The sequence below is a fragment of the Pseudomonas zeae genome, from assembly GCF_014268485.2.
Classification (GTDB): domain Bacteria; phylum Pseudomonadota; class Gammaproteobacteria; order Pseudomonadales; family Pseudomonadaceae; genus Aquipseudomonas; species Aquipseudomonas neuropathica.
Genome location: NZ_CP077090.1, coordinates 1871004 through 1926350 on the forward strand (window position 1 = coordinate 1871004; position 55347 = coordinate 1926350).

General features: G+C 59.2%; 57 protein-coding genes and 1 tRNA gene (2 of these 58 running past the window's edge). 37 read left to right on the forward strand and 21 right to left on the reverse strand.

The features are described 5' to 3' along the window. A protein-coding gene (locus HU754_RS08270; RefSeq protein WP_016984707.1) for a Bug family tripartite tricarboxylate transporter substrate binding protein crosses the window boundary here: on the reverse strand, window positions 1-711 show its 5' portion. It extends 267 nt beyond the left edge of the window; only the first 711 of its 978 coding nucleotides appear in the window; its start codon is at window positions 709-711; its stop codon lies beyond the left edge, outside the window. Window positions 712-764: 53 nt separating this feature from the next. Continuing rightward, window positions 765-2057 (reverse strand): OprD family porin, encoded by a 1293-nt coding sequence (locus tag HU754_RS08275; protein ID WP_093438390.1) that lies wholly within the window; start codon window positions 2055-2057, stop codon window positions 765-767. A gap of 236 nt (window positions 2058-2293) precedes the next feature. Here HU754_RS08275 and HU754_RS08280 point away from each other — a divergent pair, with 236 nt between their 5' ends. Both HU754_RS08280 and HU754_RS08285 read left to right on the forward strand, forming a co-directional pair. Beyond that, window positions 2294-2965 (forward strand): response regulator, encoded by a 672-nt coding sequence (locus HU754_RS08280; RefSeq protein WP_007911422.1) that lies wholly within the window; start codon window positions 2294-2296, stop codon window positions 2963-2965. Then, entirely contained in the window at window positions 2958-4343 is a 1386-nt protein-coding gene (locus HU754_RS08285; RefSeq protein ID WP_093438385.1) for a sensor histidine kinase, read from the forward strand. The genes HU754_RS08280 and HU754_RS08285 overlap by 8 nt, the downstream gene beginning before the upstream one ends. Before the next feature lie 105 nt (window positions 4344-4448). On the opposite strand, the gene HU754_RS08290 is transcribed toward HU754_RS08285, so the two are convergent. Beyond that, window positions 4449-5270, reverse strand: a complete 822-nt coding sequence (locus HU754_RS08290) for an HDOD domain-containing protein (protein ID WP_093438380.1) — start codon at window positions 5268-5270, stop codon at window positions 4449-4451. A 35-nt stretch (window positions 5271-5305) separates the two neighbouring features. Next, window positions 5306-6247 (reverse strand): CAF17-like 4Fe-4S cluster assembly/insertion protein YgfZ, encoded by a 942-nt coding sequence (gene ygfZ / locus HU754_RS08295; protein WP_186622677.1) that lies wholly within the window; start codon window positions 6245-6247, stop codon window positions 5306-5308. Window positions 6248-6397: 150 nt separating this feature from the next. Here ygfZ and HU754_RS08300 point away from each other — a divergent pair, with 150 nt between their 5' ends. After that, window positions 6398-6652 carry an FAD assembly factor SdhE gene (locus tag HU754_RS08300; protein ID WP_186622679.1) on the forward strand — a complete coding sequence of 85 codons (255 nt, stop codon included), beginning with the start codon at window positions 6398-6400 and terminating at the stop codon, window positions 6650-6652. Then, the gene (locus HU754_RS08305; RefSeq protein WP_093438367.1) at window positions 6636-7088 is read left to right on the forward strand and encodes a protein YgfX; all 453 of its coding nucleotides are present in this window, start codon (window positions 6636-6638) and stop codon (window positions 7086-7088) included. The genes HU754_RS08300 and HU754_RS08305 overlap by 17 nt, the downstream gene beginning before the upstream one ends. Here HU754_RS08305 and nadB read toward each other — a convergent pair. Beyond that, window positions 7057-8673, reverse strand: a complete 1617-nt coding sequence (gene nadB, locus HU754_RS08310) for an L-aspartate oxidase (RefSeq protein ID WP_186622681.1) — start codon at window positions 8671-8673, stop codon at window positions 7057-7059. The genes HU754_RS08305 and nadB overlap by 32 nt on opposite strands. 558 nt (window positions 8674-9231) lie before the next feature. Here nadB and rpoE point away from each other — a divergent pair. Genes rpoE through HU754_RS08325 form a run of 3 tightly spaced genes read left to right on the forward strand, consistent with a single transcriptional unit; the run spans window position 9232 to window position 11405 of the window. Beyond that, window positions 9232-9813, forward strand: coding sequence for an RNA polymerase sigma factor RpoE/AlgU (gene rpoE, locus HU754_RS08315; RefSeq protein ID WP_003172477.1), 582 nt, complete (start codon window positions 9232-9234; stop codon window positions 9811-9813). 30 nt (window positions 9814-9843) lie between these two features. Next, window positions 9844-10431: a sigma-E factor negative regulatory protein gene (locus HU754_RS08320; protein ID WP_034153146.1), complete on the forward strand. Its 588-nt coding sequence runs from the start codon at window positions 9844-9846 to the stop codon at window positions 10429-10431. A gap of 8 nt (window positions 10432-10439) precedes the next feature. Then, window positions 10440-11405 (forward strand): MucB/RseB C-terminal domain-containing protein, encoded by a 966-nt coding sequence (locus tag HU754_RS08325; RefSeq protein WP_093438329.1) that lies wholly within the window; start codon window positions 10440-10442, stop codon window positions 11403-11405. Between the two features lie 14 nt (window positions 11406-11419). Here HU754_RS08325 and HU754_RS08330 read toward each other — a convergent pair whose 3' ends face one another. Continuing rightward, complete coding sequence (locus HU754_RS08330; protein WP_175559653.1) at window positions 11420-11581, reverse strand: hypothetical protein; 162 nt, start codon at window positions 11579-11581, stop codon at window positions 11420-11422. A 34-nt stretch (window positions 11582-11615) separates the two neighbouring features. On the opposite strand from HU754_RS08330, the gene HU754_RS08335 reads away from it, so the two are divergent. Next, window positions 11616-13049, forward strand: coding sequence for a DegQ family serine endoprotease (locus HU754_RS08335; RefSeq protein WP_034153148.1), 1434 nt, complete (start codon window positions 11616-11618; stop codon window positions 13047-13049). 82 nt (window positions 13050-13131) lie between these two features. Here HU754_RS08335 and HU754_RS08340 read toward each other — a convergent pair whose 3' ends face one another. Beyond that, window positions 13132-14565 (reverse strand): M48 family metalloprotease, encoded by a 1434-nt coding sequence (locus HU754_RS08340; RefSeq protein ID WP_034153149.1) that lies wholly within the window; start codon window positions 14563-14565, stop codon window positions 13132-13134. A gap of 98 nt (window positions 14566-14663) precedes the next feature. On the opposite strand from HU754_RS08340, the gene HU754_RS08345 reads away from it, so the two are divergent. Both HU754_RS08345 and HU754_RS08350 read left to right on the forward strand, forming a co-directional pair. After that, window positions 14664-14903, forward strand: a complete 240-nt coding sequence (locus HU754_RS08345; protein ID WP_007911399.1) for a sulfurtransferase TusA family protein — start codon at window positions 14664-14666, stop codon at window positions 14901-14903. 31 nt (window positions 14904-14934) lie between these two features. Then, window positions 14935-16005 (forward strand): AI-2E family transporter, encoded by a 1071-nt coding sequence (locus tag HU754_RS08350; RefSeq protein WP_186622683.1) that lies wholly within the window; start codon window positions 14935-14937, stop codon window positions 16003-16005. A 138-nt stretch (window positions 16006-16143) separates the two neighbouring features. Here the strand turns inward: HU754_RS08350 and HU754_RS08355 are convergent, their stop codons facing one another. Both HU754_RS08355 and HU754_RS08360 read right to left on the reverse strand, forming a co-directional pair. Then, window positions 16144-16617, reverse strand: coding sequence for a peroxiredoxin (locus tag HU754_RS08355; protein ID WP_093438315.1), 474 nt, complete (start codon window positions 16615-16617; stop codon window positions 16144-16146). 10 nt (window positions 16618-16627) lie between these two features. Beyond that, on the reverse strand, window positions 16628-17188 hold the full coding sequence (locus HU754_RS08360) for a glycine cleavage system transcriptional repressor (RefSeq protein WP_034153153.1): 561 nt from the start codon (window positions 17186-17188) through the stop codon (window positions 16628-16630). Window positions 17189-17518: 330 nt separating this feature from the next. Between HU754_RS08360 and dapA the strand changes: the two genes are divergently transcribed. The 6 genes from dapA to HU754_RS08390 all read left to right on the forward strand — a co-directional run bounded on the left by dapA (window position 17519) and on the right by HU754_RS08390 (window position 25096). Then, window positions 17519-18397, forward strand: a complete 879-nt coding sequence (gene dapA, locus HU754_RS08365) for a 4-hydroxy-tetrahydrodipicolinate synthase (protein ID WP_093438308.1) — start codon at window positions 17519-17521, stop codon at window positions 18395-18397. 17 nt (window positions 18398-18414) lie between these two features. Beyond that, window positions 18415-19530 (forward strand): NlpB/DapX family lipoprotein, encoded by a 1116-nt coding sequence (gene bamC / locus HU754_RS08370; RefSeq protein WP_093438304.1) that lies wholly within the window; start codon window positions 18415-18417, stop codon window positions 19528-19530. 6 nt (window positions 19531-19536) lie between these two features. Further along, complete coding sequence (locus tag HU754_RS08375; protein ID WP_099758257.1) at window positions 19537-20298, forward strand: MBL fold metallo-hydrolase; 762 nt, start codon at window positions 19537-19539, stop codon at window positions 20296-20298. 28 nt (window positions 20299-20326) lie between these two features. Further along, on the forward strand, window positions 20327-21040 hold the full coding sequence (gene purC, locus HU754_RS08380; RefSeq protein WP_093438296.1) for a phosphoribosylaminoimidazolesuccinocarboxamide synthase: 714 nt from the start codon (window positions 20327-20329) through the stop codon (window positions 21038-21040). A gap of 83 nt (window positions 21041-21123) precedes the next feature. Then, a tRNA-Ser gene (locus HU754_RS08385) sits at window positions 21124-21213 on the forward strand. A 382-nt stretch (window positions 21214-21595) separates the two neighbouring features. After that, a complete protein-coding gene (locus tag HU754_RS08390) occupies window positions 21596-25096 on the forward strand; it encodes a glycosyltransferase (protein ID WP_186622685.1) in 3501 nt (1166 codons plus the stop codon). Window positions 25097-25213: 117 nt separating this feature from the next. On the opposite strand, the gene HU754_RS08395 is transcribed toward HU754_RS08390, so the two are convergent. After that, entirely contained in the window at window positions 25214-25405 is a 192-nt protein-coding gene (locus HU754_RS08395; protein WP_016984684.1) for a YegP family protein, read from the reverse strand. 276 nt (window positions 25406-25681) lie between these two features. Between HU754_RS08395 and HU754_RS08400 the strand changes: the two genes are divergently transcribed. The 6 genes from HU754_RS08400 (at window position 25682) to HU754_RS08425 (ending at window position 31394) form a co-directional block, all read left to right on the forward strand. Then, window positions 25682-26647 (forward strand): glycosyltransferase family 2 protein, encoded by a 966-nt coding sequence (locus HU754_RS08400; RefSeq protein ID WP_186622687.1) that lies wholly within the window; start codon window positions 25682-25684, stop codon window positions 26645-26647. A 3-nt stretch (window positions 26648-26650) separates the two neighbouring features. Further along, window positions 26651-27361 (forward strand): class I SAM-dependent methyltransferase, encoded by a 711-nt coding sequence (locus HU754_RS08405; protein WP_186622689.1) that lies wholly within the window; start codon window positions 26651-26653, stop codon window positions 27359-27361. Further along, window positions 27358-27744, forward strand: coding sequence for a GtrA family protein (locus HU754_RS08410; RefSeq protein ID WP_186622690.1), 387 nt, complete (start codon window positions 27358-27360; stop codon window positions 27742-27744). Before HU754_RS08405 ends, HU754_RS08410 begins: the two co-directional genes overlap by 4 nt. Continuing rightward, window positions 27741-29846: a DUF6311 domain-containing protein gene (locus HU754_RS08415; RefSeq protein WP_186622692.1), complete on the forward strand. Its 2106-nt coding sequence runs from the start codon at window positions 27741-27743 to the stop codon at window positions 29844-29846. The genes HU754_RS08410 and HU754_RS08415 overlap by 4 nt, the downstream gene beginning before the upstream one ends. Window positions 29847-29939: 93 nt before the next feature. Next, complete coding sequence (locus HU754_RS08420; RefSeq protein ID WP_007911372.1) at window positions 29940-30860, forward strand: LysR substrate-binding domain-containing protein; 921 nt, start codon at window positions 29940-29942, stop codon at window positions 30858-30860. A gap of 168 nt (window positions 30861-31028) precedes the next feature. Then, window positions 31029-31394 (forward strand): 5-carboxymethyl-2-hydroxymuconate Delta-isomerase, encoded by a 366-nt coding sequence (locus tag HU754_RS08425; RefSeq protein WP_093438263.1) that lies wholly within the window; start codon window positions 31029-31031, stop codon window positions 31392-31394. Between the two features lie 3 nt (window positions 31395-31397). Here HU754_RS08425 and HU754_RS08430 read toward each other — a convergent pair whose 3' ends face one another. Beyond that, entirely contained in the window at window positions 31398-32333 is a 936-nt protein-coding gene (locus HU754_RS08430) for a LysR family transcriptional regulator (protein WP_093438259.1), read from the reverse strand. 185 nt (window positions 32334-32518) lie between these two features. Beyond that, complete coding sequence (locus HU754_RS08435) at window positions 32519-33703, reverse strand: cyanate transporter (protein ID WP_186622701.1); 1185 nt, start codon at window positions 33701-33703, stop codon at window positions 32519-32521. Window positions 33704-34115: 412 nt separating this feature from the next. Between HU754_RS08435 and HU754_RS08440 the strand changes: the two genes are divergently transcribed. From HU754_RS08440 to HU754_RS08455, 4 genes are all read left to right on the forward strand, one after another. Next, complete coding sequence (locus tag HU754_RS08440) at window positions 34116-35765, forward strand: phosphoethanolamine transferase (RefSeq protein ID WP_186622703.1); 1650 nt, start codon at window positions 34116-34118, stop codon at window positions 35763-35765. Window positions 35766-35928: 163 nt separating this feature from the next. After that, window positions 35929-37062 (forward strand): ribonuclease D, encoded by a 1134-nt coding sequence (rnd, locus tag HU754_RS08445; protein ID WP_093438244.1) that lies wholly within the window; start codon window positions 35929-35931, stop codon window positions 37060-37062. Further along, the gene (locus HU754_RS08450) at window positions 37059-37352 is read left to right on the forward strand and encodes a YcgL domain-containing protein (RefSeq protein WP_093438239.1); all 294 of its coding nucleotides are present in this window, start codon (window positions 37059-37061) and stop codon (window positions 37350-37352) included. Before rnd ends, HU754_RS08450 begins: the two co-directional genes overlap by 4 nt. Window positions 37353-37456: 104 nt before the next feature. After that, a complete protein-coding gene (locus HU754_RS08455; protein ID WP_034153168.1) occupies window positions 37457-38389 on the forward strand; it encodes a D-2-hydroxyacid dehydrogenase in 933 nt (310 codons plus the stop codon). Window positions 38390-38512: 123 nt separating this feature from the next. Here the strand turns inward: HU754_RS08455 and HU754_RS08460 are convergent, their stop codons facing one another. After that, on the reverse strand, window positions 38513-39106 hold the full coding sequence (locus tag HU754_RS08460) for a nitroreductase family protein (protein WP_186622705.1): 594 nt from the start codon (window positions 39104-39106) through the stop codon (window positions 38513-38515). A 279-nt stretch (window positions 39107-39385) separates the two neighbouring features. On the opposite strand from HU754_RS08460, the gene HU754_RS08465 reads away from it, so the two are divergent. Then, a complete protein-coding gene (locus tag HU754_RS08465) occupies window positions 39386-39835 on the forward strand; it encodes a YcgN family cysteine cluster protein (protein ID WP_093438229.1) in 450 nt (149 codons plus the stop codon). Between the two features lie 34 nt (window positions 39836-39869). Then, entirely contained in the window at window positions 39870-41099 is a 1230-nt protein-coding gene (locus tag HU754_RS08470; RefSeq protein ID WP_186622707.1) for a hypothetical protein, read from the forward strand. Between the two features lie 103 nt (window positions 41100-41202). Here the strand turns inward: HU754_RS08470 and HU754_RS08475 are convergent, their stop codons facing one another. From HU754_RS08475 to HU754_RS08490, 4 genes are all read right to left on the reverse strand, one after another. Further along, on the reverse strand, window positions 41203-41580 hold the full coding sequence (locus HU754_RS08475; RefSeq protein WP_093438222.1) for a YgaP family membrane protein: 378 nt from the start codon (window positions 41578-41580) through the stop codon (window positions 41203-41205). Between the two features lie 81 nt (window positions 41581-41661). Then, complete coding sequence (locus HU754_RS08480) at window positions 41662-42132, reverse strand: RNA methyltransferase (protein ID WP_007911337.1); 471 nt, start codon at window positions 42130-42132, stop codon at window positions 41662-41664. 191 nt (window positions 42133-42323) lie between these two features. Then, window positions 42324-42695, reverse strand: coding sequence for a YajD family HNH nuclease (locus HU754_RS08485; RefSeq protein WP_007911336.1), 372 nt, complete (start codon window positions 42693-42695; stop codon window positions 42324-42326). 48 nt (window positions 42696-42743) lie between these two features. Further along, the gene (locus HU754_RS08490) at window positions 42744-43430 is read right to left on the reverse strand and encodes a spermidine synthase (protein WP_186622708.1); all 687 of its coding nucleotides are present in this window, start codon (window positions 43428-43430) and stop codon (window positions 42744-42746) included. A 79-nt stretch (window positions 43431-43509) separates the two neighbouring features. On the opposite strand from HU754_RS08490, the gene HU754_RS08495 reads away from it, so the two are divergent. Further along, the gene (locus HU754_RS08495; protein WP_093438214.1) at window positions 43510-43794 is read left to right on the forward strand and encodes a hypothetical protein; all 285 of its coding nucleotides are present in this window, start codon (window positions 43510-43512) and stop codon (window positions 43792-43794) included. On the opposite strand, the gene HU754_RS08500 is transcribed toward HU754_RS08495, so the two are convergent. Together HU754_RS08500 and HU754_RS08505 are read right to left on the reverse strand one after the other, a co-directional pair. Further along, window positions 43791-44264 carry a cyclic nucleotide-binding domain-containing protein gene (locus HU754_RS08500; protein ID WP_034153174.1) on the reverse strand — a complete coding sequence of 158 codons (474 nt, stop codon included), beginning with the start codon at window positions 44262-44264 and terminating at the stop codon, window positions 43791-43793. The two genes, HU754_RS08495 and HU754_RS08500, sit on opposite strands and share 4 nt — an antisense overlap. A gap of 203 nt (window positions 44265-44467) precedes the next feature. Next, the gene (locus tag HU754_RS08505; protein WP_186622710.1) at window positions 44468-46522 is read right to left on the reverse strand and encodes a S9 family peptidase; all 2055 of its coding nucleotides are present in this window, start codon (window positions 46520-46522) and stop codon (window positions 44468-44470) included. A 237-nt stretch (window positions 46523-46759) separates the two neighbouring features. Here HU754_RS08505 and HU754_RS08510 point away from each other — a divergent pair, with 237 nt between their 5' ends. From HU754_RS08510 to HU754_RS08520, 3 genes are read left to right on the forward strand one after another with little or no spacing between them, the layout of a single operon-like run. Beyond that, window positions 46760-47257, forward strand: coding sequence for a hypothetical protein (locus HU754_RS08510; protein WP_034153176.1), 498 nt, complete (start codon window positions 46760-46762; stop codon window positions 47255-47257). Between the two features lie 15 nt (window positions 47258-47272). Continuing rightward, a complete protein-coding gene (locus HU754_RS08515) occupies window positions 47273-48049 on the forward strand; it encodes a class II glutamine amidotransferase (RefSeq protein ID WP_008085906.1) in 777 nt (258 codons plus the stop codon). A gap of 12 nt (window positions 48050-48061) precedes the next feature. Then, on the forward strand, window positions 48062-48604 hold the full coding sequence (locus HU754_RS08520) for a DUF2937 family protein (protein WP_007911321.1): 543 nt from the start codon (window positions 48062-48064) through the stop codon (window positions 48602-48604). 125 nt (window positions 48605-48729) lie between these two features. On the opposite strand, the gene HU754_RS08525 is transcribed toward HU754_RS08520, so the two are convergent. After that, complete coding sequence (locus HU754_RS08525) at window positions 48730-49644, reverse strand: LysR family transcriptional regulator (RefSeq protein WP_186622712.1); 915 nt, start codon at window positions 49642-49644, stop codon at window positions 48730-48732. Between the two features lie 159 nt (window positions 49645-49803). Here HU754_RS08525 and HU754_RS08530 point away from each other — a divergent pair, with 159 nt between their 5' ends. From HU754_RS08530 to HU754_RS08550, 5 genes are all read left to right on the forward strand, one after another. Continuing rightward, window positions 49804-51090 carry an MFS transporter gene (locus tag HU754_RS08530; RefSeq protein WP_186622714.1) on the forward strand — a complete coding sequence of 429 codons (1287 nt, stop codon included), beginning with the start codon at window positions 49804-49806 and terminating at the stop codon, window positions 51088-51090. A gap of 62 nt (window positions 51091-51152) precedes the next feature. Continuing rightward, complete coding sequence (locus HU754_RS08535) at window positions 51153-51905, forward strand: 5-oxoprolinase subunit PxpA (protein ID WP_186622716.1); 753 nt, start codon at window positions 51153-51155, stop codon at window positions 51903-51905. After that, window positions 51902-52606: a 5-oxoprolinase subunit B family protein gene (locus HU754_RS08540; RefSeq protein ID WP_186622718.1), complete on the forward strand. Its 705-nt coding sequence runs from the start codon at window positions 51902-51904 to the stop codon at window positions 52604-52606. Before HU754_RS08535 ends, HU754_RS08540 begins: the two co-directional genes overlap by 4 nt. After that, entirely contained in the window at window positions 52603-53520 is a 918-nt protein-coding gene (locus tag HU754_RS08545; RefSeq protein WP_186622720.1) for a 5-oxoprolinase subunit C family protein, read from the forward strand. The genes HU754_RS08540 and HU754_RS08545 overlap by 4 nt, the downstream gene beginning before the upstream one ends. A gap of 118 nt (window positions 53521-53638) precedes the next feature. Next, a complete protein-coding gene (locus tag HU754_RS08550) occupies window positions 53639-54187 on the forward strand; it encodes a hypothetical protein (RefSeq protein ID WP_186622722.1) in 549 nt (182 codons plus the stop codon). A gap of 63 nt (window positions 54188-54250) precedes the next feature. Here HU754_RS08550 and HU754_RS08555 read toward each other — a convergent pair whose 3' ends face one another. Further along, window positions 54251-55347 carry the 3' portion of a vWA domain-containing protein gene (locus tag HU754_RS08555; RefSeq protein ID WP_007956512.1) on the reverse strand. 82 nt of this gene lie beyond the right edge of the window, so the window shows 1097 of its 1179 coding nt (coding positions 83-1179); its start codon lies off the right edge, out of view; its stop codon occupies window positions 54251-54253.

A 55347-nucleotide genomic window follows, 5' to 3' on the forward strand; every position in this document is an offset into this window, starting at 1 on the left:
TTTCATTTCCGGCTCGTCGAGACGTTTGTCGGCGAACACCGCGAGCAGGCGCATGTCACCGCTCTGAATGTGCGGCATGGAGTCGGAGATGTCGGTACTGCCGACCTGAATGTGACCACCGAGCAGGGCGGTAGCGATTTCGCCGCCACCTTCAAGCGCAACATAACGCAGGTCACGCGGGTTGATCCCGGCAGCCTTGGCGATCAGTGCAGTTTGCATCCAGTCCTGGCTGCCGACGGTGCCGCCGGAGCCGATCACCACGGAGCTTGGATCTTTCTTCAACGCCTGAACGAGATCGTCGAGGGTCTTGTAGGGCGAATCGCTCTTCACCGCGATGGCGCCGTAGCTGGTGCCAACCGCTGCCAGCCAGCGCACGTTGGTCTCATCGAAGCGACCGAACTTGCCCTGAGCCAGGTTCAACAGCGAACCGCTCGACCACGCCACCAGCGTGCCGGCATCGGCCGGACGTTGCGCGACCACGGCGTTGTACGCCACCGCGCCGACACCGCCGGGCATGTAGGTCACGCGCATCGGTTTGGTCAGCAGTTTCTGGTTGACCAAGGCGCTCTGCGCCAGTTTGCAGGTCAGGTCGAAACCACCGCCGGGGGAGGCCGGGGCGATACATTCCGGACGTTTCGGTTCGGCCATCAGTTGGCCGGCAAACAGGATGCAACTGGCGGCCAGTGCAACTTTACGCAGTGACAGGTTCATTCGATTCTCCACGGGCATTGTTGTTATTCGACGTGTTTTTCACTTACGGGCATTTACCAAAGTGCAACGCTATAGCTCACCAGCAAACGCACTTCGTCTGCATCGCGAGCCGAGTAGTTGGAGCGGTAAGTGGCATTACGCAAACGCACGGCGACATCCTTCAAGGCGCCGCTTTGTACTACATATTTGATCTCGGTGTTGCGTTCCCACTCTTTGCCTTCTTCACCGTTCTTGAGCTTGATGTTGTCACCGCTCAAGTAGCGGCTCATGAAGCTCAGGCCTGGAATGCCAAGTTTGGCGAAGTCGAAGTCGTAGCGAGCCTGCCAGGAGCGTTCTTCAGCACCGGCGAAGTCGTTGATCTGCACGAAGTTGACCAGGTACGGGTCGCTGCCATCGACATAAGGGAAGGCGCTGTCGCCAGACATGTGCTGATAACCGGCGCTGAACTTGTGGCCGCTCAGCGCATAGCTGACCAGACCGTTGAGCGAGCGGTTGTCGATTTCGCCGCCGCGGGCTGCGCCCTGATCATCACTGACGGCGAAACGCAGGTCAGTGGCAAACGTGCCGGGACCCATCGGTCGCGAGGCAACGAGGCCGAAGAAGTGCTGGTTGTAGACTTCGTCGAGTTGGGCGAAGTGGTAACTGCCGGTGATCTTGTCGGTGAACTTGTAGTCCACGCCGCCAAAATCGAAGTGCTTGCCAGCGGCGGTGCCGGCAAAACGGCTGTTCTTGTTGTTGAGGGCGATGTCCTCGAAATCGGTGCTGTCGCGATCCTTGGCTTTCTCCAGACGGCCGCCGGTGAAGGTCAGGTTCTTGATCTCTTTGGAGGTCAGCAAGCCGCCTTCAAAGGTCTGCGGCAGGATGCGCCCGTCGTTCGGTTTGAGGATCGGCAGTTCGGGGATCAGGCTGCCGATTTTAAGTTCGGTGGCAGAGATTTTCACTTTGCCGGTCAGGCCGACTTTGGAGTATTCATCCGCCGCACGCCCGTCATCATGGGTCGGCAGCAGGCCGGTACCGGTGCGGTCCGGGCTTGAATCAAGTTTGACCCCGAGCATGCCCAGCGCATCGACACCGAACCCGACGGTGCCGTCGGTGTAACCCGATTGCAGATTGAGCATGAAACCCTGAGCCCATTCGTCACGCTTGGACTGTTGAGCACTGGTGCCATCGCGAAAGTCGCGATTGAAATACATGTTGCGGGTTTCGAACGTGGCGCTGCTGTCGTCAATGAAGTCGGCAAAACTCAACGGCGAAAAACCGGCAAGAGCGGCGGCACTGGCGAGGGCGGTGTGACTGAAACGGGAAGGGCGGACAGGCGTGGAGGCCTGAGGCTGCATGGACGGCATGCGGGTGTACTCCGTTTATTGTTCTTATTGGTCGAAAACGCTTCGAGGCGTTTTTCTTTGCGCTGTGTGGCATCAGCGACGGCAGTTCGGACTGTCCGTGGGCCGACTCTAACCGGCTAACCTTTCACTAACCTTTCAGCTGACTTTCAAGGTTTTCGGGCTTCACAGCGGCGGTTGCGGCTGTAAACTCCGCGGCAAAGCGTGGCGTTGGCCATTCCTGAACGAGGTAAAAATCCATGCGTGTTCTGCTCGTCGAAGACCATCTGCAACTGGCCGAAAGCGTTGCACAGGCGCTCAAGAGCACCGGTCTGACCGTGGATGTGTTGCACGATGGCGTGGCTGCCGATCTGGCGCTGGGCAGCGAGGAATACGCCGTAGCGATCCTCGATGTCGGCCTGCCGCGCATGGACGGTTTCGAGGTGCTCGCGCGTTTGCGCGCACGCGGCAAGAATCTGCCGGTGTTGATGCTGACGGCGCGCAGCGATGTGAAGGATCGCGTCCATGGCCTCAATCTGGGCGCCGACGATTACCTCGCCAAACCGTTCGAGCTGACTGAACTGGAAGCACGGGTCAAAGCTTTGCTGCGCCGCAGTGTCCTCGGTGGTGAACGCCAGCAGCGCTGCGGTGTGCTGGCCTACGACCTCGACACCCGGCGCTTCACTCTCGGCGAAGAGTTGCTGACGCTGACGTCCCGCGAACAAGCGGTGCTGGAAGCGTTGATCGCCCGGCCGGGACGGGTGATGAGCAAGGAGCAACTGGCGTCCCAGGTGTTCGGTCTCGACGAAGAGGCCAGCCCCGATGCTATCGAAATCTACGTGCACCGCTTGCGCAAGAAACTCGACGGCCAACCGGTGGCGATCGTGACGTTCCGTGGTCTGGGTTATCTGCTGGAAAGCCGCGATGCATAAGCCCAGCAGCCTGCGCTGGCGTTTGCTGTGGAACCTCGCATTGCTGCTGGTGGTGCTGATGCTCGCCAGCGGTTTGAGCGCGTACTGGAATGGTCGCGAAGCCGCCGACACCGCGTATGACCGCACGTTGCTGGCCTCGGCGCGGACCATCGCTGCGGGCCTGTCGCAGCGTGACGGCACGCTGAGCGCCGATGTGCCCTATGTCGCACTCGATACCTTCGCTTACGACAGCGCCGGACGGATTTACTATCAGGTCAACGATATCCATCAGAAGCTGATTTCCGGCTACGAAAACCTCCCCGGCCCTCCACCGGGGACGCCGCGAACGGACAGTTATCCCGCGTTGGCGCGCTTCTACAACGCCACCTACAACGGTCAGAACGTGCGCGTGGTCAGTCTGCTCAAGGCGGTGACGGAGCCGAACATGAACGGCATGGCGGAAATCCGCGTGGCCGAAACCGACGAAGCGCGGGTGAGCATGGCGCGCAGTCTGGCCGCCGATACCTTGCTGCGTTTGGGCATGCTGGCGATTGGCGCGTTGTTGCTGGTCTGGTTCGCGGTCAGTGCGGCACTGCGCCCATTGGAGCGCTTGCGCACGGCGGTGGAAGAGCGTCAGCCCGACGACTTGCGCCCGTTGCCATTGGTTGAAGTGCAGCATGAACTGTGGCCGCTGGTGCGCGGGCTTAACCACTTCACCGAGCGCTTGCGTGGCCAGTTTGAGCGACAGGCGCAGTTCATTGCCGATGCCGCCCATGAGTTGCGTACGCCTTTGGCAGCGCTGAAGGCGCGGCTTGAGCTGGGCCTGCGTTCCAACGATGCCGAGGTCTGGCGTTCGACGCTGGAGTCCTCCGCACAAAGCACTGATCGCCTGACACATCTGGCCAATCAGTTGCTGTCGCTGGCGCGGGTCGAAAACGGCGCCCGGGCGATTGCCGAGGGCGGCGCGCAGTTGCTCGATCTGAGTCAGTTGGCCCGAGAACTGGGCATGGCCATGGCGCCACTGGCGCACAAGCGCGGGGTGGCCCTGGCGCTCGAGGCGGACGAACCGGTGTGGCTGCGCGGTGAACCGACGTTGTTGAATGAGTTGCTGAGCAATCTGGTGGACAACGCCTTGGCGCACACGCCATCGGGCGGCAACGTGATTTTGCGGGTGACGGCCCCGGCGGTGCTGGAGGTTGAAGATGACGGCCCGGGGATTCCGCTGGAAGAGCGCGATCGGGTGTTCGAGCGCTTCTATCGGCGCAATCAGCAGGTGGCGGGTTCAGGCTTGGGCCTGGCGATTGTTGGCGAGATCTGCCGGGCGCATCTGGCGCAGATCACCTTGCATGATGGCGAGCAGGCGGGGTTGAAGGTGCGGGTCAGTTTTATCGCCGGCTGATTGTGGTGGTTTGCTGGCCCCTTCGCGAGCAAGCTCGCTCCCACTCTGGAATGCATTTTCCTGTGGGAGCGAGCCTGCTCGCGAATGGGGCGGCGCGGTCTCGAATCAGTAAAACATCGTCCGCGACTCTTCCAGATCTTCACACAGCGCTTTGTTTTCCGGATCAATCCCAAGCTTTCTGAACGCCGGCACGCTCAGTGGATCAATCCGCGCAAACGGGTGGTCAGTGCCCTTGTGGCAATACAGGCTCGCCACCTGCACCAGATCGACATAGTCAATAGCAGTCGAGTCGCGCTTGAAGTCCTGATAGCGCCCCGGCAACTCCACCAATCGTTCCGGAAACTCCCACACGCGCAGCAACTTGTCGCCGAGCAACGGGTGAATATGGTCGATCACATGGTTGAGGCTGACCGGATCCGACAGCAGCTCATAATGATCTTCGGCGTAAGTCAGAATCGGCAGTACCCCGATCTGATGCACCAGCCCGCCAAGGGCTGCCTGATCGGGCTTGAGTTGCGTGTAGCGGCGGCACAACGCGTAACTGACCCCGGCAATTTCCAGGCTCTTGCGCCAGACTTCGCGCATCTTCTGTTCGACCACTTCCGAGCGGGCGTGAAAGATCTGCTCCATCACCAGGCCGATGGCCAGGTTGCTGCTGTAGTTGATGCCCAGCCGGGTGATGGCTGTGTGCAGGTCGGTGACTTCCTGCGCGGCGCGCAGCAGCGGGCTGTTGACCACTTTGATCAGGCGCGCCGACAGTGCCGTGTCACGGCCGATCACTTTGCTCAGGTCGCTGACGCTGATTTCCGGGTCTTCAGCGGCCTTGCGAATCTGCAGGGCCACTTCCGGCAACGTGGGCAGAACCAGGTCATCGTTATCGATGGCCGCAACCAAATCCTGTTGGACTTTTTCCGCCAGTTCGCTCATTTAAACTCTCTAGGGTGTTGCAACAAATGCTGCGATCAGCGCTGGATTTCGCGGTCGCGATCCAGTTCGTAAGGCAGGTCGAGCAGATGCAGCGCGGGACCTTCGAGGGTGCCCAGATGCAAATCACCGGCTTCGGCAGCTTCGGCCTGCAGCACCGCCAGGAGTTCAATGTTTTGCCCGTCCTTGGCGGCCAGCACCACTTCGCCGATGGCGCTGTTGTGGCTCGGCGCAAACAGTTGTGTGCCAGGTTCCGGCAAATCAGCAGCGTCCAGGCTCAAGCGGTACAGACGACGCTTGAGTTTGCCCAGGTACTGCATGCGCGCGACGATTTCCTGGCCGGTGTAGCAGCCTTTTTTGAAACTCACGCCGCCGACGGCCTGCAGGTTGAGCATCTGCGGGATGAAAAGCTCGCGAGTGCTTGCCATGACCTGACCGATACCGGCGTGGATCTGGCCCAGCAGCCATTGATTCAGTTCGGCTTCAGGCAGGGCTTCGGACAATTTGGCTTTGATGGCGTCAGCCTGATCGGCCGGTGCCCAGAGTTCGGCGCGGTCGGGCGAGACGCGAATCGCGATCAGGCCATCGTGACGCACAACGCTGTCGGTTTCCGCCGGCAGGTCCAGACCAAGACCGATCAAGGCACTGTCGCCGTGCTCCAGGCCGAAGCGTACCCAGGCGGCGCTTTCGTCGGTCAGTTTCGATTTGGAGAACACCGCGTACTTTTTCAGATCCGCCAGTTGCGGCTCCAGCAGTTCGCTGGCCATCGCCAGGACCACGCCGTCACCTTCGAGCAGAATGCGGAAGCTCGACTGCATCCGGCCTTTCTGTGTGCAACGAGCACCGAGGCTGGCGCGGCTGTCGCTCAGGTAATTGAGATTGCAGGTCAACTGGCCTTGCAGGAATTTTCCGGCATCCGCGCCGCGAACCGCGAGAACGCCTTCATGAGACAGGGTGCAGAAAAAAGCAGAATCGGCCATGGGTCTTCGCAGGGTAAATAGACTGGGGCACATCATAAGGGCGCGTTGGTGAAATGGGTAGTTGATAAAGGATCGGTGGTGCCCGACCAAAGCCGACTGTGCGACCCGCCTCGGCGCTGTATACTTGCCGCCAAATTTGAGGAGGGCTCCATGGTCGAACAAGTTGAACTGAATCGCCTCTTTTGGCACAGCCGTCGCGGCATGCTTGAGCTTGACGTATTGCTGGTGCCGTTCGTGCGGGAGGTCTATGCAGACCTGAATCAGGTGGATCGCGATCTGTATGTCCGTCTGTTGACGTGTGAGGATCAGGACATGTTCGGTTGGTTCATGGAGCGCAGCGAGTCTGAAGATCCGGAGCTGCAGCGCATGGTTCGCATGATCCTGGACCGTGTCCAGCCCAAGTAACACGTTCGAATGCCGCTGGCATGCCTCACGGCAGTTGCTGGCGGCGTATCTGTTGGCCCAGGCGTTCGCACTGGGTTCGTTGTTCCTGCTTTCTATTCCACTCTGGGCAAGTTTGCTCGGGGCTTTTGGCTGTCTGCTTCATGGATATTGGGTGTTGCCTCGGCAGATTCTGCTAAATCACCCTCAGGCGTTTCGCGGATTGCGCCGGGACGCCGATGGCTGGCAGTTATGGAATCAGGCGGATGGCTGGCAAGCCGTGCAGTTGAGGCCGGACAGCCTGGCGCTGCCGTTGATCGTGGTGTTGCGTTTTCGTCTGCGTGGGGAATGGCGCGTTAGATCAATCTGTGTGCCACGGGACTCGCAGGCGGCGGATCTGCACCGGCGCCTGCGAGTGCGGCTCAAGTTCAGCCGGCGTAGGTGGGCGGCACCAGAATAGTGTCGAGCGCCTCAGGCAACAGGTCGGGATAGTCGAGGGTGTAATGCAGGCCGCGACTTTCCTTGCGCTCCATGGCTGAGCAAATCATCAGTTCGGCGACTTGTGCCAGGTTGCGCAGTTCGATCAGATCGCGACTGACCTTATAGTTGCTGTAGAACTCGTCGATTTCGTCCAGCAGCAGGCGCACACGGTGCTGCGCCCGTTGCAGGCGCTTGTTGGTGCGCACGATGCCGACGTAGTCCCACATGAACCGCCGCAGTTCATCCCAGTTGTGCGCGATGATCACGTCCTCGTCGGAGTCGGTGACCTGGCTGGCGTCCCAGACGGGCAGGGCGCTTGGCGCGGCGACATCGTCCAGTTGCGCGAGAATGTCCGCCGCCGCCGAACGGGCATAGACGAAACATTCCAGCAGCGAATTACTGGCCATGCGGTTGGCGCCATGCAGGCCGGTGAAGCTGGTTTCGCCGATGGCATACAGGCCCGGCACATCGGTGCGACCGTTCTGATCGACCATCACGCCGCCACAGGTGTAATGCGCGGCCGGGACGACCGGGATCGGCTGTTTGGTGATGTCGATGCCGAATCCCAGGCAGCGCTCATAAACAGTCGGGAAGTGGCTTTTGATGAACGCTTCGGGTTTGTGGCTGATGTCGAGATACACGCAGTCAACGCCCAAACGCTTCATTTCATGGTCGATGGCCCGAGCGACGATATCGCGCGGTGCCAGCTCGGCGCGCTTGTCGAAGCGGGACATGAAGCGTTCGCCGTTGGGCAGCTTCAAATGGGCGCCTTCGCCGCGCAGGGCTTCGGTGATCAGAAAACTCTTGGCCTGCGGGTGATACAGGCAAGTCGGGTGGAACTGGTTGAATTCCAGGTTCGCCACCCGGCAACCTGAACGCCAGGCCATGGCGATGCCGTCACCGCAGGCGCCGTCGGGGTTACTGGTATAGAGATAGACCTTGGCGGCACCGCCCGAGGCCAGAATCACGAAGCGTGCGCCGTAGGTGTCGACTTCGCCAGTCTTGCGGTTGAGTACGTAGGCGCCGAGGCAGCGTTCGCCTTCCATGCCCAGGCGTGGTTCGGTGATCAGGTCGACGGCGACCCGCTGCTCCAGCAGTTCGATATTCGACCGCTCTTTGGCCTGGGCCAGCAGGGTTTTGAAGATGGCAGCGCCGGTGGCATCGGCCGCATGGATGATGCGGCGGTGACTGTGGCCACCTTCGCGGGTCAGGTGAAATTCGAATCCGCCGTCTTCAGTGCCGGACTGATCGTCGCGGGTGAAGGGCACGCCTTGGTCGATCAGCCACTGGATGGCCTCGCGGCTGTGCTCGACGGTGAAACGCACTGCGTCTTCGTGGCATAGACCGCCGCCGGCGTTCAGGGTGTCGTCGACGTGGGATTCGACAGTGTCGGTGTCATCCAGCACAGCTGCGACGCCGCCCTGGGCCCAATAGGTGGATCCGTTGGCGAGATCGCCTTTGCTCAATACGGCAATGCGCAAATGACCCGGCAGGGTCAGCGCGAGACTCAAACCGGCAGCACCGCTGCCAATGACCAGAACATCATGTTGGAATTGTTGGCTCATTACAGGATTCCGCTCAAAGCGACCCGGGTCGGGGGTGGTGCAGGACTGCCGGATCGGCGAGTCAAGACAGCCACACAGCCCACTAGTATATAGAGGGGGGGAGCGGCACAATAGCCGGGCCGATATGGCATTGTGAAACTACTGTGACCGAAAAAACCGTGTGCTTCGTCGGAAGTTTTTCTCACCCGTTTGGGGAAAAGACGACTGTATCGGTGCTGAAACAGCCTTTTTCTGCACAGGGTCGCCCAATGTCAGGTGGTGACGGCTATAAATAATTGGAACTTTTGCCAAAGGCCCAAGATCAATAGTCGGTGCCAGAGATAAGGGACAGTGTCGGCTTCAGTGCGGAATCTGCGGTTGGATTCCTGCCGGCGAAACCGATGACAAGATTATTCGCGCAGCCGGTTTATCCCGAGCTGCGCTTTTCGTGCGTGCCAAATCAGAGCCCGCAGGAAACTTGCCTGGAGGGGGAGAACTTTTGCGAAAAGCCCGAGTCTATGTTTGCAAGTCTGGTCGTTTAGTTATGCAAGTCTCCTTCGGGCTTATCGAGGAGTGTTCATGCTAACCCAGGAAGAGGATCAGCAGCTGGTCGAGCGCGTTCAACGCGGCGACAAGCGAGCTTTCGATCTGTTGGTGCTGAAGTATCAGCACAAGATTCTCGGGTTGATCGTGCGTTTCGTGCACGACACCCATGAAGCCCAGGACGTGGCTCAGGAAGCCTTTATCAAGGCATATCGAGCGCTTGGAAACTTTCGCGGCGACAGTGCGTTTTATACGTGGCTGTACCGTATTGCCATTAACACGGCAAAGAATTACCTGGTTTCACGCGGCCGCCGGCCGCCGGATAGCGATGTAAGTTCCGAAGATGCAGAGTTCTACGATGGCGATCATGGCCTCAAGGATCTCGAGTCACCAGAACGTGCACTGCTGCGGGATGAGATCGAAGGCACTGTCCATCGAACCATTCAGCAACTGCCAGAGGATTTGCGTACGGCGTTAACTTTACGTGAATTCGATGGTCTGAGTTACGAGGACATTGCGAGCGTCATGCAATGTCCGGTGGGTACCGTGCGCTCCCGGATTTTCCGCGCCCGGGAGGCCATCGATAAAGCCCTGCAGCCGTTGTTGCAGGAAAACTGAGACAGCGGCGACAGCCAAGAGAGGAACGCCATGAGTCGTGAAGCCCTGCAGGAATCGCTGTCCGCAGTGATGGATAACGAAGCGGACGAACTGGAATTGCGTCGAGTGCTCAATGCACTGGATGATGTTGATACCCGTGAGACCTGGGCTCGTTACCAGATCGCTCGGGCAGCCATGCACAAGGATCTGCTGCTTCCACGTCTGGATATCGCTGCGGCAGTGTCTGCTGCACTGGAAGACGAAACGGCTCCGGCCAAAGTATCTCGCAGCCCATGGCGCAATCTTGGCCGTCTGGCTGTTGCAGCCTCGGTAACTGTTGCCGTTCTGGCCGGTGTTCGCCTGTACAACCAGGACGAAATCGCTGGTGTCGAACTGGCTCAGCAATCCAATCAGCCAACCCTGGCCACTCCACAGGTCAAAGGTCCGGCTGTTCTGGCAGGCTATAGTGAAAGTTCGGAAGCCACTGGCCCTATGGCCAACGGCGTACTGCAAGGTCAGCCAGGCTGGCATGATCAGCGTCTGCCAGGTTACTTGCGTCAGCACGCTCAACAGGCTGCACTGAAAGGCACTGAAAGCGCGTTGCCATACGCACGTGCAGCAAGTCTGGAAAACCGTTAAGGAGGATCATGCGCGCCATACCTCTACTTTCGCTTCTGCTCAGTGGCTGGTTCATAGTTCCAGCCCACGCTGATGAGGCCCAGGACTGGTTGACCCGTCTGGGCCAGGCCGAGCAGCAGCAAAGCTTTCACGGCACTTTCGTATACGAGCGTAACGGTAGCTTTTCTACCCATAACATCTGGCATCGCGTCCAGAATGGCCAGGTTCGCGAGCGTTTACTCCAGCTCGACGGTTCGGCGCAGGAAGTCGTGCGCATTGATGGACACACTCAATGCGTCAGCGGCACCCTGATTGCCGGTCTGGGGGATTCCCCAAACTCAGCCGCTCGTCCTCTCGATCCGCAAAAGCTGAAAAACTGGTATGACCTTGCCGTCATCGGCAAATCGCGCGTGGCTGGGCGAGACGCAGTGATTGTATCGCTGACGCCTCGCGATCAGCATCGTTACGGTTTTGAATTGCATCTGGACAAGAAAACGGGTTTGCCGCTGAAGTCGTTGCTGTTGAACGACAAGGGGCAGTTGCTCGAACGCTTCCAGTTCACCAGTCTCGATACTGACGAAGTCCCGTCGGATAAAGATTTGCAGGCTGATGCCGACTGTAAAGCGATAACGCTCGACAGCGACAAGGCTTCGGCGGTCAAGACCGCTCAGGTCTGGCATTCGGACTGGCTGCCGCCGGGTTTTGAACTGACCAGCAGCACCTCGCACAAGGACCCGGAAACCAAGACTCAGGTCAACAGTTTGCTGTACGACGACGGCTTGGCACGTTTTTCGGTTTTCCTTGAGCCTTTGAACGGCGCAACCGTCACTGACACCCGCACGCAACTGGGTCCAACCGTTGCCGTTTCACGTCGCCTGACAACGCCTGAAGGCGAGATGATGGTCACTGTGGTTGGTGAAATTCCAATTGGCACTGCCGAACGAATTGCTCTGTCGATGCGAAATACCGATGGCACTGCAACCAGTAAGCAGTGAGCTGATTTCAGTCATTACCACGTCTTCATCGAGACGTAGATGAAATGTTTGCTGAGCATTTTCATTTGCAAATACCCCGAAAATTTTTTATAGGTCAGAGCCTCACGGCTCTGGCCTTGTTTGTTGTTGCCGGAACAAAAATGCCGGTCGGTGGTTTCCGGCGTTCCTTGCTCCATATCGCTTAACCCTGCTCGTCGTAACGGGAGCTGTATGTCGATACCAAGTTTGAAATCCTATCTCTCCATTTTCGCCACTGTGCTGTTGCTCGGTCAGGCGGTGCCTGCGGCGCAAGCGGCCGATCTGCCTGACTTCACCCAATTGGTCGAACAAGCTTCGCCAGCCGTGGTGAACATCAGTACCACGCAGAAACTGCCGGATCGCAAAGTGAACCAGCAGATGCCTGACCTGGAAGGCCTGCCGCCGATGCTGCGCGAGTTCTTCGAGCGCGGCATGCCGCCTCAGCAGCGTTCGCCGGGTGGTGGTGGTCGTCAGCGTGAAGCGCAGTCGCTGGGTTCGGGCTTCATTATCTCCCCGGATGGCTACATCCTGACCAATAACCACGTAATCGCCGATGCCGACGAGATCCTCGTCCGCCTCGCCGACCGCAGTGAAATGAAAGCCAAGCTGATCGGCACCGATCCACGCTCCGACGTGGCCTTGCTGAAAATCGAAGGCAAGGATCTGCCGGTGCTCAAACTGGGCAAATCCCAGGACTTGAAAGCCGGTCAGTGGGTCGTGGCAATCGGTTCGCCGTTTGGCTTCGACCATACCGTGACCCAAGGCATCGTCAGCGCCGTTGGCCGCAGCCTGCCGAACGAAAACTACGTGCCGTTCATTCAGACCGACGTGCCGATCAACCCGGGCAACTCCGGTGGTCCGCTGTTCAACCTGAACGGTGAAGTGGTCGGCATCAACTCGCAGATCTACACCCGTTCGGGTGGTTTCATGGGCGTGTCGTTCGCGATCCCGATCGACGTGGCGATGGATGTGTCCAATCAGCTGAAGAGCGGCGGGAAGGTCAGCCGCGGCTGGCTGGGCGTGGTCATCCAGGAAGTGAACAAGGATCTGGCCGAGTCGTTTGGTCTGGATAAACCGGCCGGCGCGCTGGTTGCCCAGATTCAGGATGACGGCCCGGCAGCCAAGGGCGGTCTGCAAGTCGGCGACGTGATCCTGAGCATGAACGGTCAGCCGATCGTCATGTCTGCTGATCTGCCACATCTGGTCGGCGCACTGAAAGCTGGCGCCAAAGCCAATCTGGAAGTGATTCGTGAAGGCAAGCGCAAGAATGTCGAACTGACGGTTGGTGCGATCCCTGACGAAGACAAAGAGCTGGATGCACTGCCGAAGTCCGGCACTGAAAGCACCAGCAACCGCCTCGGTGTGTCGGTGGGCGAGCTGACCGCCGAGCAGAAGAAAACCTACGACCTCAAAGGTGGTGTGGTGATCAAGGAAGTGCAGGACGGTCCTGCGGCGCTGATTGGTCTGCAGCCAGGTGACGTGATCACGCACCTGAACAACCAGGCCATCGGCTCCACCAAGGAGTTCGGCGAGATCGCCAAGGCACTGCCGAAGAACCGTTCGGTGTCGATGCGCGTTCTGCGTCAAGGTCGTGCCAGCTTCATCACCTTCAAACTGGCTGAATAATCCAGCGCTAAGGTAAAAAAGAAACCGCCTCGAAAGAGGCGGTTTTTTTATGCCTGAAGCTTTTGTCTGGACGGCAGGAGGCTTAGCCCATCATGTCCTTGACCATCCGCTCCTGTTCCATCAGCTCACGCTGGCGGGCATCGATGCGTGAAGACAGCGGGAAGTTGCTGCCCGCCTTGCGCTTGGCAAAATCGAGTTGCTGGATCGCCTGGCGATAATCGCCAACCAGCGCGAAATACTCGGCCCGCGCCTGGTGCAGGCCAATGATGTTCCCCGACAAGCCACGGGTTTCGGCGACCTGATACCAGACATCCGGATCATCCGGGCGGGATTTGAGTAATGCTTCCAGCGCCTTCTCGGCGTCCGGCGCGCGATTCTGTTTCAGCAGCAGATCCACTCGAACCTGATTCAGCGGATAGTTGCCCGGATATTGTGTAAGCATCCGGTCCACACGGGACTGTGCATCCGGCAAACGATTATTGGTGATGTCCAGATCGACTTGGGCAAGGTTGTAGATGATTTCGTTCGGCGACGTCGCCAGCAATTGCTTGAGATTCTCGCGCGCTTCATTCAACTGGCCACCCTTGATCTGCGCAATCGCCAGACCGTAGCGCGCCACATCGTTCTTCGGGTTTTCATCCAGCTGCGCACGGAAACGCTTGGCGCCCAGACCCGGGGTTTCTTCGTAGATCAACTGCACGCGCGCGCGGATCAATTGATAGCGCTTGGAGTCTTCAATGCCGCCCGGTTTGGCTTGTTCGGCGCGGTTGCGGGTGTCGGCAATACGCGATTCGGTCACCGGGTGAGTCAGCAGGAATTCCGGTGGCTTGGCGTCGAAACGGTATTGACGCATCAGGCGTTCGAACATGGTCGGCATCGAGCGCGGGTCATACCCGGCCTTTTCCAGATTGAGGATGCCGATGCGGTCGGCTTCCTGTTCGTTCTGCCGGGAGAACGTGCGCTGCGACTGAATCGCCGCTGCCTGCGTACCGGCGATGGTCGCAATACCAGCGTCACCGCCACCGGCTGCGGCGATGACGATCCCGGCCAGCAGCGCGGCCATCATCGGCACCTGCATTCGTTGCGATGCCTCGACGCCGCGCGCGAAGTGGCGTTGTGACAAGTGCGCCAGTTCGTGCGCCAGTACCGATGCGTATTCACCCTCGGTCTGCGCATTGAGGAACAAACCGCCGTTGACCCCGACCACGCCGCCCGGCGCCGCGAAGGCGTTGAGCTGCGGGCTGTTGATCAGAATGAATTCAAGGCGTCGGTCAGTGACTTGACTGGTCTCCACCAGCTTATAGACGCTGGACTCGACGTAGTCCTTGAGCTGCGGATCGTTGAGCTGTGAAACCTGGCTGCGCAACATCGCCAGCCAGGCGCGGCCAAGCTGGTATTCCTGTTGCGGCGAGACAATGGCAGAACTGGCGTCGCCGAGTGACGGCAGATCGTCGGCAAAGCCTGGTGAGGCGAGCAGGCAAGCGAGCGTCAGCAGGGTAGGGCGCAGAAAAGTCATGCACAAAGCCTTAGAAGACAAAGACCTTACTGTAGCCGGACACCGAAGCTGCGACCAGATATTCTAGGCAGCTTGAAGACCTGAACCGGAGTGACGCAATGACTGACGCTGTAGCCCATGACGTGGAACTGGACGCCAGTGGCCTGAATTGTCCGTTGCCGTTGCTCAAGGCGAAAATGGAGCTGAACAAGCTTCAGAGTGGCGCCGTCCTCAAGGTGATCGCCACTGATGCGGGCTCGCAACGCGACTTTCGCACCTTTGCCAAATTGGCCGGTCATACGCTGCTGCGCGAAGAAGACGAAGCAGGTGTGTACCGTTACTGGTTGAAAAAGGCCTGAAATCGACAGCGTTACAATCTAAGGATTATTGATGTTCAAAGTGTTACGCGACTGGATTCAGCGCTATTTCTCCGATGAGGAAGCGGTGGTGCTGGCGGTGCTGCTGTTTCTCGCCTTCACGGCCGTGCTCACCCTTGGCGGCATGCTCGCGCCGGTGTTGGCGGGGATGGTGCTGGCGTATCTCATGCAGGGCCTGGTGGTCACGCTCGAGCGTCTGCGCGTGCCGGGTGGTGTGGCGGTAGGATTGGTGTTTGCGCTGTTCATGGGCGTGCTGATGCTGTTTATCCTTGTGGTGTTGCCGTTGCTCTGGCATCAGTTGATCACCCTGTTCAATGAGTTGCCGGGCATGCTCGCCAAATGGCAGTCGCTGCTGTTGCTGCTGCCGGAACGCTATCCGCACTTGGTGTCCGATGAGCAAGTGTTGCAGGCGATCGAGGCGGCGCGTGGCGAGATCGGCAAGTTCGGCCAGTGGGCGCTGACGTTCTCGCTGTCGAGTCTGCCGCTGCTGGTGAACATCATGATCTACCTCGTGCTGGTGCCGATTCTGGTGTTCTTCTTCCTCAAGGACCGGGTCATGATCGGCGAGTGGGTGCGTGGCTACTTGCCGCGTGAGCGCGCGCTGATCACTCGGGTTGCGCAGGAGATGAACCGGCAGATCGCCAACTACATTCGCGGCAAGGTCATCGAAATCGTGATTTGCGGCGGCGTGACCTACATCGCGTTTGTCGCCCTTGGACTCAACTATGCGGCGCTGCTGGCGTTGCTGGTCGGTGTGTCGGTGGTGGTGCCGTATGTCGGTGCCGTGGTGGTGACCGTGCCGGTGCTGCTGATTGCGCTGTTCCAGTGGGGCTGGAGCGATCAGTTCATTTATCTGATGGCGGTCTACGGGATCATTCAGACACTGGATGGCAATGTGCTGGTGCCGCTGTTGTTCTCGGAGGCGGTCAATTTGCACCCGGTGGCAATCATCTGTGCGGTGCTGTTGTTTGGCGGGTTGTGGGGCTTTTGGGGCGTGTTCTTTGCGATCCCGCTGGCGACCCTGTTCAAGGCAGTGCTGGATGCGTGGCCGCGCAAGGAGCCGGTGGTGGCGCCACTGCTCTAGTGGTTGATCCCGATTATTCGGTGACGTCAGGGCCCATTCGCGAGCAAGCTCGCTCCCACACTGGATCTGTGGCGTTCACAAGTCCAATGTGGGAGCGAGCTTGCTCGCGAAGGCGTCAATGAGGGCGACGCAAAGCCATCAGGCTTTATTCAAGTCCTGCGCAGCGGCCAAAACAGCATCCACATGCCCCGGCACTTTCACGCCACGCCATTCCTGACGCAGCACACCGTCCTTATCAATCAGAAACGTGCTGCGATCTACGCCCAGGTATTCCTTGCCGTACAGCTTCTTCAGCTTGATCACATCGAACAGTTGGCAGACGGCCTCGTCCTTGTCGCTGATCAGCTCGAACGGAAACTCCTGCTTGCACTTGAAGTTCTCGTGGGACTTCAGGCTGTCGCGGGAGATACCGAAAATCTCGGTATTGGCGGCCTTGAATGCGGCGTATTGATCACGAAAGCCCTGGCCTTCTGTGGTGCAACCCGGGGTGCTGTCCTTCGGATAGAAATAGATCACCACTTGCTTGCCCTTGAGGGCAGACAGGCTGACAGTCTGCCCGCTGGTGGCAGGTGCTGCGAAATCGGCAACCGGTTGGTCGATGACAACGGCCATGAAAGTTTCCTTACATTGGGTTCTGTGGGCGCCAAGGCTCGATCAGTGCGTCCAGGTTCATCGCGTCGGAGAAGTCGAGGAACTGGTCGCGCAGCCAGCTGATCTGGGTACCGGCGGGCAGGGTCACGGTAAATGTGGCGTTGAGCATGGTGCCGCCGGTCTGCGGCGCCTGGTACGTGTCGCAGGTCAGGTTTTCCAGTTCGACGTTGTGATCCATGAAGAACTGGCACAGCTCATTGATGATGTCCGGGCGATACGCCGAGCTGACATACGCCACGTACGGCAGTGCCTGCGGACGATTTTCCAGCGGCGCGCTGCGCACCACGTTGGCGGTGAAAGCGTGTTTCTTGGCCAGACCCGGCAAGCTGCCTTCCAGGCGGGCGAGGGCATCCCAACTGCCGGAGACCTCGAGGACCAAAGCGCTGCACTCGCCGTGGCGAGTCAGGCGTGAAGTAACCACGGCGCAGCGATTTTCATGGCTGGCGCGGCACAGGACGTTAGTCAGCTCCATGGGGTTGGCGCCGAGGGCACTGATGACAAGGAATTGTTCGCGAACTGTGGGGGTGGACATGCAGCATTCCTAAAGCGATGAGCGGTCGGTAGGTTTACGGGCGTTGGCCACCGGGGAGTGCCTGTTCTGGCTGTCCGTACAAAGAGGCCCGACAAGCGCTCGCGGCTCGCTCCACTATAGCGGGAGCGCGTCGATGCGACGCAGGAACGGGGTCTGGGAGGCCGTAAAGGGAGGCTGGAACCCGGCGTACAAGCTGATCAGTACCGATCAAAGTCTGAAGGGTAGCGAAAAGCGGCGCCAAGGGGAATGGCGGCAGCGCAGTACTTCGCTTGTGCAAGCATCTTGGCGCCAGTACCATTACCGCTCTCTTTTTCCGGCAGGAGCGGTTTCATGATTGCGGGCAGTATGGTGGCACTGGTCACTCCCATGGATGCACAAGGGCGTCTTGACTGGGACAGCCTCAGCAAACTCGTGGACTTCCATCTCAAGAACGGCACCCATGCCATTGTCGCGGTCGGTACTACCGGCGAGTCGGCAACCCTTGATGTAGAGGAACACATCGCCGTCATCAAAGCCGTAGTCAAACAGGTTGCCGGGCGCATTCCGGTCATCGCCGGCACTGGCGCCAACTCGACCCGCGAAGCTGTCGAGCTGACCCGCAACGCCAAGGAAGCCGGTGCCGACGCCTGCCTGCTGGTGGTTCCGTACTACAACAAGCCGACTCAGGAAGGTCTGTACCAGCACTTCAAGCACATCGCTGAAGCGGTCGACATTCCGCAGATTCTCTACAACGTTCCTGGCCGCACGTCTTGCGACATGCAAGCCGAGACCGTGATCCGCCTGTCCACCGTGCCGAACATCATCGGTATCAAGGAAGCCACCGGCGACCTGAAGCGTGCCAAAGCAATCATCGATGGTGTGAGCAAGGATTTCATTGTGCTGTCCGGCGATGATCCGACCGCCGTTGAGCTGATCCTGCTGGGCGGCAAAGGCAACATCTCGGTGACGGCGAACGTCGCGCCGCGCGAAATGGCCGATCTGTGCGAGGCTGCGCTCAAAGGCGACGCCGACACCGCACGGGCGATCAACGAAAAACTGATGCCACTGCACAAAGACCTGTTCATCGAAGCCAATCCGATTCCGGTGAAGTGGGCTTTGGTGGAAATGGGCCTGATGCACGAAGGCATCCGCTTGCCACTGACCTGGCTGAGCACACCTTGTCACGAAACGCTCCGCTCGGCCCTGCGCCAGTGCAGCGTCCTGGTTTAATTGAGGAAGTACAACGCATGAAGCGAATGGCCGGACTTTCCGCACTTGCCTTGATTATCTCCAGCACCAGCGGCTGCGGATGGGTCTGGGGGCCGGAAGGTTATTTCCGCGACCGTGGTAGCGATTACCTGCAAGCGCAACAGACTGCACCAATGCAACTGCCACCGGAAGTCAGCACTTCCAAGCGTCTGGATCCGCTGTTGCCGATCCCGCGTAACGTTGCTGATGACACCGAGAAGGGCGAATACATTGTGCCGCGTCCTCAGCCGCTGTCGGCCGTTGCCGATGCCAGCGATTACTCGCTGCAGAAGAGCGGTGACTCTCGCTGGGTTGTGGCTCAGCACCCACCGGCCGAAGTCTGGCCAGTGGCGGTGCAGTTCTTCCAGGACAACGGTTTCCGTCTTGATGAGCAGCGCCCGCAGACCGGCGAGTTCACCACCACCTGGCAGCATTCCGACGAACTGTCCGCGGCCATGGCCAAGCGCCTGAGCGCAGCCGGCATCGCCAGCGACAGCGAAACCCGCGTGCGTGTGCGGATCGAGCCTGGCGTGCAGCGCAACACCAGTGAAATCTACGTGGTCAGCGCCGAGCGTCCTGCCGGCAGCACGGCCGACGTGGCCTTCACCAACCGTTCGGTCAACACTGGCCTGGACGCAGCGCTGGTCGACGACATGCTCGCGAGCATGAGCCGGATCTCCGAGAAGGGCGGTTCGGTGTCGATGCTGGCCTCGCGTGATTTCGATACGCCAAGCCGTGTCAGCCTCAGCGAAGACGGCAGCGGCAACCCGGTGTTGAACGTCGGTAACGATCTGGATCGTGCCTGGTCGAGCGTTGGCCGTGCACTGGAACAAGGCGAATGGCGCGTTGAAGACATCAACCGTAGCCTGGGCCTGTACTACATCAACCTGGCCGAAAAAGCCGAGAAGAAAGACGACAAGCCTGGTTTCTTCAGCAGCCTGTTTGGCAGTGCGCCGAGCAAGGAAGAAGTTGAAGCCCGTGCCGAGCGTTATCAGGTTCGCCTGAGCAAGGTTGGCGAGAACATTCAGGTGACCGTCGAGAAAAACATCAACACCGTCGCGCCGGCTGAAGTGGCACGCAAAGTGTTGAGCGTGATTCAGGACAACCTGGGCTGATCAACCATGCGTTTTGCCGTTCTCGGCAGCGGTAGCCAAGGGAACGGCACGCTGATCGCCAGTGCTGATACGTATGTGCTGGTGGATTGTGGTTTTTCCCTGCGGGAAACCGAAAAACGCCTGTTGCGCCTGGGTGTGAACCCGGCGCAACTGAGCGCGATACTCGTAACCCACGAACATGCCGACCACGTGCATGGCGTGGGTTTACTGTCTCGGCGCTACAATCTACCGGTCTACCTCAGTCGCGGCACACTGCGCGGGATGCGCAAACCGATTGAACCCGCAGGCTTTCTGGCCGGCGGCGAGCAACTGCAGATCGGTGCACTGAGCATCGGGGTCATTGCCGTGGCCCATGATGCGCAGGAACCGACCCAGTACGTTTTCAGTGATCACCAGCAGCGGCGCTTCGGCCTGCTGACCGACCTGGGTTCCTACTGCGAGCGGGTGCTGGATGGTTATCGGGACCTCGATGCGTTGATGATCGAGTCCAACCATTGTCGCGACATGCTGGCCCGTGGTCATTACCCGTACTTTCTCAAGCAGCGGGTGGGCGGCGAGCTGGGACATTTGAACAACCATCAGGCGGCATTCCTGGTGTCCGAGTTGGGCTGGCAGGGCTTGCAACACCTGGTCCTGGCCCATCTGAGCAGCAAGAACAACCTGCCGCAGCTGGCCCGGCAATGTTTTGTCGACACCCTCGGGTGCGACCCGGACTGGCTGCAACTGGCCGATCAAGATTCAGGGCTCGACTGGCGCCACATCGCCTAGCCCACCTACTTAGCAAGCGGAGCCCATCATGGAAAAACGTGAAGAACTCTACCGCGGCAAAGCCAAATCGGTTTACAAGACCGACGACGCTGACCGCTTGATCCTGCTGTTTCGCAACGACACCTCGGCGTTCGACGGCAAGCGCATCGAGCAGCTCGACCGCAAAGGCATGGTCAACAACAAGTTCAACGCCTTCATCATGCAGAAACTCGAAGCGGCCGGCGTACCGACCCAATTCGACAAACTGCTGGCCGACAACGAAGTGCTGGTCAAGAAGCTGGACATGATCCCGGTCGAGTGCGTCGTGCGTAACTACGCCGCTGGCAGCCTGGTCAAGCGTCTGGGCGTTGAAGAAGGCCTGAAGCTCAACCCGTACACCTTCGAACTGTTCCTGAAGGACGACGCCAAGGGCGACCCGTTCATCAACGAATCCCACGTCGTGGCATTCGGTTGGGGCACCGCCGAGCAACTGGCGCGCATGAAAGAACTGTCGCTCAAGGTCAACGAAGTCCTGACCAAGCTGTTCGACGACGCTGGCCTGCTGCTGGTCGACTTCAAGCTTGAATTCGGCGTGTTCAGCGACGGCTCCATCGTCCTCGGTGACGAGTTCAGCCCGGACGGCTGCCGTCTGTGGGACAAGGACACCAAGAAGAAGATGGACAAAGACCGCTTCCGTCAGGGCCTCGGTGACGTTATCGAAGCCTACGAAGAAGTCGCCAATCGTCTGGGTGTACCGCTTTAATCGACGCAAGCATCTGATAGCACGAAGAAAATTTCGAAAGAGGGTTTGCTTTCGGTAAAAGTGTTGTTATGATGCGCGCCGTTGGAGAGATGCCAGAGTGGCCGAATGGGACGGATTCGAAATCCGTTGTACCTTCACCGGTACCTAGGGTTCGAATCCCTATCTCTCCGCCATTACATAGAAAAAGCCCCGTAGATGAAAATCTACGGGGCTTTTTCGTTTCTGCGGATCCAGTTTCGTGGCGATAGCGAAGGCGCTGAAGCGCGTCGTGCATGGTGAGGTCCTCGGCAGAGAGGCAATTTAAGTAAACACAGCCTCTGCCGACATTAGAGACACAACGCTCACAGGACTCACCGACCCATTTAAAGCCGCGTTCGCAGAGTAGGGGCTGTCATTATTGCCCAGCGATCGGCCGTCAAATCACACCTGTCGTCGTTTATCCTCTGTCCAGTCATGAGGCCAGCGCTCTCACTAAAGTGGATACTTGCTCACCTCGGCCGTGAAAGGCGCATCCAGCGAGTTCCAGCCTCGCTCCCTATTTGAATTGGTTTGAATATGAAAATTCCACCATCAGCCCAAGGTGCTCACCGCGTTTCTGAACGTCAGTCCGTCAAGTCAGGCAGCAGCGCCGCACCCGACGTCGAAGACTGCGAAGTGCTGGTTGCGCAGCCGCCAGCGTTCGAGGATGGCGAGCCGCCAGTCGGCGTGGTTATCCATGCGTATTACCCCGAAGTGCTGAAAGATATTCTGCGCCGTTTGATTAAACAGACTGAACGCCTGCACCTCTACGTAACCTGCGTAGCCGGTCGTGAAGATGAGATCTGTGCTCAACTGACGGCTAGCACATTGAGTTTTTCGCTATACCGGGTGCCGAATCACGGCAGGGATGTTTTGCCGTTTCTGCGGGTGCTGCCGTTCTTGCGTGCCGATAACATCCGCATGCTGGTCAAGCTGCACACCAAGCGTTCGCTGCACTTGGGCGGGGAGATCGATTGGGGCGTTGAACTATTCGATGATCTGCTGGACCCGGTACGATTCAGTCGAGCGCTGGAACACCTGGCCGACCCGGTGCATGTGCCGATGCTGGGTCCTCAGCGATACCTGGTGCCAGTCACCCGATTCCTCAGCGAAAGCAACCGCGCCTTGCTTGTCACCCTGGCCGAGCGTGGCGGTATTGAGCCGCAGGGCATCAACGAAGCGGATTATTTTGCCGGCACCATGTTCTTTGCGCGCATTGAAGTGTTTGCGCCTTTGGAGCGGATTCAACTGACGGGCAGCGATTTCGAAGTTGAAAGTGGCCAGCTCGACGGTACCTTGGCACACACGTTAGAGCGGTTTTTCGGCGTTCTGGCGAATGTTGGCCGGCAGCAGCGCAATATCGACCTTTATCAGCGCTGGCTGGCGAGTCGGCAACTGGCCGCCGTCGAGGTTGAAGGTTTGCCCGCGCGACTGGCGAGCTGGCCGCGGCAACCGGACGTGTTGTTGGTGTTGACCGACACTACGGGTGATATCGGACTGTTGCGTTCGAGCCTGGAAAGCATTGACCGCCAGCTTTATCGGGCGGCGGCCATCGTGGTGCTCTCCAATGCCGAACCTGTTGGCGTGACGCCGGCCGATAATCTGGTCTGGCTGCCGTTGGCCGAATCCTGGCCGAGCCAGCTCAATGAATTGTTGCAGGAGATCGACGTTGACTGGTGGTACCTGTTGCGTGGCGGAGACGAACTGGATCCCCACGCGCTGCTTTTGCTCGCCGAAGGCATCGCGCTCAATCCCGGTGTCAGCGCATGCTACAGCGATGAAGACTCACTGACCGCTGAAGGCTGCCAGAGTCCGGTATTCAAGCCGGATTTGAATCTGGATATGTTGCGCAGTTATCCCTATGTCGGCCGCGCACTGGCTTTCAGTCGCGAGGCCGCGCTGTCTGCCGACGGCTTTGATCCCGCCTTCAGCGAACTGGCGCCCCATGATTTGCTTTTTCGGCTGATTGAAACTCACGGTCTGGGCACTGTCGGGCACCTCGCGGATGTGCTGGTGCATCAGGCCATCAATTTCCCTCAGTGGCTCGGTGAACCGCAAGTCATCGCGAACTCGGCAGCCATCGTCGGGGCGCACTTGCAGCGTCTGGGCGTGGCGCATGAGCTGCTGGCCGGACCTTTGCCAATGGCGAATCGTGTGGTCTACCAACATGCGGAACAGCCGCTGGTGTCGATCCTCATTCCCACCAAGGACTGCCTGCCGATGCTGCTGCGCTGCATCGAAAGCATCATGGAGAAAACCAGCTACACGAATTACGAACTGATCATCGTCGACAACAACAGCGAAACAGCCGAGGCCCGAGACTGGTTCAACGGTATGGAGCTGTTGAACAATCCCAAGGTGCGCATCCTGCGTTATCCGCACCCGTTCAACTATTCGGCGATCAATAATTTTGCGGCCAGTCATGCCCGCGGCGATTACCTGGTGCTGCTCAACAATGACACGGCGATCATTGATGGCGACTGGCTTGGTGCACTGCTCCATCACGCCCAGCGGCCGGAAGTGGGGATAGTGGGCGCTAAACTGTTATTCCTCGACGGGACTGTTCAGCATGCAGGTGTGGTACTCGGGTTGCGTGGCGTTGCAGACCACCCGTTTATCGGCGATTCAATGCAGTCCAACGGCTACCTTCATCGCTTGCATCTTGATCAGAACTACAGCGCGGTCACCGCCGCCTGCCTGATGATCAGCACCGAGCTGTACCAGCAAGTGGGGGGAATGGACGAGGTCGGCCTGGCCGTTTCCTTTAACGATGTGGATCTGTGCCTGAAAGTCGGCCAGGCTGGACGGCTGATTGTCTGGACGCCCTATGCGCTGCTCGTTCACGAAGCCAGTGTGAGCCAGAACAACGTCGACACGACCAAGGAGGAAGCCAAGCGCAAACGGTTCAAGGGCGAACAGTCGGTGATGTACCAGCGTTGGCTTGCGCAAATCGCCAACGATCCGGCCTACAACCGCAACCTGACCCTGGAGGGCAGTGGCTTCTCCTCCAAATACCGCACCGACACTGATTGGCACCCGTTTGCCAGTCGTGAGTTGCCTCATGTGCTGTGCCACCCTCTCGACTCTTTCGGCAGCGGACACTACCGCGTGCGTCAGCCTTTCGCTGCCCTGAAAGCTGCGCAACTGATCGGCGGAACGGTGAGCAACGAGGGACTGCAACCGACAGAACTGGAGCGCATTGCGCCGGACACGATCATTTTCCAGGGACAGCACACAACGCCTCATCTGGAGTACATGCAGGACACCAAGGCATTCTCCAGGGCGTTCAAGATTTACGAGCTGGATGACTATATTCTTGACGTGCCCGCTGGCAACTTGAACCACGAATTGCTGCCCAAAGACATCACCAAACGCTTGAAGAAAGCCGTAGGGCTGTGCGATCGGTTGGTGGTTTCTACCGAGCCGCTGGCCAATGCGCTGAAGGGCTTCAATGCCGACATCCGGGTGATGGAAAACCGTCTGCCGAGCCATTGGTGGAGCGACCTGACCAGCCAGCGCCAACAAGGCCGCAAGCCTCGGGTTGGCTGGGCCGGCGGCTCGAGTCACAGCGCCGACCTGCAAGTCCTTGCCGAAGTGGTTCGTGCGCTGGAAGGAGAAGTTGAATGGGTGTTCATGGGGATGTGCCCACCAGCACTGCGTCCCTATGTCCATGAGTTCCATAGGGGGGTGAGTATCGAAAAATACCCGCAAAGACTGGCTGACCTGAACCTCGACCTGGCTTTGGCACCTCTGAAAGACAACTTTTTCAACGCCTGCAAAAGCAATTTGCGCTTGTTGGAATATGGCGCCTGTGGTTTCCCCGTGATCTGCTCGGACATCCCTTGTTATCGGGGTGATTTCCCGGTGACGAGGGTCAGGAACCGTTCGCAAGACTGGATTGCCGCTATTCGCGAACATCTGGCTGAACCCGATGCCAGCGCCAAGGTTGGAAACGCCCTGCGCAGCGTTGTACTCGATCACTGGATGCTCAAGGACGAACATCTGTTGGCGTGGCGAAACGCCTGGCTGGCGGACTGAACAAGAGGCCAGCGTTGCGCGCTGCTTCTTCAATGTCTTTCGATACAAGCCCGAAAAAAAGCCTCACAGCCTTAAAACTGTGGGGCTTTTTCATATCTGCAGGATCGTGCAGAGCGGCTAGATCTCCTTGACCGGCGTCTCCCCCTGCACAGCCTTGATCAACCCGATCACGTGCAAACAATCCGCCTTGTTCACATACGACTCGCCACTGGCGATGGTCTCGTGGTTACCCGCTCTCAGTCTCCAGCGCCATTGTCCTTTGCCGGTGCTCGGGGTGCCTCTGGATTGCCTGTAAATCTCGAAATACATTCAGTTCGCTCCATGCGATTCATTGTGCGACAGCCGGTGTGGCGCATGGTCGCAAGCCTAGCGCAGACGGTTTTTTTGGCTATCGGACATTTGTTTCCAATCGTTCGCGGATGTTTCTGAAGGACGCGGGCTAGAGCGCAGCAATAGGCCTGTGGATTGGCCAAAATGACGCCGTCTGATCCTTGCAACACCGTCGACGCTGCTGCTTAATACGGGACGGCTCATGGCGTCGAATATCGTTCGGCGACCGACAAACACTATAAGAAGAGCACTCCTTTGACTGAGCACGGAACGCAACAGGCCGGGCGGGTGACGTTATCGCTGGTGGTCCCCGTTTTTAACGAAGAGGACAGCCTCGACACGTTTCTGCGGCGCATCAATGAAGTCTTTCAGACGCAGGCGTTGATCGACCTTGAACTGGTATTCGTCAACGACGGCAGTACCGATGCCACGCTTGAGCGCCTGCTCGAACATCAGCGGGACGATGCGCGTCTGCGTATCGTCGATTTGAGTCGCAACTTCGGCAAAGAAGCAGCGTTGTCCGCCGGTTTGCAGATCGCGACCGGGCAGATCGTGGTGCCGATCGACGCTGATCTGCAGGACCCGCCCGAGGTCATTCTGCAGATGATCGAGCGCTGGCGAGAAGGCTTTGAAGTGGTGCTCGGTCATCGCATCAGCCGTCGCAGTGACACCTGGGCCAAGCAGACATCAGCGCACTGGTTCTACCGCCTGCACAACAAGATCGCTGAACAGCCTTTGCCTGAGAATGTCGGCGATTTTCGTCTGATGGATCGCTGCGTGGTTGATGCCTTGCTGACCCTGCCGGAGTCCCGGCGCTTCATGAAAGGCCTGTTCGCCTGGGTCGGCTTTCGCACTACTCACGTCGATTACGAGCGCCCGGAGCGCGTGGCGGGGCAGAGCAAGTTCAATGGCTGGCGCCTGTGGAACTTCGCGCTGGAAGGCATCACCAGTTTCAGCACTGAACCGTTGCGGATCTGGACGTATGTCGGCGCGTTGGTGTCGCTGGTGTCTTTTGCCTTCGCCATATTCATTGTCCTACGCACGCTGATTCACGGTATCGACATGCCCGGTTATGCCTCGCTGATGGTGGCCGTGACCTTTCTCGGTGGACTGCAATTGATCGGCATCGGTGTGCTCGGTGAGTACCTGGGCCGCACGTATATCGAATCCAAACGCCGGCCGGTTTTTCTGGTGCGTCGCGTCTATGACCCCAAGGACTGACACATGGATCTCAAGGAAACCGACATCCTCGGCGACGCCATCGACGAGCACTGGTATTACTGCTCGAAAGCCGCCGCCACCCGGCGTTTGCTGGGAAATGCACCCATCAGCCGAATCCTCGATGTCGGTGCCGGCTCGGGATTTTTCTCCCACCATTTGCTGACGCACACCGATGCACGCGAAGCATGGTGCGTGGATATCAGCTACCCCGCCGACTCCAGCGCGAGCACCGCCGGCAAACCGGTGCACTACCGTCGCGGGATCGAAACCATCGAGGCCGATCTGGTATTGCTGATGGACGTGCTGGAGCATGTCGATGATGACCTCGGTCTGCTCAAGATGTACGTCGACAAAGTGCCATCGGGCAGCCGGTTTCTGATGACGGTACCGGCATTCCAGTTCTTGTGGAGTGGCCACGATGACTTTCTTGAGCACAAGCGCCGTTACACCCTGGCACAGTTCGAAACCCTGGCGCGTGATGCCGGTTTGACGGTGCAGCGCGGTGCCTATTATTTCGGTGCGGTGTTTCCGATCGCTGCGGCGTTGCGCTTGCTGCCGCAAGGCGCGCAAGCCCAAACGCCGCGTTCACAGCTCAAGCGTCATCATCCGCTAGTGAACGGTGTTCTCAAGACGCTATGCAGTCTTGAACTGCCGTTGATGGGCATCAACCGTCTGGCCGGGTTGAGTGTGTTCGTGCTGGCGCGCAAACCGTGACCTCGGCGCAAAAAACAGCATTGATTCAGCGAGGTTTGCGCTTTGCTGTGACCGGTTTGTTTGTCACGGCTCTGCATGCGCTGGTGGCGGTGCTGTTCATCAACTTCATTACTGCGCAACCGTCGCTGGCTAACGGCGTGGCGTTCATCGTGGCGACGGTGATGTCCTACGTGATCAATACAACCTGGAGTTTCTCGGCACGTTTGCATGGCAGAACGTTACTGCGTTTTCTGCTGGTGTCGGCGTGCGGGTTTCTATTGGCGATGCTGGTCGCCTGGGTGGCGCAGATGGCCGGGTTGAATTATCTGTTGGGGATCGTCGCCGTGGCACTGACGATACCGGCATTCACTTTTGTCTTGCATAACTTCTGGACGTATCGATGAAGCTCTCCGCAACATCTCGGGCGACTGCGTTGCTGCCTGTGCTTTTGGGAATTCTGGCGTTTTTCATTGTGGTCGGCCCGCGTGCCCTGAATCCGATGAATATTGCATGGTTGGGTGATGGCGATCCCGCGACCCACTACCAGGGCTGGGTTTTTTTCAGGCATTCGCCGTGGACATTTCCGCTCGGGCTCAATCCTTCCTACGGGCTGGAATTGAGCAACGGGGTGATCTTCTCCGATTCCAATCCGCTGTTTGCCTTGTTGTTCAAACCGTTTTCGGCGCTGCTGCCTGAGCCATTCCAGTATTTCGGGCTGTGGCTGCTGACGTGTTTCGTTCTGCAGAGCTGGTTTGCCTGGAAACTGATCGGCTTGTTCAGTCGCGATGTTGCGTTGCGACTGGTAGGCGCCGGGCTGTTTTTGTTTGTTCCGGCGATGATTATCCGCATGGGCGTGCATTTGTCTCTCGGTGGACATTTTCTGGTATTGGCGGCGCTTTACTTGGCACTGCGCCCTTTTACGCCAAAACGCTGTCTGGCTTGGGGCGCGCTGCTGGGGGCGGCAGCACTGGTGCATGCTTATCTGTTGGCGATGATTGCTTTGATCTGGCTCGCAGACCTCGCGGCCAAAGCGTTGCAGCGACGCCTGACTCCGGGCAAAGCGTTGATCGAGTTGATTGGCCTGTTTGCGCTGGTCAGTATCTGTTGCTGGCAGGCCGGATATTTCAGTGTCGGGGACGGCGGACTGGCGCTGATGGGGTATGGCCTGTTTCGGGCCAATGTCTTGACCTTTTTCGATGCCGGTGTGTGGTCCTACGCCGTGCAGGACATGCCCGGGGTCTTGGGGGATGGTGACGGGTTCGCGTTTCTGGGGCTAGGGATGCTTTTTTTGGGCATTTGCGCGTTGGTGCCGGTGCTGCAGGGGGCGACCGACCTTGGGACCAAATCTCGCCGCTATCCGCTGTTGCTCCTCGCCTTGGCGGGGCTGGCGACTTTCGCCATTTCCAACAATATCGGTGTGGGGCCATTTGAATTGCAGATTCCGGTACCGGATGCGGTGGTTGCCGTGGCCACTGTTTTTCGCGGCTCGGGACGAATGATCTGGCCGATCATGTACATGGCCATATTGCTCATTCTGTATGTAGTGGTACGCGGGCATGCGTCGCGCACCGCGCTGATGTTGTTGAGCATTGCCTTGGTCATTCAGGTAGTCGATACGCGTGCGGGTTGGGCAGTATCGCGCAATCTCTTCATGACCACGCCGTCACCAAAATGGAAAACGCCTCTCGTCGATCCTTTCTGGGAGCAAGCCGCGAAGCAGTATCAAGCGGTGCGCTGGCTGCGCCCGCAGAATTACTCGCCGTACTGGATGACCCTGGCCAACTACGCCGGCACCCATCACCTGGCGACAAACGCCGTCTATCTTGGCCGGGTCAGCACCGGGGCCACGGAAGCAGCGCAGTCCCTGGCGGACCAGATGGTCAGTGCTGGACGCTATGCTCCAGACACCTTGTACGTGCTGGATAATCGCACCTTGCTGGAAGCAGTCTTGACCTTGAACCGTGATACCGATGTGCTCGCACGGATTGACGGCTTGAACGTTTTGGCGCCGGGATGGAAGCGTTGTGCCGAATGCGCGCCGATATCGGCACCTGATCCGTTGTCGTTGATTGCGCAGCTCAAGGCGGGCGAACGAGTGGAATTCAATGCCACCAGTCTTGCGACGGTTTATCTGGGCAAAGGGTGGTCGCTCAGCGAACCGTGGGGGACGTGGTCTGATGGGACGGAGTCGCAAATCGTTCTGCGACCCCTGGCTCCGGTGCATTCCTTGTTACTGGAAACCACGGCACTGCTCGCGCCCACACATGCCGAGCAGTCTCTGGAAATCTTCGTCAACGATGCACGCGTGCTATCGACGCGGCTGATCAAACCTGAGGCGAACCAAATCAACATCGATCTGCCCGCCGATGTTCGAGAGTTGGTGGCGCGTCAAGGTGTACTGAATATCCGTTTCAAATACGCCAACGCCATCAGTCCCGGGGAGCTTGGCATGAGCAAGGACACGCGTAAGCTGGCCATCGGCATAAAGGCGCTGACGGTGAATTGATCCGACATTGTTTTTTTGTCTGTGCAAAGGCCCGTAGACGTTGTCCGTGGGCCTTTCTACACTGCCGGTATTCCGGGGGGCAGGGGGCAATGGATGAACCGCAATGAACTACGCAAGGCTGACATCAACCTGATGGTGGTGTTCGAGACCTTGATGCTCGAACGCAACGTGACCCGGGCGGCCGAGAAGCTGTTTCTCGGCCAGCCGACCATCAGCTCGGCGCTCAATCGCTTGCGCACCATGCTCAATGATCCGCTGTTCATCCGTGTCGGCCACCGCATGGAGCCGACAGCGCGTGCCGAAGATATTTTCCGCCATCTCAAACCTGCGCTGGATTCACTGTCGGTGGCGCTGAGCCTGACCCGCGATTTCGATCCGGCCGTGAGCACCATGACGTTTCGCATCGGTCTGTCCGATGACGTCGAATTCGGCCTGTTGCCGCCGCTGTTGCGTGCGCTGCGCCAGGAAGCGCCGAACGTGGTGTTCGTGGTGCAACACGTCGATTACTGGCGCATCCCCGATCTGCTCGCAGCGGGTGATATCACGGTCGGCATCAGCCAGACGCGGGGCCTGCCGGCCAATGCCAAGCGCAAACTGCTGCGGCACATTCAGCCGAGCATCCTGCGCGCCGACGCCAGCGATACACCGCTGACGCTGGATGAATATTGCGCGCGCCCCCATGTACTGGTTTCGCACACGGCCAACGTCAGTGGTTTTGCCGATGAGTGGCTGGCCGAACTCGGTCGTACTCGCCAAGTGGTGCTGTCGGTACCGCAATACAGCGCGTTGCCGGCGCTACTGGCCGGCACCGACCTGATCGCCAGTCTGCCGGATTACACGGCGGCAGCCATGGCCACTTCCGGATTGCTGTTTAAGGAGCCGTTTCCGTTTAAAACACCGACGCTGGATTTGTCGATGGTCTGGCTTAGCCACGTCGACAGCGACCCGGCCGAGCGCTGGTTGCGCTCAAGGCTGGAGCAGTTCATGAGCGAACGGCCACTGACGCCATCCTGAGCTATAACACTCCCCCTGTAGGAGCTGCGGCACGCTGCGATCTTTTGATCTTCAAATTTCAAGATCAAAAGATCGCAGCCTCGTTTCACTCGACAGCTCCTACAGGGGTTAGTGTGAACCGCATGTGCTATATGTACGACCTTTCTGCCAACTGACTGGGGACCTGCAATGCCACACCTGCACATGGAATACACCGCCAACCTGCCGCAGTTGAACGCCGATGTCGCGTTGATGCGGCTCAACAACACCCTGGTGGGCTCTGGTCAGTTCGCGGCGGAGTTCGATATCAAAAGTCGTGCGGTGAAAGTCGAGACCTTCAAGGTCGGAACCGCCATGGCCGAGCGCGCCTTCGTCTATGTGAAGCTGGCGCTGCTCAGCGGGCGTTCGCCGCAGATCAAGAAGCAGTTGTCAGAGAGCCTGTTGGCAGTCTTGCAGGACCTGTGCGAATGGCCGGCCGGTGTCGAGGTGCAGCTGTGTGTCGAACTGGTCGACATGGATCGCGAGTCCTACAGCAAAACCGCTATTGGCGTGTAGGACTCAGGCCGCTTCGAGTTCGCTGCACACCTTGACCACCTGCTCGCGCAACCACAGGTTGGCGCTGTCCTGATCAACGCTCTGGCTCCATTGCATGTCCAGGGTAAAACCCGGCAAGCCATTTGGCGCCTCGCAGTGATTGAACACCGCCTCGTTGGTCAGCAAACGCTGGATACGGCGGGGCAGGGTGAGGATGAAGTCGGTCCCCGTGATCATTTTCAATGCCGCGCTGTAGCTGTTCGAGCGCGCGACGATCTGACGCTTCTGCGCCTGCCGCGCCAGCCAGCCATCGACCATGTTGGTGGTTGATGTCCATGGCGTCGGGAACACGTGCCGGCGTTCGGTAAAAGCCTGCAGGCTCAGGCGTGGCTCCAGTGGCGTGGCGCGTTTGTCGAAGACGCAGACCAGATCGTCCTCCAGCAGCATTTGTGATTTCAGGTCAGCGTGATGACGGTGGAAGTTGGGGCCGAAGCTGATCACCAGATCGAGGCTGCCGTCGCGCAGCTCATCCGCCGGGACATCGGTCTCGAACTTGTGCATGTTGACCATCACCGGCAAATCGTCGAAGTCGAAACGCTTCAACAGACGCGGCAGGATCAGTTGCTCGAAGTATTCCGGGGCGCAGATGTTGAAGGTGACGGCTTGTCGGGTCGGGTCGAACGTGGGGGCACCGGCGTGGCACAGGTTGATGCTTTCGAGGATCTTCTGCACATGCCCGTACATGGTGCTGGCCTTGTAGGTCGGACGCATGCCGGTGCGGGTGTTGATAAACAGTTCGTCTTCGAAACTGGTGCGCAGTTTTTTCAAACAGTAGCTGACCGTGGACTGGCTGACGAACAGGGTTTCTGACACATCGGTGACGCTGCTCTGCTCATAAACAGCGACAAACACCATGAGATCCTGCATGTCGAGCTTTCTAAGCAAGTTACTGTTCAGCATCCGTTCCGTCTCGCTGTGCTCCTTGCGCTGAATCCGCGCAAACGTGTGCGAATGATCCTAACGGAACGATGGTGCCAGGACAAAGCCCTGTAGGACGTTTCACAGTCAGTTGTGGGACAGAAAGTTTTAGTAACACGACGTCTCGGGGCAAACCGCAGAAAGATGGCCAGAGGCCTTTAGCCCGATCAGGAAAAGTGCCTCGCGTAATGCCGGGGATCGAAGCGCCATACCATCAACAGCATCACCACCATTACCGCGGTCAATGACCACCACGCCCACTCGAAGCTGCCCAGTTGATCGCGGATCATTCCAGCCAGCAGCGGCGAGAGACCAGCAATCAGATAGCCAATGCCTTGCACAAATGCAGTCAGGCCACCGGCACGTTGCGGGTTGTCGAGATGATCAAGCGAGACAATCAGGCTCATCGGGAATAACCCGCCAATGCCCAGCCCCAACAGGCATGGCCACAGCAGGCTGAATTGTTGCGGGCTGAGGATCAGGCCGCAAAATCCGCCGATGATCAGAGCCAGTAGTGTCATCAGAATCACACGCCGATCCCGGCTGCGATTGGCGATAGCCGGAACCACCAGACCGGAAATTACCTCCATGGCCGTCAGCAAACCCAACAGCAGCCCGGCGTTCTGTTCGCTCCAGCCGTTTTCCACGTAGTACGGCGCGAGCCAGGCCAGCACGCAGGTATAGGACGCTGTCCCCAGACCAAAGAAGAGGGCCAGCAACCAGGCACGGGAATACTTGAAGAACGAATCCTTGCCGGCTGTCGCCGTCACCGTGGAGGACAGCTGGTTGCGTTGCGACCACCAGAACAGCAGCGCGATGAATGCCAGGATCGCCCAGATCGCCAAACCGCCGCGCCAGCTCCCGGTTTGCAGCATCACCAGCGGTGCGAACGAGGCCGCAATGGCCGCTCCACCCATGATCGACGTGACATATAAACCCATGCACAGCGCGACATTGTCGGCGAAGCGCGATTTGATCAGCGTCGGCATCAATGCCTGAATCAACGCAATGCCGACGCCAGCCAGCACCGCGCTGACGATCATTTCGGCTGCCGATTCGATAAACAGCCGCGACAGCGTCGCCAGGCCAATGATCAGCAAGGACAGCAACACCGTCCGTTGTTCGCCCAGCCGCTGACTGATGCCAATGCCGAAAAACATCGCCAGACCCATCGCCATCACTGGCAGCATGGTCAGCAGTGACGCGACGCTGAAACTCAGCGGGATGTCAGTGCGAATGGCCGACAGTAACGGACCGAGCGCCGCCATCGATGGACGCAGATTGAGGGCGACGAGCATGATCGCGAGCATCAACCAGACAGCGGGGCGAGCGGTAGCGCGGACGTTTTCCATCATCAGACCTTTGGGTGGGGCAGATGATTAAGCGCGGAGCGGTCTGGTCCGGGCAAACCAGAAAACCCACAGCAGTATTTAAAAAGTCGATATTCCCACTCTCTGTGGGAGCGAGCCTGCTCGCGAAAGCGGATTGTCTGTCGGCAAAAGTGTTGAATGTGCCGGCCTCTTCGCGAGCAGGCTCGCTCCCACAATGGACAGCCGTGCTGTTTTTCTGAATAAAACCCGAACCATTCTCAAATACGTCACACGTTTCATCGCTTTGCCGAAAGCCAACTAATCGTTGGCGTCTTTTTCACAAAAAATTGATGGTTGCCTGCTTAAAGTTTCTCGTGCCTTAGTTAATGAAATTTTCACAATTGAAATTTCTGTCATTGACCGAGGCTCTTCTTTTCAGGAATCGCCCATTTCTATGTTGAAGTTAAAAGCCGTGCGCCCGGAATGGGTGACGTTGATTGCCAGCGCCTTTCTTTTAATTGGCTGCAATTTTGTCCTTTGGCAGCACCTGTTCGAGATCACCGCCGCCGATGGCAAGGGCATCGCCATGCGCGTGGCGTTCGGGGTGATGATCCTTGCAGCATTCAACATCGTGCTGACGCTTCTGGCATTCCGACCGTTGCTCAAACCAGTGTTGACCCTGATATTTCTGATCAGCGCCGGCGTGGCTTATTTCATGAGTCAATATGGCGTCATGATCGATGCCGGCATGTTTCGCAACTTTGCCGAAACCAATGCAACGGAAGTGCGTGATCTGCTCTCGTTGAAGTTGTTTGCTTATATTCTATTGCTCGGTGTATTACCGTCCTGGTTGTTGTGGAAAGTGCCAGTCAACTATCGTCGATGGCACCGTGAGTTAATCAGCAAGGTTATTGTCGGTGTTGCTTCTGTGGCGGTGATTGGTGGGGTGGCGCTGGCCAACTATCAGGGCTTGTCATCGCTGTTTCGCAATCACCACGAAATTCGCTTGATGCTGGTGCCGAGTAATTACATCGGTGCTTCGGCGGGTTATCTACGTGAGCAAGTGGTCTCGGCGCGGCAGCCATTCATCAAGATCGGCGAGGACGCCGAGCGCAATCCGGATGTGAAGCTTCAACCGCGTAAATCGCTGACCGTGCTGGTGGTGGGTGAAAGTGCCCGGGCGGAGAACTTCGGCATCCTCGGTTACCACCGTGACACCACGCCGACACTCGATAAGGAAGCCGGCCTGATCGCTTTCACTGACGTGCATTCCTGCGGGACGGAAACGGCGGTATCGGTGCCGTGCATGTTCTCCAACATGGGCCGCAAGGATTATGACGCCAGCAAGGCGAAGAATGAGGAAGGCCTGCTCGATGTGCTCAAACGTGCCGGTATCGATGTGATCTGGCGTGACAACCAGTCCGGCTGCAAAGGCACTTGCGACCGGGTCACCCTGCAAGATGTCAGCAACCTGAAAGACCCGGCGCTGTGTGCCAACAGCGAGTGCCGCGACGAAATCCTCCTGCAAGGTCTGCAAAGTTTTATCGACCATCTGGACAAGGACACCGTGCTGGTTTTGCACCAGATGGGCAGTCACGGCCCGGAATACTTCAAGCGTTATCCCAAGGAATACGAGCACTTCACCCCGGTGTGTGAAAGTAACGCGCTGAACAATTGCAGCCGCGAAAGTATCGTCAACGGTTACGACAACACGCTGGTGTATACCGATCACGTGCTGTCGAGCCTGATCGATGTATTGCGCAGCAATCAGGACAAAGTTGATACCGCGATGTTGTACCTGTCGGACCACGGTGAGTCGCTTGGCGAGTACAACTTGTTCCTGCACGGTACGCCTTACATGTTGGCGCCAGAGCAACAAAAGCATGTAGCAATGCTGGCGTGGTTCTCCGATAACTATCAGAAGGCTTATTCGGTCGACACGCATTGCCTGCAAATGAGCCGCGACAAACCACTGAGCCAGGACAACCTGTTCCACTCGATGCTTGGCCTGCTCGAGGTCAGGAGCAAGGTCTATCAGCCGGGTCTGGACATGTTTGCCGGTTGCCGTGGTGCGGTGATCGACGGCGTACTCGCCAAGGACTGAGGCCAATCGGCTCCGTCGTTCTGATACGACGGGGCTTTCTGCTTCTTTTGTCAGACTATTCTTGCTCTCTGGCAGGACATTTCGTTACAGCTCTTGCCCTTCACAGGCGCGTAAATCGCCAGTGGCGATATATACTGCGCGCCATTCTTCAAGGGAGAGCCGTGTGGCCATCGATATTCACTGGATTCGCGACAACGAAAGCCTCGCGCAGTTTTGCGCCGAGTGGCAGCAGCTGCCGTTCGTTGCCCTCGACACCGAATTCATGCGGGTCGACACCTTCTACCCGATTGCCGGCCTGTTGCAGGTGGGCGACGGCAAACGCGCCTACCTGATCGATCCGCTGACCATCAATGCCTGGCAACCGCTGGCTGCGTTGCTGGAGAACCCGGCGGTACTCAAAGTCCTGCACGCCTGCAGCGAAGACCTCGAAGTGCTGTTGCGCCTGACCGGCAGCCTGCCGGCCCCGATGTTCGACACGCAACTGGCCGCCGCTTACCTGAACCTCGGTTTCTCGATGGGTTATTCGCGACTGGTGCAGGAAGTGCTCGGCATTGAACTGCCGAAGGGCGAGACCCGTTCCGACTGGTTGCAGCGTCCGTTGTCCGAGACGCAAATCAGCTACGCCGCCGAAGATGCGGTGCATCTGGCGGAGGTTTTCGTACAGCTGCGACCGAAACTGTCTGACGACAAATTCGCCTGGGTGCTGGAGGACGGCGCTGAGCTGGTCGCCAACCTGCGCCGTGAAACCGACCCGTACGAGGTCTATCGCGAGGCCAAACTGGCGTGGAAACTCTCCCGTGCGCAACTGGCGGTTCTGCGTGAACTGTGCGCCTGGCGGGAAAAGGAAGCCCGCGCCCGCGATCTGCCGCGCAACCGCATCGTCCGCGAGCATTCGCTGTGGCCACTGGCCCGCACGCAACCGGACAACCTCGCGGCGCTGGGCAAAATCGAAGACATGCACCCGCGTACCGTGCGTCAGGACGGCCAATTTCTGCTTGATCTGATCAAGCGCTCTGGCAGTGTGGGGCCTGATCAATGGCCGCCCGCCGTAGCGGAGCCATTGCCGATCGAAGCCGCCGCGTTGATCAAACAATTGCGCGCATTGGGCCAGGCTGAGGCCGAGCGTCTGGGCATTGCCCCGGAACTGATGCTGCGCAAGAAAACCCTCGAAGCCCTGGTCAAAAGCGGCTATCCCGAGGGTCCTTACCAATTGCCTGAGTCGTTGCGTGGCTGGCGCCGCGAACTCATGGGCCAGAAGCTGCTCGACAGCCTGGCCACCGCCGGAGAACAGCCTTGAAACGTATTTGCTCTATTTACCAAAGCTCGAAGCGCAAGGGCATGTATCTCTATGTGCTCAAGAGCGATGAGCTGGAACGCGTGCCCGAGGCCCTGATGGCGGCTTTCGGCAAAGCCATATTTGCCTTCAGTCTGGTGTTGACGCCTGAGCGCAAACTGGCCAGCGAGGACATCGTCGTGGTCCTGGAAAACCTCGACAAGCAGGGCTACCACCTGCAAATGCCGCCGGCCGAGGACGAGTACATCGAGCACTTGCCCGAAGAGTTGCTGCGACGCAACGACCCGGTCTGATCTGCGCGGCTCTGTTCTGAGTCTCGGTTTACCCTGGAACTGTTTTTACCGCGATGGCCGGCTTAATCCGGCGGCCGTCTGCACGGTTTGCGAAAGGTTTGAAGATGCGCGTTCTGATTGCCGAACACGACCACGCGATATACGCCCGGCTGCTGCGTCAGGCAGCACCCGAGCTTGAAGTACTGACCAGCGGCGACTCCGCCGAGCTGGCCCGTCAGGCCGCCGATTGTCCGGTGTGGCTGGGGCAGCCGGATTTGCTCGCGACTCTGTTGCGCCAGGGGCACCAGCCACAATGGCTGCAATCGACCTGGGCCGGTATCACACCTTTGCTCGCTGACGGCTTGCGCCGCGATTACCGTTTGACCCGTGCAGTGGGGATTTTCGGTCAGGTGATGGCCGAGTATGTGCTGACCTACATTCTTGGCCATGAGCGCGAAGTGCTGGCGCGACTGGTCAGCCAGGTCGAGCGTAAATGGGACAACCGCAGCGGCCAGAGCCTGGTCGGGCGCAAAGTGCTGATCGTCGGCACCGGCGATATCGGCCAGAGTGTCGCGCAGTTCCTGCTGCCGTTCGGCATAGAGCTGTACGGGATTGCCAGCAGCGCCCGTGAGCAGGCGCCGTTTGTCGAGGTCGGTTCGATGGCTGATCTGCCGCGACTGGTGGGTGAAGTGGATTACGTGGTCAATCTGCTGCCGAACACCGAACACACCCACGATATCTACGACGCGGCGCTGTTCAAGCAATTCAAGCCAACCGGGTTGTTCATCAACGCCGGGCGCGGTGTCGCGGTGGTCGATGCCGACCTGGTGGAAGCGTTGAAGGAAGGCCATCTGGCGGGGGCGGTGATCGACGTTTGCCGTCAGGAACCACTGCCGCAACGCCATCCATTCTGGACCGCTTGGGGCTTGCTGCTGACCGGGCACAGTTCGGCGCCGACGTCACCGGCGTTGATGGTGCAGCTGTTTGTCGAGAACCTGAAGGCGTATCAAGCGGGTGAAGCGTTGCGCGGGGAAGTGGATTTCAACCGCGGCTACTGACACACCACAATCAATGTAGGAGTGAGCCTGCTCGCGATGGCGGTGTGTCAGACAGCATTAATGTCGACTGACACGGCCTCATCGCGAGCAGGCTCACTCCTACACTTGGTTTTGCGCTGTGGCTTAGAGGGTGAAGTCGCCTTCCGCCGCCAGTTCATTCAGCGGGCGGCGCGGGCTCGGCTCTTCACGGGCCTGCAGGTATTCAGCCAGCGTTGCCTTGTCACCGAGCTTGCCGACGGCAACGGCCGCATGCAGCGCATAACCTTCAGGAATGTTCAGCTCCTTGCGCGTCAGTTCCTGATCGAACCCGGCCATGCCGTGGGTGTGCCAGCCACTGAGGCTTGCTTGCAGCGCCAGATGGCCCCACGCCGAGCCGGTGTCGAAGGTATGCCACAGCGCCGGGGTTTCTTCAGTGGCGCCTGGTGCAGTGAAGGTGGTTTTCGAAATCACGATTACCAAGGCCGAGGCATGCTGCGCCCAGCTACGGTTGAATTCGTTGAGCAGACCCAGATAACGCTCCCAGTTTGGCGTATCGCGACGCGCATAGAGGAAACGCCAAGGCTGCGAGTTGTACGCCGAGGGCGCCCAGCGTGCGGCTTCGAAGAAGCTCAGCAGGGTTTCTTCCGGGATCGCTTCGCCAGTGAAGGCGCGCGGCGACCAGCGGTCGGTGAATTGCGGGTGAATGGCGTAATCGGCAACGCGTGGGTTGGCACTCATCAAGAGATTCCTTGCTACGTTTGAGTCAGGGATTTGAATGAAAACCCGGCGGGATCAGTTGCGCTGAGCGATGGGGTTTTCCGAGCCTGAGGGTTCACCACAATGCAACGCGGTCGAGCGTTAATGGCTTGCGGGCAAGGCTCCTTGCGACTGGCAAAGCTACGCGCCGCCACAAAAACTGACAAGCCCCGCGCAACCGGCAGTCGCCGGCGCTTGGCCCGCAAGGCCTTGGGCACTAGACTGGCGGCCTTTTCACCACCTGATGTTGATGCTTGAGCCATGGCCGCCAAAGTCGAACCGTTCTGGAAACGCAAAACCCTCGATCAACTCGATCACCAGGAATGGGAATCGCTGTGCGACGGCTGTGGTCTGTGCTGCCTGCAAAAGCTTGAGGATGAGGAAGACAACAGCGTTTATTACACGCGCATTGCCTGCAAACTGCTGGACCTGAAAACCTGCCAGTGCAGCGATTATCCGAACCGCATCAAGTTTGTCCCGGACTGCATCCAGCTCACCCCGGGGCAGGCCGAAGAGTTCAAATGGCTGCCGCCGACCTGCGGTTATCGACTGGTCAGCGAGGGCAAGGATCTACCGTTGTGGCACCACCTGGTCTGCGGCGATCGCGACGCGGTGCACCACGAGCGGATTTCCCAGTCCGGGCGCATGCTCGCCGAAGGCAGCGTGCCGGAGGATGACTGGGAAGATCACCTGATTTTCCGCGCGGGCTGATACCTGCTGATTCAAGCTTTACCAAGGAGTGCGTATGGCTGTCGGATTGCAGCGAGTGTTGATGATGGCGCTGCTGGCGCTAAGCGCCCCGGTGTGGGCGGCGAAGAAAGTCGATCTGGATTATCACGTGCGCCTGTTGCCGCAAAGCGATCAGGCCGAGGTGCGCCTGACCCTGGGCAAAGGCGAGGCGGTGCGCAGTCTCGATTTCGACCTTGGCGACGGCAGCCATTACAGCGACTTCAAGGCAGACGGCCAATGGCTGCTGACCCCCGGCAAAAACGCACGGGGCGTCTGGCGCCCGACCAGTGACAAGGCCAGCCTGACTTACCGCGTGCGCATCAGCCACGGACGCAAGAACGGCAGTTTCGACACCCGCATGACCCCCAGCTGGGCATTGATGCGTGGCGATGAACTGGTGCCGCCAGCCAAACTCGATCAGCAGGACGGCACCGAACTGGTCGCGCGCCTGCAATTCGAATTGCCCGATGGCTGGAAAAGTATCGAAACCGCCTGGCCGCGTATCGGCAAGAACAAATTCCGCATCGACAACCCGTCACGCCTGTTTGATCGTCCGACGGGCTGGATGCTCGCCGGCCATCTCGGCAGCCGCCGTACGCGCCTGGGCGAAACCGAAGTCACTGTGGCCTCGCCGCAAGGGCAGGGCATGCGCCGGATGGACGTGCTGACCCTGCTTACGTTCGTCTGGCCGCAGGTGCAGGCGGTTTATCCACGCCATCCGGCGAAACTGTTGATCGTCGGCGCCAATGACCCGATGTGGCGCGGCAGCCTCGGCGCACATGAATCCATCTACGTGAACACGCGATTGCCGCTGGTCAGCGAAAGCGGCAGCAGTGCGCTGGTGCGCGAGCTGGCGCAGGTGTTCGGGCGGATTAACGACGAGCAGCGCAGCGACTGGATCAGCGAGGGTTTTGCCGAGTATTACGCCATTGAACTGGTGCGCCGTGCCGGCGGCATGAGCGATGAACGTTATCAGGCGCTACAGACGAAGCTGGCCAGGGACGGCCAGAAAGTCACGACGTTGCGCGGCGAGCAGATCAGCCCGGCGCAGGTGGCGAAAGCAGTGGTGGTGTTGCAGGAACTGGATCGCGAGATTCGCTTGAAGACGCGCAACAAGCGTTCGCTGGATGATGTGTTGCGTGGGGCGATGCATCTGGGGACGGTGAGTACCAAGGGGTTTGTGCAGCTGGCCGAGAGCGTTCTTGGCGAGTCATCCAAAGTCCTTGATACCGTGTTGCTTCAGTAATACCGCTTTCGCGAGCAGGCTCGCTCCCACAGGGAAATGCATTTCAAAAGGTGGGAGCGAGCCTGCTCGCGAAGGGGTCATTAGCCCCACCGCAACTCTTGGATCAAACCCCGGCTTTCGGCGACTTCACCGAATCATTGCCGGTCACGGTGGCGGTGCTGGTCGCCGCCTCGGCATTGGCTTTCAGCTTGCTCAACTCTTCCCCGGCCCGTTCGATCTTCGCCCGCACATTGTTCATGTCCTGACGACTCTTCTCGATCAGGCTTTTCATCGAGCTGTGCCCGGTAATCCCGCGCGCCATGGCCACGCCGCCAATCGCCACCTGAATCAAACCGAACACACCGCCACGGCGCAGGCCCTTGCCGACCATGATCACGCCGCCCGCCAGCGAGCCGATGCGCTCCCAGCCTTCGACGTTCTGCTCGGAACGGCTCTGGAACGGGGTGGATTCGATACGTTCGACACGTTTGAGCTCGGTCATGATCTTTCTCCAGGCAATGAGTAATGGATAAACAAGCTGACTGCCGGAGCGGTCAGCTCGTTCCATCGGATCTGCGATGTTTCAGCGGAATTTGGGCCCGGAGCGGGTGTTCAAGCCCTTGGCCATGCGGTCGTAAAGCACGACGTTGACCGTGGCGGCGAGGTTCATGCAGCCAGTGGTCGGGATGTACACGACGTCTTCGCACCAGTCGCGGATCTCTTTGTCCAGCGAACCGTCTTCAGGGCCGAAGATATACAGGGCGCGATCCGGGTGGGTGTATTCCGGCAGCGGGCGGGCGCCTTCGACCAGTTCCACGGCGACGGGCACGCAGTTGAGCGGGAGGATCTTTTTCAGGTCATCGATGCCGATCAGCGGGATGTCGTAGTGCACGCGTTTGGTGTCGGTGACGAAGTCGGCGGCGCGTTCATAACGTTTGCCGGTGTAGAACACCGAGGCCACGCCGTAGCAGCCTGCGGCGCGCATCACCGAACCGACGTTTTCCGGTGATTTGGGGTTATACAAACCAATGCAGCTGTACCGTTTGTCTGCCACGAGCGGGGTGCCTTCGGGAAAAAGAGCGCGATTATAGGGGATTGGGGGAGGGCGGGCAGATTCGAGATCTGCGGTGTCTGGCCGGCCGCCTTCGCGAGCAGGCTCGCTCCCACATTGATTTTATGTACACCACCAATCAAATGTGGGAGCGAGCCTGCTCGCGAAGGGGCCAGTTCAGGCGCTGAAGATCATCAGTCTTCTTTCTTCATCAACCCGGCCAATGCAGCAAACGGGTTATGCGTCGCCTTGGCGATCTTCGGCGTGCTCAGCGAGCCTTCGCTGAAATACTGCTGGTCGGTATAGCGCGAGTGTTCGTTGTCGTGGCAATACAGGCACAACAGCTCCCAGTTCGAGCCGTCCTGCGGGTTGTTGTCGTGGTTGTGGTCGCGGTGGTGCACGGTCAGTTCGCTCAGGCGCTTGCCGGAAAACTCACGGGTACAGCGGCCACAGACGTGCGGGTACATCTTCAGGGCTTTGTCGCGGTAGCCCATTTCCTTGTCGCGCTGGTTGTCGGCGAGGATGCGATCCAGCTTCGACGTGTTGGTTGGGGTGGACGAACTCATGGGTTCACCTTTGTAAAAGACTGATGACGGTTATACGCAGAGTTTAGCTCAGCCCTTGAGCTTCTCGGCAATCCAGATCGTGTGGCGCGTGCCCTTGTTGCCGTGGGCGAAGACCTGGACTTCTTCGGCCTTGAAACCGGCCTTCTTCAATTTGTCGGAAAACAGCCGGTCGGCGCTGGCCGACCACACCGCTAGCACGCCTTTCGGGCGCAGGGCTTTGGCGCAGGCATTCAGACCAGCGGCGGAGTACAGCCAGCTGTTGGCTTTCTGGGTCAGGCCTTCGGGGCCGTTGTCGACGTCGAGCATGATTGCGTCGAAACCGTTCTGCTCACTTTGCAGGACCTTGGCCACGTCTTCCTGACGGATCACCGTGCGCGGATCCAGCAGCGGTCGACCGGACTTTTCGCCGAGCGGGCCACGGTTCCACTCGACCACGCCGGGGACCAGCTCCGCGACCACCACTTCGGCAGTCTTGCCCAGATGCTTGAGCGCGGAGGCGAGGGTGAACCCCATGCCCAGACCGCCGATCAGCACCCGCGAATTCGGCCGGCCAGCGACCTTGCGGCACGGAATTTCGGCCAGCGCATCTTCGGAACCGTGCATGCGCGTGTTCATCAATTGTCCGCCGTCGCCGCCCTGGATCTTGATGACAAAATCCTCGCCATACTCGAACAGGCACAGGGCACCGCCGCTTTCAGGGATCGGGGTGGTGTCGAGCAGAACGAAACGTTTCATGGAAATCTCTACAAGGGGGAAGGCAAGCAGGCCCGTTGGGAGTAGCCTGAGCGCAGACTAAGGCCAAACGGAGCCCTTGATGAAGCGCACCATTCTAACGGTCATTGCCCTGGCCGCGCTCTCGATTACTGCAGTGCAGGCGCAGCAGGTCGTTCCAGTCAGCCCGGCGCCGCAACCCGGCTCGCCTGGCACCGCTACACCGACACCGTATCCGCAGATCACGCCGATCAACATTCCCAAGTCGGGTGCCGGCAGTGGCAGCCCGCCGCTGGTGCCGATTGAAATGCCCAGCCCGCCGAGCAAGGATCAACCGGTGCCGGGCATTGAGCCAGGCGGCACCAAAGCGAAAAACCCCGGCGGTTAAACCTGTTGCGCCGCCAGTTGACCGTCGGCCATGCGCAGGCGTTTCGACAGCGAGACGGCGAGGGCGCGGATGATCTTCGCGGCGATCTTCGGCGCGTCGTTGAGCATTTTTTCCAGCGAATCCTTGCCGAGGTTCAATAGCTGACAGTTTGTCGCCGCCACGCACGTTGCCGAGCGTCGTTCGCCATCGAGCACGGCCATTTCGCCGAAGGCCCGACCGCTGCGCAGGGTGGCCATGGTGATTACCTGGCCATCGGGGCCGGTTTTCTGCACGGCGACCTGGCCGGTGTGGAGGATGCACATGAAACTGCCGGCATCGCCCTCGCGGAAAATCGCCTCGCCCTCAGCCACGGTACTGATGCTGAAGTAGCCGGAAGCGGCCGCAAAGTCGGCCAGCTGCAATTGATCGAACAGGCCGCAGTCCATCAGCCAGTCGCGGATTTCGTTGTTCAGGAAGGTCGGTTCTGACATGTCGTCACGGTCTTTTTGTTTTCACTGTTTCAGGCTTCACACGGTCCCCCTGTAGGAGCGAGCCTGCTCGCGATAGCGGTATGTCAGTTACCAATGACTTGAATGACAAACCGCTATCGCGAGCAGGCTCACTCCTACAGGGGATCTGTGGGGTATCGGCCTCTTGGGTCTGCAATTAAGACCCAAGTGACCAACGGAGTTCCTCAGGCCAGCCCCAAAACCTTGAAAACAAATGCGTATTCGAGTGCTACGTCACGTAATCCCTGATAACGCCCGCTCATCCCGCCATGCCCGGCGCCCAGTTCAGTCTTGAGCAGCAGCACGTTGTCGTCGGTTTTGGATGCACGCAGTTTCGCCACCCACTTGGCCGCTTCCCAGTACTGCACGCGGCTGTCGTTGTAACCGGCGATCACCAGCGTCGCTGGATAATCCTGCGCACTGACGTTTTCGTACGGCGCATAAGCCTTGATCCGCTCGTAAACCTCCGGCTCTTCGGGATTGCCCCACTCGTCGTACTCGGTAACGGTCAGCGGCAGTTCCGGGTCGAGCATGGTATTGAGCACATCGACGAACGGCACTTCAGCAATTGCCACGCCGAACAGATCCGGACGCTGGTTTAGCACCGCGCCAATCAGCAAACCACCCGCGCTGCCGCCGCTGATCGCCAGTTTATCGGCCGTGGTAATGCCGTTGAGGATCAGAAATTCGGCGCAGGCAATGAAGTCGCTGAAGGTGTTGTGTTTGTGTTCCTGCTTACCGGCGCGATACCAGGCCTCGCCCAATTCACCGCCGCCGCGCACATGCGCAATCGCGAAGGCCATGCCGCGATCCAGAAGGCTCAGGCGGGCGTGGGAGAACCACGGATCAAGACTCGAACCGTAAGCGCCATAACCGTAGAGATACAGCGGCACGGCTTTGCCAACCATGTCGCGCTTCATCACCAGGCTGATCGGCACTTGCGTACCGTCCGGCGCAGTCGCCCACAGGCGTTGGCTGACGTAGGCATCGGCGTCGAACGGGCCGAGCACCGGGGTTTCTTTCAACACTGCTTGTTCGCCGCTGGCGAGGATCAGTTGGCGAACTTGCGCCGGACGGTTCAACGCCTCATAGCGCAGGCGAATGCGGTCGCTCTCGAACTCCAGGCTGTTTTGCACATAGAGACTGTAGGCCGCGTCCGGCAATTGCACGCGATAAGGCGCCAGACCGTGTGGGTGAACTTCTATGATCGGCAGGCCGCCCTCGCGCAGGCTCAGGGTCATGGCCTCGGTGTTGAGGCTGACGCCATCGAGCATCACCGTATCGCTGTGGGGGATCAGGTTCTGCCAGTCGGCTTCGGTCGGCGCGGTGCCGCTGTCCGGTGCCTGATACAGCGCGTAGTTGATGCCGTCACGGTTGGTGCGGATAAACCATGTCCACACGCCATTGAGCAGGCCGTGATCGACATCATATTCATGATCCTCGACCCGTGGCGCCAGGCAGGTGAACGGCAGGTGCGGCTGGTGGGCGTCGAGCGCCCAGACTTCGCTGGTGGTCTTGCTGCCCAGCGACAGGAGCAACTGCTGTTCGGAGCTGGAGCGGTAGCAATGCAGGAAGAAGCGCCCGTCCGGCTCGTGGAAAACTTCTTCGGCAGCGGTGCCGTCGAGGCGGTAGCGGAAGAGTTTGTGCGGGCGGTGCGTGTCGTCGAGTACGCCGAAGAACAGGGTCAGGCTGTCATTGGCCCAGGTCATGCTGCCGTCGCAGTCTTCGAATTCCAGTTCGCTGACTTTGTCGTTGGCCAGTTCCTTGACAAACAACGTGTAAATCTCATCGCCCGAAGCGTCGACGCTGTAGGCCAGACGCTGGTGATCCGGGCTGATACTGAATGCACCCAGCGAGAAGAAACCGCCGTTGGCCAGTACATTCGGGTCGAGCAGCAGTTGTTCGCGACTTTCATCGAGGCTCAGGCTGTCGTCCGCCGGACGCGGGCAGCGGTAATGCCGGGCGTATTCATCGCCCGCTGTGGTGCGCGTGTAATACAGGTAAGGGCCCCACGGCGAGGGCAGGGACAGGTCGGTTTCCAGAATCCTGCCCTTGATCTCTTCGAACAGGCTTTCACGCAGCTCGGCCTGATCGGCGGTTTGCGCTTCCTGGTAGGCGTTTTCGGCCTTGAGGTAATCGAGTACCGCGTCGGTGTCGCGCTCCTGCAGCCAGGCATACGGGTCGGCACCGGGCGCCTTGTGGGCAATCGGGGCACTGAGGACGTTGGCGGATTCGGGCATGAAAGGCTCTCGGACAATTTACGGAATAAGGGTTTTCGCGGATCTTGAAACCGCCGCAGCCCCCTGTGGGAGCGAGCTTGCTCGCGAAGGCGTCGTGTCAGATGACATTTGTTTCACTGACCCACCGCTTTCGCGAGCAAGCTCGCTCCCACAGGGTTTGCTGCTGGCCGTCTGGTATTGGGACAAGCCGCACGGGCGAAAAGTCGTTACTATAAGCGCCTCTTTGCCTGCCTTGCCATGGACACCATGACCGAGAACGACTATCTGATCGCCTGGGGCCTCTACGCCTTTGCTGCTGTGGGCTGCCTGTTGGTATGGATGCGCCTGACCACCTGGATGTGGCGCTGGTTGCGCGAACCGCTGCGCGTCTTGATGGCCGTGTTGCTGTTCAGCCCGACCATCATTGATCCGGTGAAAGCCAAAGTTGCGCCGTCCATCGCCATTACTGCGCTGGATCTGGCCTTCAAGGTCGGCAACAACGCCTGGCGAGCGATCTCCGATCTGTTCATGTACAGCATGATCGCTTTCGGCATCTACCTGATCTTTGTGCTGATCCGCTTTCCGATCGAACGGGCTTCCCGTGCGCGTCGTGAACAGGCAGAGGCCGCCAAAGCAGCTGCCCGCGCTGATGACCGCGACGACGATCAGCCGTTTGGCGGCGCCGGCGATGACCGCTATGGCCGTCCACCTCTGCCAAACAATCCGCAGCGTATGCGGGTCGAGCCGCGCCTGTAACCCGAGAGTCCGCACATGTGTGAATTACTGGGCATGAGTGCCAACGTGCCTACCGATATCGTGTTCAGCTTCACCGGCCTGATGCAGCGCGGCGGCCGCACCGGCCCGCACCGCGACGGCTGGGGCATCGCCTTTTATGAAGGCCGTGGCTTGCGTCTGTTTCAGGACCCGGCCGCGAGTTGCGAGTCGGAAGTCGCCAATCTGGTGCAGCGCTATCCGATCAAGAGTGAAGTGGTCATCGGCCACATCCGCCAGGCCAATGTCGGCAAGGTCTGCCTGTCCAACACCCACCCGTTCGTCCGTGAACTCTGGGGACGCAACTGGTGCTTTGCGCACAACGGCCAGCTCGCCGATTTCACCCCGATCAAAAGCTTCTACCGGCCGGTCGGCGATACCGACAGCGAAGCGGCGTTCTGCGATTTGCTTAACCGCGTGCGTGCAGCATTCCCGGAGCCGGTCGATATAGAAGCGCTGTTGCCGGATCTGGTCGCTGCGTGCGCCGAATATCGCAGCAAAGGCGTGTTCAACTGCCTGCTCAGCGATGGCGACTGGCTGTTCTGCTATTGCTCGACCAAACTCGCCCAGATCACCCGCCGCGCCCCGTTCGGCCCGGCGCGCCTGAAAGATGTCGACGTGATCGTCGATTTCCAGGCGGAAACCACGCCCAACGACGTGGTCACCGTGATCGCCACCGAGCCTTTGACCGAAAACGAAACCTGGACCCGCTACGAACCGGGCCAATGGAGCCTGTGGCGACGCGGCGAATGCGTCAGTCAGGGCAAGACCGAATAAGGATTGCACCCCATGTTGCTCAGTTATGTACGGCTGGTGTTGTTTGCGGCGGGCCTGTTGATCGGTGTCCAGGTGCCAGGCTTCATCAACGATTACGCGAAACGCGTGGAGGCGCACCTGATCGAGGCGCAGACCGGCCTGCGCGGTTTTCAGGGCACCGCCGAGCAGTTTTTCAAGGGCGATATGCAGGCGCTGGTGGCGCATTACCGCGCCAGTGAAGACCCGGTATTTCGCAGCGATGCCGACAGCCTGAGCACCTTGCTCAGCCGTCAGATCGCGCTGGACAAGCAGTTCCAGGCGATGCAAGGGCCGTGGTACATCCGCTTCCTGCAAGTGGTGCTGGCCGCCGACCCGGACATTCGCAAGGAAACCTGGAATGGCTACAGCTACCAGATCCTGCTGACGCCGGAAGCGATGATCTGGGGCATGAGCGGCGCGTTGCTGCTGTCGTTCGGCATTGAATGCCTGTTCCGCTTGATCGACTGGGTCGTACTCGGTGGCCGGCGTCTGCGCCAGAGCCGGCCGATCGAAGACCGCGACGTGCGCGGTCTCTGAGATCAGCGCAGCAAGGATCGTTCCCACGCTCTGCGTGGGAATGCCTCAACGGACGCTCCGCGTTCGGCTTTTGGAAGGGACGCGGAGCGTCCCGGGCGGCATTCCCACGCGGAGCGTGGGAACGATCACGGTGTGAGGGTGATGTAACCATCACCGACTTTCTGCGCATACCCCGCCAACACTTGCTGACACAACGTCACAATCTCCTCGACCCACTCAACCCCCACCCGCCACGACACCACCACCTGCAAGTTCGGTGGCCGCTGATCCATGTCCAGCAAGGTCAATTCGCCCCGCGCCAGTTCCTCGGCCACCAGCACCGGCGGCAGCACACCAATCCCGAATCCATCGCGCAACAACCGCGTGATCGCCGACACTGAATTCACGCAATTCAAACGCGGCGCCATCACGCCGTTCGCCTGCATCAACGCCAGCAGGTCCTGATGCGGCCGGGAGTTTTTCGAGTAGGTGATGATCCGTTCCTGCGCCAGTTCGGCGAGGTCGGCGTAGTCGCGGTTGTAGATCGAATTACTGGCGACAATCCAGCCCAGCGGATGGCTGGCCAGCTCCAGGCTGCGCACGCTTTCATGACGGATCAGATCGGTTTGCAGAACGATGTCGAGAAAGCCTTTTTGCAGTTGATCGCAGAGGTTCAGCGAGGTATCCGCCACCAGCTCGATTTCCACCCGCGGATACAGCTCGGTCATCTGCGCCACCAACGGGCTGAGCCAAGTGTGAATTACCGTGTCCATCACGCCGATACGCACCCGGCCGACCTTGCTTGAGCGGGTTTCGATCGATTGCTTGAGCGCCGACATCGTGTCGAGCATTTGCTCGGCATATTCCAGCACTTTCAAGCCTTCGGGCGTCAGGCTGACACCGCGCGAATCGCGCAGAAACAGCTTCACCCCCAGCTCGCCTTCCAGCACCGCAATGCGGCTGGAGATCGACGCCTGAGTGGTGAACAGCTTGTCGGCGGTCAGGCGAAAACTCTTCAGTCGGGCGACCCAGACAAAGGTCTCGAGAAACTTCAGGTTCATGGGCAAGGCTCGGGTGACAAATTTTTCTTATGGCTAGGTCGGGTTTTTATTCGTTGGACGCAGCAGGGCCGCGCGACGAAAAATCGACGCATCCGGTTCCCACGATAGGCGTCGTCGGGGCTACGAACAAGACCAATAAAAAACCTGCGGAGATAAGCCATGCGTGCTCCCGACACCCTAGAAACATCCACGGCATCGGCGCGTCCGGGGCCGTTCGACTGGTATCGCAACATCAATCAGCAGGAGCGTCGCACGTTCTGGAGCTGCAAGATCGGCTACGGTCTGGACGGCATGGATACGCAGATGCTCAGCTTCGTCGTGCCGACACTGATCGCGATGTGGGGCATCACCACCGGCGAAGCAGGACTGATTCACACCAGCACGTTGATCGCTTCGGCCATCGGCGGCTGGGTTGCGGGGATTCTCTCTGACCGCATCGGCCGTGTACGCACCTTGCAACTCACCGTGCTGTGGTTCGCCTTCTTCACCTTTCTCTGCGGCTTCGCGCAAAACTACGAACAACTGTTGATCGCACGTACCTTGATGGGCTTCGGTTTCGGCGGCGAGTGGACGGCCGGTGCAGTGCTGATCGGCGAGGTGATCCGCGCCAAGGACCGAGGCAAAGCGGTGGGCATGGTGCAATCCGGTTGGGCGCTGGGTTGGGGGCTGACGGCGATTTTGTATGCGCTGCTGTTCTCGGTGTTGCCGCCGGAAGACGCCTGGCGCGCGCTGTTTATTCTTGGCATCGTGCCGGCGATTTTTGTGATTTTTGTCCGTCGTCTGGTCAAGGATCCGGAGATATATCGCGAGGCCAAGGCCCAACAAACGCCGGAGACTCAGTCGAAGTTCTACGAGATCTTCGCCTCCGGCATGCTCTTCACAACGTTTCGCGCTTCACTGCTGACCACCGGTGCGCTGGGCGGCTATTACGCGATCACTTCCTGGCTGCCGACCTTCCTGAAAAACGAACGCGGCTTGAGCGTACTCGGCACCGGCGGCTATCTGGCCATGGTGATTGTCGGTTCCTACGTCGGCTATGTGATCAGCGCCTATCTGACTGATCTGTTGGGGCGGAAAAAGAACTTCATCCTCTTCGCTGTCGGTTCGTTCACCATCGTTCTGCTCTATACGCAACTGCCGGTGAGCAACGGCGTGATGCTATGGCTGGGCTTCCCGCTGGGCTTCTTTGCCTCGGGGATTTTCAGCGGCATGGGCGCATTTCTGACCGAGCTGTTCCCTACGCGAATTCGCGGTTCGGGGCAGGGCTTCTGCTACAACATCGGTCGGGCGCTGGCGGCCCTGTTTCCGCTGCTGATCGGCCTGCTCAGCCAGAAGGTGCCGTTGAGCGTCGGCATTGGCGCCTTCGCGGCGGTGTCCTACGGCGTGGTGATTATCGCGGCACTGAGTCTGCCGGAAACCCGTGGCAAGCAACTCGATGCGCAGTAACTGATAACCTGCAAAGCAAAGTCCTACAGATAAAAAGACAAGCACCTACAGGAGTGTTCACCGTGAGCCGCCTGCTATTGAATTGCGACATAGGCGAGAGCTTCGGCAGCTGGACCATGGGTCTGGACGCCGAAATCATGGCCTTCATCGATTGCGCCAACGTGGCCTGTGGTTTCCACGCCGGCGATCCGAGCATCATGCGCAAGACCGTCAGCCTGGCGTTGAGCCACGGCGTGCAGATCGGCGCACACCCGGCCTATCAGGATCTGGTCGGTTTCGGCCGTCGCTCCATGGCGTATTCGGCGCAAGAGCTGCAGGACATCCTGCATTACCAGATCGGCGCTCTTGACGGCATTTGCAAAGCCCAGGGTGGCCGTGTCAGTTACGTCAAACCTCATGGCGCGATGTACAACGACATGATGGCCAACCCGGCACAATTGCGTGCGGTGATTCAGGCGGTGGCCGCTTACGACCGCAGCCTGCCGCTGATGCTGATGGCCACCCGCGACAACGCCGCCGCGCAGCAGATCGGCGATGAGTATGGCGTGAACCTGTGGTTCGAAGCCTTCGCCGACCGTGCTTACGACAACGCCGGCAAACTGGTTTCACGACAATTGCCGGGCGCGGTGCATCACGACCCGGAAAAAATCATTGAACAAGCCCTGACCATTGCCCGTGGTGACAACCTCGCCGCCAGCGATGGCAGCGCCTTGCGCCTGCACGCCAACACCCTCTGCGTGCACGGTGATAACGCCAGTTCGGTGGCCGCCGTGCAGCGCATTCGCGAGGCCTTGAATCAGCAGAGTGCCTCATGAACCCAAGGATTGAAGTGGTGGCGCTGGATTGCCTGATGCTGCGTCTGTTTGATGAGATCGCCGAAGCCAACATGCCGTGGATGCTCGCTGCCAGTGAGCGTTTGCGCGGGGCATTCGGCGCGCAACTGATCGATCTGGTGCCGTCCTATACGACGTTGATGGTGCATTACGATCTGACTGCACTGAGCCCGAGTCAGGCGCGGGAATTGATTGCCGAGGCGTTGATCGACCTGTCGCCGAATGCGCGAACTGGCGGTCAATGTCATGTGTTGCCGGTCTGGTATGACCTCAGCGTCGGGCCAGAATTGAGCCTGCTCGCCGAGCGTAGTGGGCTGGCAGTGGAGGAGGTGATCCGTCGTCACAGCGGGCGTGAATATCAGGTATTCGCCCTGGGTTTCGCACCGGGGTTCGCCTTTATGGGGCTGGTCGAAGAGGTTCTGGCGGCGCCACGTCTTAACACGCCGCGCAAGAAAGTCGCTGCGGGCAGTGTCGGCATTGCCGAGCGCCAAACCGCTGCGTATCCCGTGGTCTCGCCCGGTGGCTGGAACCTGATCGGCCGCACCCCGGCGAAACTGTTCGATCGCACACGTGATGGCTACAGCCTGATGCAACCGGGCGACACCGTGCGATTCGAGGCGGTCAGTCATGCCGAGTTCATCAATCTGGGCGGCGATGACACACCACTGGAGGCGCTGGCATGAGCCGACTGAGGATTGAAGCGAGTACACCGCTGTGCCTGTTGCAGGACGCGGGCCGTTTCGGCGTACGGCATCTGGGCGTGACCCAGGGCGGCGCGGCAGACTGGTGTTCGATGAGTTGGGCCAACTGGCTGCTCGGCAATGAACTGGACGCAGCGGTGATCGAAATCACCCTCGGCGGCCTGGCCGTGGTGGCCGAAGAGGAGTGTTGGCTGGCCTTAGCCGGTGCGGATCTTGCCGCACGGATCGACGGGCAGCCGCTGGCGCCGTGGCGCAGTTTCAAGTTGGGCAAAGGGCAGACGTTGCAACTCACTCAACCGTTGCTTGGTGCCCGGGCTTATCTGGCCGCGCCCGGCGGTTTTCAAGCACCGCAGGTCTTGGGCAGTAGCGCCACGGTTGTCCGCGAAGAACTCGGTGGACTTGATGGCATGGGCTTACCGTTGGCGAAAGGGGCGGTGCTGAGTTATTGCGGTGAATCGCGGCTGCTGCGGGAAGTGCCTTTGCCGTTGCAGCCGGATCTGAAATCGAATGCACCTCTGGATCTGGTACTCGGCGCGCAGATTGGCCAGTTCAGCGGGCAGAGTCTGTTCGACGTGTTCAACACCACCTGGGCTCTGGACAGTCGCGCTGATCGCATGGGCATTCGCTTGTTGGGCAGCGCCTTGCACTATCAGGGGCAACCGATGATTTCCGAAGGCATTCCGCTCGGTGCGGTGCAAGTGCCGCCGGACGGGCAGCCGATCGTCTTGCTCAATGATCGCCAGACCATTGGTGGTTATCCACGGTTGGGTGCGTTGACGCCGTTGGCGCTGGCGAGGCTGGCGCAGCGTCTGCCGGGTGACAAGGTGCGCTTCACACCGGTCATGCAAGAGCGTGCATGGCAAGACCATATCAACTACCTGAAGTCCTACTTGTAATTGACCGTATTTCGGACTGAAGACCGAGACGTTTCCTGACACTTTGGTAAGTCGCCCTACATCACGCGTCGAGAGGGTGTGGAACTATCGGTCTTCATCTTTTACAAGGAAGTTACAGATGCGTTTTATGAAAGTGATGGCCCAGTCAGAGGGCGAGTGTACGAACCGTGTCGATGGGCACATTGTCGGTTTTTATGAGGATGTGGGCAGCGTGCCGGTTTATCGGGCGAGCATCGATCGTTTCTACAATGTGCAACGACTGGACGCCGAACATGCCGGTAATCAGGACATCGTTGCGCGTATCGAGACATTCATGTCCACCGCAACGGTCGACATGATGCGAATGTTTCACTGGAATCACCGCACAGAGGCAAGCGGTCAATCCATGGAACTGATTGCCGAGGGGGAAGGCTGCGAAACGGAGGCGACCCGGGTCAGGTTTCGTTTTCTGTCGCCAGAGGGCGAGATGAAGAGTGAAATGACCCTGAGTTCTGAGACGGATATTGAAAAAACTCGCAGGGTAGAGTTGGAAAACGGTGGGGTGAAAGTGGTCGCCAAAGGGAAGAAAAAACGTCGCGGGCAAAAAACTGCCTCAGTCGGGCCGGCGATTCAGGACACCGTTTTTATGGACAGGCTCTGCAAGACCTATCTCGCATCAGGTTGGTAAAACGGCCACCGATTCCGTACGGAATTGAGGGTTCCCACGCTCACGTGGGAACCCCTCTGGCCGTTATTTCGACAAAAACCGCATCCCTTCCTCAAGCCCGCGCAACGTCAACGGATACATCTGATCCTCGATCAGATCCCGCACGATATTGGTCGACGAGGTATAGCCCCAGGTGTCTTTCGGGTACGGATTGATCCAGATGAGCTTTTTGTACTTCTCCATGAAGCGCTGCATCCACACGTAACCCGGCTCTTCGTTCCAGTGCTCGACACTGCCGCCAGCCTGGGTGATTTCATACGGCGCCATGGCGGCGTCACCGATGAAGATCACTTTGTAGTCGGCGCCGTACTTGTGCAGCAGGTCCTGGGTCGAAGTGCGTTCCGAGGTGCGGCGCATATTGTTCTTCCACACCGATTCATAAATGAAGTTGTGGAAGTAGAAATACTCCAGATGCTTGAACTCGGTCTTGCAGGCCGAGAACAGTTCCTCGCAGATCTTCACGTGCGCGTCCATCGAGCCGCCGATGTCGAACAGCAACAACAACTTCACCGTGTTGCGCCGTTCCGGGCGCATCTGAATATTCAGCAGACCGGCGTCCTTGGCGGTGTGGTCGATGGTGCCGTCGATGTCCAGCTCTTCTGCTGCGCCTTGGCGGGCGAATTTGCGCAGTCGGCGCAGGGCGACTTTGATGTTGCGCGTGCCCAATTCCACCGAATCATCGAGGTTCTTGTACTCGCGCTGATCCCAGACTTTCACGGCTTTGCCCTGGCGCTTGCCAGCATCGCCGACCCGAATGCCTTCCGGGTTGAAGCCACCGGAGCCGAACGGGCTAGTGCCGCCAGTGCCAATCCATTTGTTGCCGCCGGCGTGGCGCTCCTTCTGTTCCTCCAGACGCTTTTTGAACTCTTCGATGAGCTTGTCCAGGCCACCAAGGGACTGGATCTGAGCACGTTCCTCATCCGTCAGCGAACGCTCGAACTCCTTGCGCAGCCAGTCTTCGGGAATCAATGCCTGCAAGTGATCGTCGAGCTTTTCCAGGCCATTGAAGTAGGCGCCGAACGCACGGTCGAACTTATCGAAATGGCGTTCGTCCTTCACCAGAATCGCCCGCGACAAGTAATAGAACTCGTCCATGTCGGCGAAGGTCACGCGCTGTTTCA

Excerpts from the sequence above, each read along its gene's own strand:
- HU754_RS08275 (WP_093438390.1), bottom strand. The coding sequence starts at position 2,057 with ATGCCGTCCATGCAGCCTCAGGCCTCCACGCCTGTCCGCCCTTCCCGT.
- HU754_RS08280 (WP_007911422.1), top strand. The coding sequence starts at position 2,294 with ATGCGTGTTCTGCTCGTCGAAGACCATCTGCAACTGGCCGAAAGCGTT.
- HU754_RS08285 (WP_093438385.1), top strand. The coding sequence starts at position 2,958 with ATGCATAAGCCCAGCAGCCTGCGCTGGCGTTTGCTGTGGAACCTCGCA.
- HU754_RS08290 (WP_093438380.1), bottom strand. The coding sequence starts at position 5,270 with ATGAGCGAACTGGCGGAAAAAGTCCAACAGGATTTGGTTGCGGCCATC.
- ygfZ (WP_186622677.1), bottom strand. The coding sequence starts at position 6,247 with ATGGCCGATTCTGCTTTTTTCTGCACCCTGTCTCATGAAGGCGTTCTC.
- HU754_RS08300 (WP_186622679.1), top strand. The coding sequence starts at position 6,398 with ATGGTCGAACAAGTTGAACTGAATCGCCTCTTTTGGCACAGCCGTCGC.
- nadB (WP_186622681.1), bottom strand. The coding sequence starts at position 8,673 with ATGAGCCAACAATTCCAACATGATGTTCTGGTCATTGGCAGCGGTGCT.
- rpoE (WP_003172477.1), top strand. The coding sequence starts at position 9,232 with ATGCTAACCCAGGAAGAGGATCAGCAGCTGGTCGAGCGCGTTCAACGC.
- HU754_RS08320 (WP_034153146.1), top strand. The coding sequence starts at position 9,844 with ATGAGTCGTGAAGCCCTGCAGGAATCGCTGTCCGCAGTGATGGATAAC.
- HU754_RS08325 (WP_093438329.1), top strand. The coding sequence starts at position 10,440 with ATGCGCGCCATACCTCTACTTTCGCTTCTGCTCAGTGGCTGGTTCATA.
- HU754_RS08330 (WP_175559653.1), bottom strand. The coding sequence starts at position 11,581 with ATGGAGCAAGGAACGCCGGAAACCACCGACCGGCATTTTTGTTCCGGC.
- HU754_RS08335 (WP_034153148.1), top strand. The coding sequence starts at position 11,616 with ATGTCGATACCAAGTTTGAAATCCTATCTCTCCATTTTCGCCACTGTG.
- HU754_RS08340 (WP_034153149.1), bottom strand. The coding sequence starts at position 14,565 with ATGACTTTTCTGCGCCCTACCCTGCTGACGCTCGCTTGCCTGCTCGCC.
- HU754_RS08345 (WP_007911399.1), top strand. The coding sequence starts at position 14,664 with ATGACTGACGCTGTAGCCCATGACGTGGAACTGGACGCCAGTGGCCTG.
- HU754_RS08350 (WP_186622683.1), top strand. The coding sequence starts at position 14,935 with ATGTTCAAAGTGTTACGCGACTGGATTCAGCGCTATTTCTCCGATGAG.
- HU754_RS08355 (WP_093438315.1), bottom strand. The coding sequence starts at position 16,617 with ATGGCCGTTGTCATCGACCAACCGGTTGCCGATTTCGCAGCACCTGCC.
- HU754_RS08360 (WP_034153153.1), bottom strand. The coding sequence starts at position 17,188 with ATGTCCACCCCCACAGTTCGCGAACAATTCCTTGTCATCAGTGCCCTC.
- dapA (WP_093438308.1), top strand. The coding sequence starts at position 17,519 with ATGATTGCGGGCAGTATGGTGGCACTGGTCACTCCCATGGATGCACAA.
- bamC (WP_093438304.1), top strand. The coding sequence starts at position 18,415 with ATGAAGCGAATGGCCGGACTTTCCGCACTTGCCTTGATTATCTCCAGC.
- HU754_RS08375 (WP_099758257.1), top strand. The coding sequence starts at position 19,537 with ATGCGTTTTGCCGTTCTCGGCAGCGGTAGCCAAGGGAACGGCACGCTG.
- purC (WP_093438296.1), top strand. The coding sequence starts at position 20,327 with ATGGAAAAACGTGAAGAACTCTACCGCGGCAAAGCCAAATCGGTTTAC.
- HU754_RS08390 (WP_186622685.1), top strand. The coding sequence starts at position 21,596 with ATGAAAATTCCACCATCAGCCCAAGGTGCTCACCGCGTTTCTGAACGT.
- HU754_RS08395 (WP_016984684.1), bottom strand. The coding sequence starts at position 25,405 with ATGTATTTCGAGATTTACAGGCAATCCAGAGGCACCCCGAGCACCGGC.
- HU754_RS08405 (WP_186622689.1), top strand. The coding sequence starts at position 26,651 with ATGGATCTCAAGGAAACCGACATCCTCGGCGACGCCATCGACGAGCAC.
- HU754_RS08415 (WP_186622692.1), top strand. The coding sequence starts at position 27,741 with ATGAAGCTCTCCGCAACATCTCGGGCGACTGCGTTGCTGCCTGTGCTT.
- HU754_RS08420 (WP_007911372.1), top strand. The coding sequence starts at position 29,940 with ATGAACCGCAATGAACTACGCAAGGCTGACATCAACCTGATGGTGGTG.
- HU754_RS08425 (WP_093438263.1), top strand. The coding sequence starts at position 31,029 with ATGCCACACCTGCACATGGAATACACCGCCAACCTGCCGCAGTTGAAC.
- HU754_RS08430 (WP_093438259.1), bottom strand. The coding sequence starts at position 32,333 with ATGCTGAACAGTAACTTGCTTAGAAAGCTCGACATGCAGGATCTCATG.
- HU754_RS08435 (WP_186622701.1), bottom strand. The coding sequence starts at position 33,703 with ATGGAAAACGTCCGCGCTACCGCTCGCCCCGCTGTCTGGTTGATGCTC.
- HU754_RS08440 (WP_186622703.1), top strand. The coding sequence starts at position 34,116 with ATGTTGAAGTTAAAAGCCGTGCGCCCGGAATGGGTGACGTTGATTGCC.
- HU754_RS08455 (WP_034153168.1), top strand. The coding sequence starts at position 37,457 with ATGCGCGTTCTGATTGCCGAACACGACCACGCGATATACGCCCGGCTG.
- HU754_RS08460 (WP_186622705.1), bottom strand. The coding sequence starts at position 39,106 with ATGAGTGCCAACCCACGCGTTGCCGATTACGCCATTCACCCGCAATTC.
- HU754_RS08465 (WP_093438229.1), top strand. The coding sequence starts at position 39,386 with ATGGCCGCCAAAGTCGAACCGTTCTGGAAACGCAAAACCCTCGATCAA.
- HU754_RS08470 (WP_186622707.1), top strand. The coding sequence starts at position 39,870 with ATGGCTGTCGGATTGCAGCGAGTGTTGATGATGGCGCTGCTGGCGCTA.
- HU754_RS08475 (WP_093438222.1), bottom strand. The coding sequence starts at position 41,580 with ATGACCGAGCTCAAACGTGTCGAACGTATCGAATCCACCCCGTTCCAG.
- HU754_RS08485 (WP_007911336.1), bottom strand. The coding sequence starts at position 42,695 with ATGAGTTCGTCCACCCCAACCAACACGTCGAAGCTGGATCGCATCCTC.
- HU754_RS08490 (WP_186622708.1), bottom strand. The coding sequence starts at position 43,430 with ATGAAACGTTTCGTTCTGCTCGACACCACCCCGATCCCTGAAAGCGGC.
- HU754_RS08495 (WP_093438214.1), top strand. The coding sequence starts at position 43,510 with ATGAAGCGCACCATTCTAACGGTCATTGCCCTGGCCGCGCTCTCGATT.
- HU754_RS08500 (WP_034153174.1), bottom strand. The coding sequence starts at position 44,264 with ATGTCAGAACCGACCTTCCTGAACAACGAAATCCGCGACTGGCTGATG.
- HU754_RS08505 (WP_186622710.1), bottom strand. The coding sequence starts at position 46,522 with ATGCCCGAATCCGCCAACGTCCTCAGTGCCCCGATTGCCCACAAGGCG.
- HU754_RS08510 (WP_034153176.1), top strand. The coding sequence starts at position 46,760 with ATGGACACCATGACCGAGAACGACTATCTGATCGCCTGGGGCCTCTAC.
- HU754_RS08515 (WP_008085906.1), top strand. The coding sequence starts at position 47,273 with ATGTGTGAATTACTGGGCATGAGTGCCAACGTGCCTACCGATATCGTG.
- HU754_RS08520 (WP_007911321.1), top strand. The coding sequence starts at position 48,062 with ATGTTGCTCAGTTATGTACGGCTGGTGTTGTTTGCGGCGGGCCTGTTG.
- HU754_RS08525 (WP_186622712.1), bottom strand. The coding sequence starts at position 49,644 with ATGAACCTGAAGTTTCTCGAGACCTTTGTCTGGGTCGCCCGACTGAAG.
- HU754_RS08530 (WP_186622714.1), top strand. The coding sequence starts at position 49,804 with ATGCGTGCTCCCGACACCCTAGAAACATCCACGGCATCGGCGCGTCCG.
- HU754_RS08540 (WP_186622718.1), top strand. The coding sequence starts at position 51,902 with ATGAACCCAAGGATTGAAGTGGTGGCGCTGGATTGCCTGATGCTGCGT.
- HU754_RS08545 (WP_186622720.1), top strand. The coding sequence starts at position 52,603 with ATGAGCCGACTGAGGATTGAAGCGAGTACACCGCTGTGCCTGTTGCAG.
- HU754_RS08550 (WP_186622722.1), top strand. The coding sequence starts at position 53,639 with ATGCGTTTTATGAAAGTGATGGCCCAGTCAGAGGGCGAGTGTACGAAC.